We start from the raw sequence: 57671 nt of genomic DNA on the forward strand, positions 1-57671 counted from the left end.
AGGCACCGTTGAGCGCCTGGGACGACCTCGACCACCGCCTGCGCCCCGCAGTCGAAGCAAGCACCCGTGAATTCGAACGCATTCGGCCTGCCCTGGTGGAGGTGACCGAGGAAATGCGCAGGAGCATGCAGGGCATCTTCGATTCCTCGGAACTGCATCCGCTGTTCGTGACCGCGCGCACCAAGACGGTGGAGTCCTTCAGGGACAAGGCGTCGCGCACGCTCGCCTCTCCGGAGCCCGACGCCGCACCCACGCTCGTGTTCCCTGATCCGATGCGCAACCTGACGGATCTCGTGGGCGTCCGTGTGATCACGACGCTGCCCCACGAGGTGGACCTCGCCGCCAACCTCATCAAGCGCCAGCGGCAGGACTTCGATTGCCGGGGGGACCGCGAAAAGGACATCGGCTCCATCGAGTCCGGAACCTACGGCTACTCAAGCCGCCACCTGATCATGCGCACCATCCACAATGACGCGGTGCGCCGGTTCCAGCAAGCCCAGCACCCCGAGTCCAAGGCGGGCGGAAGCTACCTCTTCGAGGTGCAGATTCGCACGGTCCTCGCCCACGCCTGGTCGGAGATCGAGCACGACATCCGGTTCAAGGCGTCGAATCCCAAGGCGTGGAGTCCCTATTTCGATCGTCAGTTCACCGGTACCGCGGCAATGCTCGAAACAGTCGAGTCGGCCTTCGCCGAACTGCACGAGCGGTATGAGACGGTCACGGGTTTCTGGGATGAGGACGGGGAGGGCAGCGCGCCGCTGACCCCCAATCAGATCCGGCACGTCTGGCAGACCCTGCTTCCGCACGTCGACAGGAAGGCCGACGACAACTGGGGGTGGGCGGCCGAGCTGCTGGCCGCCCACGAACTCCGGACCACCATCGAGTTCGCGGCGTTGCTGCAGGCGGACACCATCACCGCGGTGCGGCGGGCGCTTGATCACCGCTATTCCCCCGGGCCCGACCGCCTGCTGGACGACATGCTGCTGTGGCACTACGGCGCGCGGCATATCGACCTGACGGCCGAGGATCCCGGCATCGAACCCAGTCCCCGCCGGGACAGCCTGCAGCGCAGGTTCCGCCAGATGGAGATCTTCCGGTCACGCGGGGCGGGCTCGGCCCGGTAACGCCACCTCAGTCGGTCAGGACCCGGTACTTCTCGATCCGCCGGCGCCTGCGGGTCTCCACCGGCACGGTCGTGACCGACCAGAGTTCGTATTCGATGGCAGCTCCCAGCCGGGTACAGAACGCGCGTGGCTCCTCGGCGGCGTCGGGCCGCTCATCCACCACGTGATCCACGATTCCTCGGGCATGCAGCGCGGCGACATTCACGCCCTGCGCATTGGACATACGGTCGGCGAAGTTCGTACTCCGGTGGACGATGACGCTTGCCCCCTCGGGAGGCAGGGGTGAGAGCCAGGCATGCTGGGCCGCAATAGTGCGGTCCGCAGGAAGGAGCGCCAGCGCGCCGCCGCCCGCCCCCTGGCCGAGGAGCACCGAGACCGACGGCGACGCAAGCCCGATGAGGTCGTGCAGGGAGCGGGCGATCTCGCCTGCGAGTCCACCCTCCTCCGCTTCCTGCGAGAGCGCCGCTCCGGCGGTGTCGATGACAGTCAGCAGGGGCAGCCCGAGTTCCTCGGCGAGCCTCATGCCGCGCCTCGCCTCGCGGAGGGACGCCGGACCCATGGCGGCGTCATCGTTCCGCCGGGGGCGCTGATGGCCCAGCACCACGCAGGGCCGGCTGCCGAAGCGTGCCAGCGCCAGGAACAACCCCGGATCCTTTTCGCCCTGGCCGGTGCCGTTGAGGGGAAGGACATCCGAGGCGCCGAAGGCAAGCAGACGCCGAAGATCAGGGCGCCGCCGGTTCCGTGAAATAAGGATGGACGACCACGCCGCATCCTCCGCGGGCCGGACGTCCAGCGTTTCCGGGGCGGCCGGGGGCTTCCCGGGCGCTGCGACGAGGACGTTGAGGGCCTGGTCCACGATTCCGGACAGCTGGGCGGGAGGGACGACGGCGTCGATCAGCCCCTTGTCGAAAAGGTTCTCGGCGGTCTGCACTCCCTCCGGGAAAGGCCGGCTGTACAGCGCCTCATAGACCCGCGGGCCGAGGAATCCGAGCAACGCGCCGGGTTCGGCTACCGTCACATGGCCGAGCGAGCCCCAGGACGCCATGACACCGCCGGTCGTGGGATGCCGCAGGTAGACCAGGTAGGGCAAACCGGCCTGCCGGTGCGCCCGGACCGCCCCGGTGATGTCCACCATGGCCAGGAACGCCGGAGTCCCCTCCTGCATTCGGGTGCCCCCCGACGCGGGGCCGGCGAGGAGCGGCAGCCCCTCCCTGGTGGCCCGCTCGATCGCCGAGACGATCCGGCGGGCCGCAGCGGAGCCGATCGACCCGGCGAGGAAACGGAATTCGGAGACGAGGACCGCCACGCGGCGGCCCCGGATCAGTCCCTCCCCGGTGAGGACCGATTCGTCGACGCCGCTCTTCTCCCTCGCCCGCCGCAACTCCTCGGCGTACCCTTCCCGGCCCTCGGTCGGCTCGGTCACCGGCGAATCCCAGGAGGAGAAGGAACCGGGATCAAGGACGACGCCGATCAGCTCACGTGCGGAGAGGTGTCCGGATGCGCCGGTTCCGGGTCCGGCGGTTGCGGGCCCATCACTCACCGGCGGGCGCCATCATTGGCGCTACGGCCGTCGTTGGTGCTGCCGCCACCATCGGCGGCCGCGAGCCACGCCCGGATGCGCTCACCATCGCCGTCGAGCAGGGGTGGCGCCGCATGCCCGGTGTTCGTGGTTTCACCGCCGGCACCGAAGAAGCGAAGCGGCGGACCGGGCAGGCTGATCCTGCCCAGCGCTTCGTGCTCCACGTCGACGAGCAGTCCCTGTGAGTGCACCTGCTCCCAGGCATACACCTCGTCGAGGCTGCGAACCTTGCCTGCCGGGATGCCCGCTGCGTTGAGCTTTTCCAGCAGCGGTTCGGCTTCGAAGGCCGAGAAGGCGTCCTCGATGTCGCGGATCAGGGCGTCGCGATTGGTGACCCGGTCCGAGTTCGTGGGGAATTTTGCGGGGTCGAGGCCGAACGTCCTCGCGAAGGTGGCCCACAATTTCTCGCTGCCCACGCTGATCTGCACCTTGCCGCCCCTGCAGCTGAAGAGGCCGTAGGGAGCGATGGAGGGATGGTGGTTGCCCTGGGCCTGGGGGACCTCGCCGGCAACGGTGGTACGGGTTCCCTGGAAGGCATGCACCCCGATGATCGCAGCGAGCAACGAGGTGCGCACCACCTGTCCCCTGCCCGTGCGGTCCCGCTCCAGCAGCGCGGCGAGCGCCCCGTAGGCGCCGTACATGCCGGACAGCAGGTCCGCGATGGGCACGCCGACCCGCTGTGGATCCTCCGGGCCGGGCCCGGTGAGGGACATGAGGCCGGCTTCGCCCTGCACGATCTGGTCGTACCCGCTCCGGGTGGCTTCGGGTCCGTCGTGGCCGAAGCCGGTGATCGACAGGATGACCAGGCGGGGGTTCAGTTCATGCATCGCATCGGTGGAGAAGCCGAGCCGGTCCAGCACACCGGGCCGGAAGTTCTCAACGAGGACGTCGGCCCGCCGGATCAGGTTACGGAGCACGTCCTGGCCGTCATCGCTCTTCAGGTCGAGGGCGATCGACTCCTTGTTGCGGTTGCAGGAGAGGAAGTACGTCGACTGGCGGTCATCCTCGGGGCCCACGAACGGCGGCCCCCAACCCCGGGTGTCATCCCCCGAGCCGGGGTTTTCCACTTTGATCACCCGGGCGCCGAGGTCCCCGAGCATCATTCCTGCATGGGGGCCCGCAAGCGCCCGGCTGAGATCCACCACGAGGTAGCCGCTGAGGGGTCCCGCACCTGTCGGCGTCGGATCCTGGTTGATTTCCGGAGTCATGTGCTGTTCCTTTCCTGGGGGTGATGTCGCGGGTGGTCTATAACCATCCCGGAACCACGAGGACGAGCCAGGCGATGACCGGACCGGCAAGCACCACGAGGCCGCCGTATCCGAGAATCTGCTTGTAGAAGCGGTCCTTGTCGGTCCCCTCGGGGGCGTTGGCGAGGACCAGCGCACCGTTGGTGGAAAACGGCGATACGTCGACGATGGTGGATGACACTGCAAGCGCCGCCACCACGCCCACGGCACCCACTTCACCGGATTCGAGGAACGGAATGGCCAGCGGGATGAGGGCCGCGAGGATGGCGGTCGAGGACGCGAATGCCGAGACGACGGCACCGATGTAGCAGATGAGGAGTGCGGCCAGCAGCGGCATGCCGAGGCTCGCAACGCCGTCGGAGACGTACTCGATGGTGCCGGCTGCCTGGAGGACTCCGACGAAGGTCAGCATGCCGCAGATGAGGAGCACTGTGGACCAGGCGATCTTGTTGACCGCACCGCTCTGAGCCTTGGGCGAGATGAGGGCGAGGATGACGGCCACCGTGATGGCGACGAATCCGACGTCCACGCTGAATCCGAGCGCAATGACCGCGAGGGCGATGAGGCCGATAATGGTGGCGATCTGCGAAACCCTGTCCTCGCGGGACTTCGTCGCAATAGCGCCGTCGCCGGCGGGGTCGCGGGGACCGTAGGTTCCGCTGCCGGAGCCCTTGAAGGTGACATCCGCGGCCCTCGCACCGGCACTCAGATTCATGCGTGCTTCAGCGGCTTCCTCCACGAAGTGCCCGACACGGCTCGACAACAGTTTGCGTCCGCCGAGCACGATGAACAGCGCGACGGCGATCAGCAGGTTGAAGATGAAGCTGGCGAGGAAGATGGCGAGGGGACTGGATTCGAAGCCGGTGTCGGCCACGATGCTGTTGACGATGACGCCGTAGACGGCGATCGGTGAGAATCCCCCGGCCTGTGCGCCGTGAACGACCATCATGCCCATGAGGAGCGGGCTGATCTTGTGGCGCGCTGCGAAGCCGAGTGCCACGGGTGCCATGATGGCGACTGCCGCCGGGCCGAGTGCGCCCACAGCAGTGATGGCGGCAGTGATGAAGAACATCACCCAGGGAATCAGCGCCACCCGGTTGCGGACCAGCTTGACGGCGCCCCGGACCAGCAGGTCGATGGTTCCGTTGTTCTGCGCGATGGCGAAGAGGTACGTGACGCCGACCAGTGTGAGGAAGAGGCCGCCGGGGAACTCGGCAATGATGTCGTCGGTCTCCATCCCCAGGACCACCGCGCCGAGAAGGAAAGCGCCGACAAAGGCGAGGGCACCCATATTGATGGGCAGCAGTGTGGCGATCAGGAACATCGCCGCAAGGATGATGATCGAGAGCAGTGGAGCGGACATCTTTATCCTCCAGCGGACGGTATCGATGTGAGGCGGGTTACAGGCTCACTGGCCTAGACTGTAGGAGAGTGCAGTAGCTTGTCAATTAGTTCGGCGTCCTGTTACCACCGACCTCGCCACCGATCTGCCTGGAGGCCTTCATGCCGGATTCGCCGGAACTGCCGGTCCCCGGAGCCCTCGGGCGCCTTGCACGTCCCCGCCTGTACGAACAGCTTGTCGAGCAGCTGCTCCGTCACATCGAATCCACAAAGCTCGGGCCGGGGGACCTGCTGCCCGCTGAACGTGAGCTGGCCGAGCGGCTCGGCGTTTCACGTGCCACGCTGGCGCAGGCCCTCGTCGCGCTGGAAGTGCTCGGCGTCATCGACGTCCAGCACGGCACCGGCGCAGTGCTGCGCCACCGGCCGAGCGTCGCCGCGGTGATCAAGGGCCTGCGCGAGCATCAAAGCCGGCTTCCGGACATCGTGGAGGCCCGGAGCACCCTCGAGGTTCGGCTCGCCGCCCTCGCCGCCGAAAGGCGTACCGAGCTGGACCTGTCGGCGATCGACGCTGCCCTCGCGACGATGCAGGCGGAGATCGACGACGGCGACCGCGGCGCCCATGGCGACGAGATATTCCACCAGTCGGTGACGAACGCGGCCCATTCACCCGTGATGGCGCAGCTCATGGCCTTCATCGGCGAAATGGTGCTGGAGACACGTCTTGAGTCTCTCGCGCAGCCCGGCAGGCCCGAACAGTCACTCGAATCACACCGTGCTATCGCCGCGGCGATCCGTCAGCAGGACGCGCCCGCGGCAGCCGAAGCCATGCAGAAGCATATCGAGCTCGTGTCCGACGTGGCACTCCTGAAGTAGCGCCCGGTGCGCTGCCTGCGTAGCGCCGCCGAAAACGACGGGCGCGCCGGATGGAACCAGCGCGCCCGTCGTTTTCCGCACCTTCGCCGTCGTTCAGTGCTACTTCTCGGAAACCGCTGACGCGAGGTTCCCCAGTGAGGCATCGAGGTCCTCGACGGATACCTCGGGGAAGGACAACTTCTTCAGGATCTCCTTGTCCGTGACATGGGTCCAGTCATACGTCACCGACACCTCGGTGGAGTCGGGGCCCGCGGGCTGGAGCTCCCAGACCCACTGCCAGCCCGGGGGAACTTCCCCGGCCGGAGCGGTTTTCCACGCGAGGAGCTTGTTCGGGTCGTAGCCCACCACGTGGTTGTCGGTCTGGTAGTCACCGCCCATCTTTTCCCAGTGCTGGTTCATGGTGAATTTCTGGCCGACGGCGGTGATGCGGTCCGACTTGTCGTCCGACTGCACCATCCCTGAACCGTCGAGGGCGGCGTGCTGGGCGGGATTGGAGAGGATGGTGAAAATCGCGTCCGCCGGGGCGTCGATCGTCCGGCTTGCCGTGATGCTTGTTTCAGTCATAGGGCGTTCTCCTTCTGGTTGGGCAGTTCCTACTTCGCGTCATCCGGCGAAGATTCATTCAGCGTCCAGCCGGTGATCGACTCAAGGTCCTTGCCGGCGTCGCGCGTGTACTGCCAGGCCCGCTGCCGCTGGTCCTGGAGGTCCTGCCGCAGCTGCGCCTGGGTCGAGCCGAGGGAAGGCACCCGGTCGATCACGTCCATGGCGAGCTGGAACCGGTCGATCTGGTTCAGCATCGCCATATCGAACGGCGTCGTCGTGGTGCCTTCCTCCTTATATCCCCGAACGTGCAGGTTCGCGTGGTTGTTCCTCCGGTAGGTCAGGCGATGGATCAGCCAGGGATATCCGTGGTAGGCGAAGACCACCGGTTTCGTGGTGGTGAAGAGCGTGTCGAAATTCCTGGCCGAGAGTCCGTGCGGGTGCTCCGACTCATCCTGCATACGCATCAGATCCACCACGTTCACCACCCGGATCTTCAGGCCGGGAATGCTCTGCTTCAGCAGGCCCGCGGCCGCCACCGCCTCGAGCGTCGGCACGTCACCGGCGCACCCGAGGACGACGTCGGGGTCCAGGCCCTGCTCCTCGCTCCCCGCGAAGTCGAGGATCCCGATCCCGCGCCGAACATGCAGCCGCGCTTCCTCCGGGCCGAGCCACGTCGGTGTGGGCTGCTTGCCGGTGACGATCACATTGATGGTGTCCCGGGTCTTCATGCAGTGCTCGGTGACGGCGAGCATGGTGTTGGCGTCCGGTGGCAGGTAGACGCGGATGACGTCGGCCTTCTTGTTCACCACGTGGTCGATGAAACCGGGATCCTGGTGGGAGAAGCCGTTGTGGTCCTGCTGCCACACATGGCTGGAAAGCAGATAGTTGAAGGACGCGATGGGTCGCCGCCAGGAAAGCTCCTGGTGCACTTTCAGCCATTTCGCGTACTGGTTGAACATCGAGTCGACGATGTGGACGAACGCCTCGTAGCAGTTGAAGACGCCGTGGCGCCCGGTCAGCAGGTAGCCCTCGAGCCAGCCCTGGCACAGATGTTCGCTGAGGACCTCCATCACGCGGCCGGACCGTGCCAGATGTTCGTCGACGTCCTCGATGCGCGGCTGCCACGCTTTGTCCGTTACCTCGTAGACGGCGGATAGCCGGTTCGACGCCGTCTCGTCCGGGCCGAACAGCCGGAAGTTCGTCGGGTTCGCCGCGATGATGTCCCGGAGATAACCTCCCACCGTCGTCATCGGGCTCACCCTTTCGGCGCCAGGGCTCGATACCCGTACGGCATGATCCTCGTAGGCGGGGAGCAGGAGGTCCCGCAGCAGCCAGCCGCCGTTGGCATGCGGTGTGGCGCTCATCCTCAGGTTGCCCTCCGGCGCCTGCCGTGCAATAGCGGGCCGTAGCTCGCCGTTCCCGGTGAACAGCTCGTCGGGACGGTAGGAGCGCATCCACTCCTCGAGCTGGTGCAGGTGCTCCTCATTGCTGTGGATCCCGGTCAACGGCACCTGGTGGGCACGCCAGGTGCCCTCGGCCTGCTTGCCGTCCACCGTCGTCGGGCCGGTCCAGCCCTTCGGCGAGCGGAGCACGATCATGGGCCAGCGCGCAGCAGCAGCGTCCGCTCCCGCCGGGGAGATACGCGCCTGCTCCTGAATGGCGTGGATACCGTCGATGCACGAGTCGAGTACTCCCGCGAAGTCCCGGTGGGCCGCGTCGGTGGCCGTCGGGTCCGTCACGGTGACGAAGTGCGGCTCATACCCGTACCCGTACATCAGCTGCCGCAGCTGCTCCTCCGGCATGCGCGCCAGCACCGTGGGATTGGCGATCTTGTAGCCGTTCAGATGCAGGATCGGGAGCACTGCGCCGTCGACCGCAGGATCCAGGAAGCTGTTCGAGTGCCAGCTGGCAGCCAGCGGTCCGGTTTCCGCCTCCCCGTCCCCCACCACTGCCGCCGCGATCAGGTTCGGATTGTCGAAGACCGCCCCGTACGCGTGCGCGAGCACATAGCCGAGTTCACCGCCCTCGTGGATGGAACCGGGCGTCTCGGGTGCCGCATGCGACGGGATTCCGCCGGGGTAGCTGAACTGCCGGAATAGTTCCTTCAGCCCTGGTTCATCCTTGCCGACGTGGCTGTAGACCTCCGAGTAGGTGCCCTCAAGCCAGGCATTGGCGACGTCCGCCGGCCCACCGTGGCCCGGTCCTGTCACGAAGAGCATTTCCTGGCGGCGCTCCGCGATCACGCGGTTGAGGTGTGTGTAGACGAAGTTGAGCCCGGGCGTAGTGCCCCAGTGACCCAGAAGGCGGGCCTTCACGTCGGCGTCCTCGAGCGGCCTCCGCAGCAGTGGATTGTCCCGCAGGTAGATCTGCCCTACGGAGACATAATTGGCCGCACGCCACCATGCGTCGAGCCCGGAAATGTCCAGATCGGTCATCGTGCTCCTTCTCGTAGTCGATGTCCCCCTACCCACCCCCGCTGATCAAGCACTTGTGGCTGCTTCAGGGCAGTAGGAGGCACCTTGTGTGCTTGATCAACGGGGGTGCTATCGCTCGACGACGACGTCGGACGGTTTCTTGTCCGGCCGCCACCCACGCCACACGGGATGGCGGAGCCGCCCGCCGCCGGTATGGCCGCTGTGCTGCACCTCCCCGACCAGTGCGGGCCGGACCCAGTGCGCATCGGCGGCATCGGCTCCGGGCACATCGCTCAGCGGCGGTGTCTTGCGGGCCATCTTCTTGAGCCTGGCACCGACATCGGCGAGCTCGCGGTCCGTGAGACCGGAGCCCACCCGTCCCAGGTATCTGAGGTCGACGCCGTCCGGCACCGCCACCAGGAGCGATCCGACCTTCGACGCCCGGTTTCCCTTGCCCGGCCGCCACCCCACCACCACTACCTCCTGGGTGTGGTGGTGCTTGATCTTCACCCAGCTCTGGGAGCGTGCGCCTGGTAGGTAATCGCTGGTGAGCCGCTTGGCCAGAATTCCCTCAAGACCCAGTTCCCTGCTGGCCTCGACGGCTTCCTCGAGGGTGGCATCAAGGGCGGGCGGCACCTGCACGTGGGAATCCGGGGCATCGTCCACTGCTTTTTCGAGGATTTCCCGGCGCTGGCAGTAGTCGAGCCCGGTAAGATCCCTACCGTCGAACGCCAGCAGGTCGAAAACCAGGAAGCGCACCGGCGTTTGCCTCGTGGCAGCCTCGATGTCGGCCGGGTCGGTCAGCTTCAGTCGTGTCTGGAGGAGGCCGAAATCGGGCCGGCCCGCCTTGTTGAGCGCCACGACCTCGCCGTCGAGCACCGCCGTTTCGGCGCTGACGAACTCGGCAAGGTCGCCGAGCTCCGGATAGAGCGGCGTCATGTCATTGCCGTTGCGGCTTGTCAGCTGAATGGCGCCTCCATTCACGGTTGCGATGGCACGAACCCCGTCCCATTTCATCTCATACGCCCAGTCCTCCGGGTCGGGGATTGCCTGCGCGGAACCGAGCGTTGCGAGCATCGGCTCGACGAAGGCGGCTCCGGCAGCAGCCCCGGCCGGTGCCGGGTCTGCGCGCGGGGGAAGATTCCGGTCCGGGGACCGATCCTTCCGCGCAACCGGGCTGCCCGACGCCGCCGGCTGCTCCTTCATCAGGTGGATCAGCCAGTTCTTGTCGCTCCCGGGCTTGCCCGAGGATCCGGTGTTGATGAGTGCGAAGCGGCGCGTTGCTGAACCGCTGCGCGCCAGCCCGCCGTCCGCGCGTCCGTGAACGGTGCAGATCACCTCCTTGCCGTCGCGCCATTTCTCGAACTCGTACGTGCCGGCATCCCAGATGCTCACCTCTCCCGCTCCGTATTCCCCCTTGGGAATACTTCCTTCGAAGGACCCGTAGTCGAGCGGGTGGTCCTCGGTCTGGACAGCGAGATGGTTTCGATCGGGCACTGTGGGCGGTCCTTTCGGCAGGGCCCACGACACCAGCACGCCGTCGTGTTCGAGGCGGAAGTCGTAGTGCAGCCGGCGCGCGTGGTGCTCCTGGATCACGAAGCTGTTGCCGCCCGGCGCGCCGACTGCCTCCGGTACAGGTTCAGGGGTTTTCGCCGGGTCCCGCATGGAGCGGTACTTCGAAAGACGGTCTTCCTTCGACGGCGCCGCCCGGATTTCCCCGGGCTGCCGGGGCGCCTCATCAGCCGTGAAAACATCCCCGAGCTCCTTCACCCGCAGCATCACGCTGCGGTAGTCGAGCTGCTGCAGGCCTGGATCGTCGAGTTCCTCCCAGGTCCGCGGCGCAGCCACCAGAGGCTGGAAGCGGCCGCGGAGGGAGTAGGGAGCCACGGTGGTCTTGTTGCTGTTGTTCTGGCTCCAGTCCACCAGCACGCGCCCTGTGCGGCGCGTCTTCTTCATGTCGCTCACCGCGAGATCAGGATGGTCCGTCTCCAGGGCACGAGCCAATTCGTGCGCTACGGCGGACACCCCCTCCGAGGACTGCCTGCCGTCGAGGGTGCAGTAGAGATGGATTCCCTTGGATCCGCTGGTGACGGGATGAGGATCCAGGCCCATGCCCTGCAGAATCCCTCGGGCGAGCCTTGCCACCTCGGCACACTCCGCCAGGCCGGCACCCTCACCGGGGTCGAGGTCGAGGACCAGCCGGTCCGGGTTGCACTGCTCACCCTGCGCTCCGAAGCGCCACTGGGGGACATGGATCTCAAGCGCAGCAATCTGCGCCAGCCAGGTCAGGGTGGCAGTGTCGTTCAGCATCGGGTACACATTGGTGTGGTCTTTGTGTTCGATCGCATGGCGCTGCACCCAGTCGGGAGTGCTGGCATCGATATTCTTCTGAAAGAAGACCTGGCCCGGCTTCTCGGGTGTGCCAACACCGGAGACCCACCGCTTCCGGGTGACGGGCCTGTCCCTCGCGGAGTGGATCAGCTGGTTCGAGACCGCGGCGTAGTAGGCCAGGACATCAGCCTTGGTGGTCCCGGTTTCCGGATAGAGCACCCTGTCGAGGCTGGTCAGTCTCAGCGTCCGGCCGTCCACGCGCACACTCTGCGCTGGGGAACCCGGAGTGGCCATGACCCAAGTCTTGCCCGGATGGGAGGGGAATTCCAGTCCTGCTAAGCAGGCTTCCTACTGAACGGAAGTTCAGTCGGCGAACTGCTTGCGGTAGCGGTCCACGTAAACCTGCCAGAGCGCTGGATCCTGCCCGAGGTCCCGCTCGTTGAGGAAATCATCCAGCCCCGAGAGCGTGAGGTGCCAACCTGCCGCCATGGTGCCGAGGTGGGCAGGATTGCCCGCGACGATGGACAGCACCAGTCGGCAGCCGTTGTTCTCGGCCCGGTTCAATTCCCAGCGAAGCGTCTCCTTCTCCCAGGTGAAGGCAAGCAGCGACGGCTTTTCGGCTTCGAGGACAATTCCGTGCAGCGGCCGCTGGTCGGCATAGGTGAAGCTCACCTCGGTGTCCCTGCGGGGCTGGATGTCCATCTCGCAGGGGAACCAGTACTTCAGCTTGTCCGGCTCGGTCAGGTGCTTCCACAGCTTCGCGGGCGGGTAGGCGAAGGGGTACTCGAGCGTGAGCACCGTGGCGCCGTCGTCGTTGATCGTCTTGCTGACTGTAGGTTCTGCGGGTTCTGGGGTCTCGGAGGTCACTTTGCAAGTCTAAGCGGCAGGGGTGCCGCAGGGGTGCGGCCGGGGTTGCCGGCCCGCTCTGGCGCAGGTTCACCGGCCTGGTGTTCACTTGGAGCATGGAAGCTGAGTCATGAGAGCCATCTGGAAGGGCGCCGTCGCCTTCGGCCTCGTCAACGTGCCGGTCAAGGTCTACAGCGCCACCGAGGACCACGATATTGCGCTGCACCAGGTCCATGACAAGGACGGCGGCCGCATCCGCTACCAGCGGCGCTGCGAGATCTGCGGCGAGATCGTCGACTTCAAGCACATCGACAAGGCGTACGACGACGGCGAGCGCACCGTGGTGCTCACTGACGACGACCTGGCCTCGCTACCCGTCGAAAAAAGCCGTGAGATCGAGGTGGTGGAGTTCGTGCCGAGCGCGCAGATCGATCCGATCATGTTCGACCGTTCCTATTTCCTTGAGCCGGATTCCACGTCCATCAAGGCCTATGTCCTGCTCCGCAAGACACTCGAGGAGACCGACCGCACCGCCGTGGTGCAGTTCTCGCTGCGTCAGAAGAGCCGGCTTGCGGCCCTCCGGGTCCGCGGTGATGTCCTGATGCTCCAGACCCTGCTCTGGAATGACGAGGTGCGTGATGCCGCTTTCCCCGCGCTCGAGGAGAAGGTGCGCATTTCCGCGAAGGAGAAGGAGATGTCCGCAGCCCTTGTCGAATCCTTCTCGACCGATTTCGATCCCGAGAATTTCAGTGACGACTACCAGGTCCAGCTGCGCACCCTCATCGATGCCAAGATCGAAAAGGGCGACACCCTCGACACCGAGGAGACGTTCGGCGGGGAATCGGGCGACGACGACGGCGACAACGTGCTCGACCTCATGGAAGCACTCCGCCGCAGCGTCGAGAAGAACCGCGAGAAGAAAGCGTCAGCATCGAAAGCCACCGGCGCCTCGAAGAAGAAGGGTGCGTAACGGCCCCTAATCGTTCCGTTCGAAGACGTCGGGAATGCCGTCGCTGTCGGCGTCGATCTTCTCGCGTTCCCCGATCCTGCGGTATTGCCTGTTCCGGCTCCGCAGCACCACTGCGGCGGCAAGTGCGGCCAGGAGCGACCCTGCGAGGATAGCCACCTTGGCGTGATCGTCTTCGACGGTGCCCTGACCAAAGCCGAGTTCGCTGATCAGCAGCGACACGGTGAAACCGACGCCGGCCAGCATGGCGACACCGAGGATGTCCACCCATCCGAGGTCCGGGTCGAGGTTGGCCTTGTTCGTCTTGGTGACAAGCCAGGTGGCCAGCAGGATCCCTACCGGCTTCCCGATGACGAGCGCCACCATGATGCCGATCGCGATGGGGTCGGTGACGGCACTGACGAAGCCCTCGGCCCCACCGATCGCGACGCCGGCGGAGAAGAAGGCAAAGATGGGCACCGCGATTCCCGCCGAGATCGGCCGGATGCGGTGTTCCATGGTGTCGGCCAGGCCTTCGCGATCGATATCGTGTGCCTGTGCAAGGTCATGCGACACCGATTTGTCGACCTCTTTCAGCGACTTCCTGGGCGGCAGCACCGGAATGGCGAATCCGAGCAGGACGCCGGCGACCGTTGCGTGGACGCCGGAGGCGTGGACCAGCGCCCACACGGCGAACCCGATCGGTAGCAGGATCACCCAGGGTGCCCACACCTGGCGCTGGAAGAATCCGGGAAACTTCTGGGCGAGGATCGCGTAGGCGGCGAGCGGCAGAACCGCCAGCAGCAATGGGGTGGGTGCGATGTCGCTCGAATAGAAGAAGGCGATGATGCTGATCGCCAGGAGGTCATCCACCACGGCGAGTGTCAGGAGGAAGATCCGCAGCGAGCTGGGTAGGTGTGATCCGACGACGGCGAGCACGGCGACGGCGAAGGCGATGTCCGTCGCCGTCGGAATGGCCCAGCCGCGCAGGGCTTCGGGGCCGGCCGTGAGGGTGATGGCCACGTAGACGAGGGCGGGAACGACGACGCCGCCGACTGCCGCGGCCACGGGAACCACCGCGCGGTCGAACTTCCGGAGGTCTCCGGCAACGAACTCGCGCTTGAGCTCCAGTCCTGCGAGGAAGAAGAAGATTGCCAGCAGCCCGTCAGCGGCCCATGCGCCGACACTGAGTTCGAGGTGCCACGGTTCATAGCCGAACCGGTAGTCCCGAACGGCGAAGTAGCCGTCGGCGGCCGGCGAGTTGGCGAGGATCAACGCTGCGACCGTGGCCATCAGCAACAGCGCGCCGCCCACGGTTTCCTTGCGGAGGATCGAGGTGATCCTCAGGTGCTCCGGATAGGTGCTCCTGGTGAAGATGCGTTTTCCGTGTGCATCGACGGGCTGATGCTGGGGTGGGTGTGCCATGGGGGTTCCTTCGGTCGGGGCTCGCTTCAACAGCGCCGACCAGTCTTCCCGGCTCACCATGAATCATTCTACGGGCCAGGTACGTATCCCTCGGCCCGCGTCACTTCCGAACTTCTTTCCGGTCCTCCTTGAGGGTTGGCTGAGGGGTTCCCACTAGGGGTTCAGATACGCGGCGATTTCCGTGCAGTGCTGCACTGTTTCGTCCGGTGCCGTCGAGTACGCCGGGAAGTCGGCGCCGTTCCGGTTGAGCCAGACGGTCCTCATTCCGGCACGCGCCGCACCGTCGATATCCCAGGGGTGAACCGCGACCAGGGCGATTTCAGCCAGGGGTGTCGAGCAGGTTTCCGCCGCGTACCCGTAGGCCGAGGCGGCCGGTTTCCACAGGGGCGCATCCTCCACCGAGAGGACTGCCTCGAAATGGCTGAGCAACCCGGCCCTCTCCAGCAGCGACGTCGCTGTGCCTGCCGCGCCGTTCGTCAGGGCCGCCACCCGTATCCCGCGCTCTGCCAGCGCGGTCAGACTGTCGGCCACATCGGGGTGCACGGGCAGTTCCTGGAAAGCGTCGAGAACATGGCCGACGGCGTCGTCGAGGTTTCGATTGAGCGGCTCGGAAGCGAGGACCCATCGAAGCGATCCCTCGGCGAGTTCGGCGAACCGCGGATTGACGCCCGCGGCGGTCAGGGCGAACCCGTCACGCAGGAGCGAGGCGAACCACAGCGCCGCGGTTCCCGGCGGAGCGCCCACCTCCTCGAAGTGCTGCGCCATGCCCTCCAGGTTGGAGAGCGTCTCATTGACATCGAAGAGGACGAGTGAGCACTTCATCTACTGGCGGTAGCTCTCGACCTGGCTGATCGGCCGCGCATCGGCGTCCGCCGGGTTCTCGCCGGCGTCGGCTTTGGCACGGCGCTGACGGAGCAGATCCCAGCACTGGTCGAGGTCTTCCTCGACACGCTTCAGCCTCGTGCCGGAATCCGGATCCGTCCCGCCGCCGTCTGCAGGGGAACCCCCACGGAGCTCATGCTCTTCCTTGACCAGCGCCTGGATGCGCTGGAGGATGTCCTGGTTGTCCACGTCGTTTCCTCCGGTTGTCCCTGGCTAGCGTTCCATTTCTCAGGCTACCCACGCTGGACCCCGGTGGCCAGCAGGTTTTCGTCCGTCGCGGCGGAACCGGGCCGCATCCGGAGGCGGGTCTTCCGAGCCAAATTGGGCAGGCGCCCCGAATGCCCTAAGCTATGGGAGAACCATTTGCCTGTGTAGCTCAGTCTGGTAGAGCATCCGCTTCACACGCGGAAGGCCCGGGGATCGAGGCCCCGCGCAGGCACCACTGCTGAAAGCCACACCTACTTTTTCTCCTTGCCACACCCTCCGGTGGCTGCCAAGGATGAAGGTATGGATTTTTCCCCGAACACTGCAATCGTCACAGGATCCGACTCCGGGATCGGCCGCGCTACAGCGCTTGCCCTCGCCGATGCCGGGTGCGACGTCGGTATCACCTGGCACTCGGATTCCGACGGCGCCGAGGAAACGGCGCGGCTGGTCCGCGAGCGCGGACGGAAGGCGGCCGTGGCGCGGCTCGACACCACCGACGCCCCCGGATGCGGAGATGTGGTGGACCAGCTCGCGAAGGAGCTGGGCGGTGTCGACATCTTCGTCAATAACGCGGGCGTCAATGGCGGCACTCTGTTCATGGACACGGACTGGGAGACGTGGCGCGGCACCATGGCGGCCAACCTCGACGGCGCCTTCGTCTGTATCCAGCGGGCCGCGCGGCATATGCTCGACGCCGGCAAGGGCGGCCGCATCATTGCGGTGACCAGCGTGCACCAGGAGCAACCGCGGGTCGGGTCCGCCGCCTATGACGCATCGAAGCACGGGCTCGGCGGCCTGATCCGGACCATCGCGCTCGAGCTCGCCGATAGGGGTATCACGGCCAACGCCGTCCTGCCGGGTGAGATCTCCACGCCCATGAACGACGCCGGCGACCAGGACCCCCGCGAAGTGGACCGTCCCGGCATTCCCGTGGGCAGGCCGGGTGACGCAAGGGAGGTAGCCGCAGTCATCGCCTTCCTCGCCTCTCCCGCATCGAGCTACGTCAACGGAGCATCCTTGGTGGTGGATGGCGGCATGCTGCAGATGGGTCCGCAGGCAGGGTCCCACCTGCAGAACGGGGACTGGCGCACCCTGTAAACCGCGCACCCTGTACCGTTGATCGAGTGAAATCAGCGAAAGCCCGGTCCATAGGTGCCGGCCTGGCAGTCCTGGCCCTCGGCCTTACCGGGTGCGGGTCGGACTACCCGTTGGGCCCCGCGCAGGAGGCGGCAGCCCGCAATGCGGACTCGAGCCTGCGTGGCGCCATCACCGGATCGGGTTCGTCCGCCCTGGGTTCTGCCATGGATGGGTGGCGTGCGGAGTTCGCCACGATGCACCCGCGCGCGCAGGTGCAGTACTCACCCGATGGCTCCGGTGCGGGCCGCGGCGCGCTGCTGGCCGGCGCGGTGGTTTTCGCCGGCTCGGATGCCTACCTCGATGACGAAGAACTGGCAGAGTCGACTGAAGTGTGCGGCCCGGGTGGTGCCTTCAACATCCCTGCCTACGTCTCCCCCATCAGCATCGCCTTCAACCTGCCGGGGATTACCGAACTCAACCTCGACGCTGCAACGATCGCCCGCATCTTCCGGGGTGAGATCACCACCTGGAACGACCCCGCCATCGCTGCCCAGAACGAGGGCGTGGACCTGCCCTCCACCAGGATCTCCCCGGTGAGCAGGTCCGACGATTCGGGGACCACAGAGAACTTCACTGACTACCTCTCCGCCGTGGTTCCGGAAATCTGGACCGACGAGGCCGACGGCACGTGGCCGGGCTCGCTCTCCAACGAGAATGCCAAGGGGAACGCGGGGGTGGTCAGCACCGTCTCCAGCACCGAGGGCGCAGTGACCTATGCCGACGATTCCGCCGTCGGGCCTCCCCTCGGGAAGGCAAGACTCCTGGTCGGCGATGAGTATGTGACAGTCAGCGGGAAGGCCGCGGCCGGCGCCGTCGACGTCGCCACTGGAGTGCCGGGGCGGGAAGAGTACGACATCGCACTCAACCTTGATCGGACCACCACGGCTGACGGCGTGTATCCGCTCGTCCTGGTGTCCTACCTTGTGTTCTGCTCGCGCTATGAGAACGAGCAGACCGCCGAGGTGGTGAAGGCTTTCGGTACGTACGCGGTGAGCAGTGAGGGCCAGGCGACGGCGGCGGAGGCTGCGAAAAGCGCGCCGATCTCGTCAGGCCTTTCGCAACGCGCCGCCGAGGCCATCGAAACCATCGAAGTCGGCGACCTGTAGCTCCCCGATCAGCTGCCCGGGGTGCCCATCCGCGGTCCGCCCGAGTCGGGATCATTGAGGGCACCGTCGGGCAAGGTGCCGTTGGCCGGTTCGGCTTCCCCGACGACCCCCGACGGCGGCGCGCTGACGTCCCCGCGCCACGCACCGCTTTCGCCACCGCTTTTCTCGATGAACTCCTTGAACCGCTTGAGGTCTCCCTTGACCTGCGCGGCGTCTGCGTTCACCACGGCGCCGATTTTTTCAGTAAAGGTTTCAGGGTGCCAGTCGATCTGCACCATAAGCCGTGTGGTGCTTTCGTCGAGCCGGTGGAAGGTCACCACTCCGGCATGCGATTCACCGTCGGTGCTCTTCCACGCCACGCGCTCGTCCGGGTGCTGCTCGGTGATTTCGGCATCGAACTCGCGCCGGACACCGCCGATGCTCGTGACCCAGTGTGTCCGGGTATCGGAGGTCTGGGTGATCGACTCCACCCCGCTCATGAATTTGGGGAAGGTTTCGAACTGGGTCCATTGGTTGTAGGCAGTGCTCACCGGCACGGCCACGTCGATCGATTCCTGAACTTTCGCCATGAAATTCACTCCTTCGTAGGGACTTCGGCTCCCCCATCCGTAGCCCAAAAATGGTTCCAGACCGGTAAAACCGTAAGTCTACTTAGATTATGCAGATCGGTTGGATTTGGCCAACACGCGGGTCTAGGGTGAAAGTAATCCGCGGCTTCCCCCATCGATGCTTCCGTCGATTCTTCATCGCCGCGGCGGACACTTTTCCTACTCCTGGAGGATCCATGCAGGCTTCACCCACACTCACCGACAATATGCAGGCAGTCCTGGTCGACCTCATCGAACTGCACCTCCAGGGCAAGCAGGCCCACTGGAACGTTGTGGGCAAGAACTTCCGTGACATGCACCTGCAGCTCGACGAGATCATCGACGACGCCCGGCTGTTCGCCGATCAGCTGGCTGAACGCATGCGCGCCCTCCACGCGGTCCCCGATGGGCGCAGCACAGCCGTCGCCAAGGGTGCTTCGCTCAATGAATTCCCCGCAGGGCTGGTTTCGACGCAGGACACCGTCACCCTGGTGGTGCGGATGCTGAATGCTGCTGTCAAGACCATGCGCGATGTCCACGACCAGATCGACGAGGAAGACCCGACCACCGCGGACATCCTTCACGGTTTCATCGAGAAGCTCGAGCAGTACGCATGGATGGTCGATGCCGAGAACATGACGCCCACCGCCAACGTCACGGAGCCCGCGGCCGTGTAACCCTGATCCAACAGAGAAGGGAAGCTCTCAGGAGCTTCCCTTCTCTGTTGGTACGGGGGGAATGTCAGAGCCGGCTGGCATCGTGGATTTCCTCGTCACCGATGACCGGGAGATTTCATGACAGACCTCATTTTCCGCCCGTTTCACAGGGGCATTCCGGACGCACCAGTCCTCCACCTCTCACAAACGCCGTGGGGCGTCCGCTGCTGTTACACCACCGGCCGCACCGAGCAGGGATTGCCGGAGTTGTACTTCTGCGGCCCCTCGGATGCAGTCCTCCGCTCGGCAGGAAGACACCTGGCCGAGCTGCCGGAGCACCCGATCCGCGGGACCTTCTCCCCCGGCAGTGCCTTCGAGTACCGGGCGGTGCGTATCCGGGAGAGTGACCTGCATCACCTACCGAACGCCGGAATACGCTATGGCTTCGCCGGCTTCGAGGCTGTCCAGCTTTACCTGGTTATGGCCCGGACACACACCACCCCTTCCGCACAGCAGTTGGGCTTCCTTGCGTCACAGCCCTACCTCGGAACAGGAACGCTGGGGCACCTCCTGGACTGAGTACAGCCGGATGGCGGCGGCCCCTACCTTCAGGGAATGGCCTGGCGGACTTCGGCCAGCAAGGAGGTCATGCTGAATTCAGCAGCCCGCACGTCTCCACTGCTGATGGCCGCCGCTACTTCCTCGTGACGTGCGAGCGCGTGTTCCCTGGGATTATGCGGCATGAGGCCATGCCTCGTGCGTCCGGAGAGCACCTCGGCCACCACCTCGGTAAGGGCTGAAAACATCTCGTTGCCGCTTGCCTTGAGGATGAGTGCATGGAATTCGATGTCCACTTCGAGGAACTCGTCCAGCTTCCCACTTTCACCCAGCGACCTGAGCTGTGCCGCGAGTTCGACCACCCGCGCACGCTCCTCCTGAGTGGCATTACCCGCAGCAGCCAGGGCAGCGGCCGGCTCCACAGCACACCGGAGCTGCGTCAGGCTGCGGAACTGGTCCGCCCGCCCCGGCCCGCCGAGACGCCACCGGATGACCCGCGCGTCGTAGACGTTCCAGCGCTCCCGGGCCTGCACCACGATGCCGATCCGGCGCTTGGAGAAAACGAGGTTCATCGATTCGAGGATCCTCATGCAGTCGCGCACCACCGTACGGGATACTCCGAACTGCTGCTGGAGGCCGTCGATGGTCAGGCGTGACCCCTGCGGCAGGGTGCCGTTGATGATGTCGCGGCCCACCGCGTCGAGAATTCGGCTGTAGAAGACCTCCGCCGGTTCGATAGGGCTGTGCGGTTTTGCCGACTGCGCCGTCATGCTGTTCCTCTCCATCACCACCGTTGCCGAACTAACAATAGGGCCGCCAGAGTAGTACGGAAAGGTAGTACCTTTATCGGTCAAAGGTGATACCTTTGCTGGTGTCCTCGCGTGGATCAGGACACGAACGAGCAATGACAAGGGAGTCAGCATGGCAACGCAACCGCAGCACCTGATCGTCATGGGCATCTCGGGGTCAGGCAAGACGACCATAGCCACCCTGCTTGCCGAGGAACTGGGCTGGACATTCGCCGAGGCGGATGAGTTCCACCCCGCAGCGAACATCACCAAGATGACCGCAGGAACGGCACTGACCGACGAGGATCGCTGGCCCTGGCTCGACGTCATGCGTAACTGGATGACAGCCAAGGCTTCGGACGGTGAAAGTACAGTCATCACCTGCTCCGCATTGAGGAGAAGCTACCGGGACGTACTGGCAGAAGCCTCCGGCAGCGTGCGTTTCGTCCACCTCGAAGGGGACGTTGACCTCATCCTTGAGCGCATGAAGACCCGCAGCGGACATTTCATGCCGCAATCCCTGCTTCCCTCGCAGCTCAGCACCCTCGAACCGCTTCAGGCGGACGAGGCCGGCATCAAGATCACCAACAGCGGGACACCCCACGAGGTTGTCCGTTCCATCCTCGAGCGGCTGGGAATCAGCGGGCCCTAGGGCTGCGTCGACCGATACATCCCTACAGACACTATCTATTTAATCGGAGAACATTCATGACCATTGAAGGATGGACCCAGAGCCTCAGCGCCGGGCCGCTCCTCCTCATTGCCGCAGCAGCCATCCTGGTGCTGCTCTTCCTGATCATCAAGCTGCGCGTCCATGCGTTCGTCTCACTGATCCTCATCAGCCTTGCCACTGCATTCGCCACAGGCATTCCCACCGACCAGATCGTGACAGTCCTCGTAGGGGGCTTCGGATCCACGCTGGGCGCCGTCGCACTTCTCGTGGGTCTCGGGGCAATGCTCGGCCGGCTCGTCGAAACCAGCGGCGGTGCCCGGGTGCTTGCCGACTACCTCATCCGCGTGTTCGGCGAGAAACGTGCACCTTTCGCGCTCGGAGTCGCGTCACTGATTTTCGGCTTCCCGATCTTCTTCGATGCGGGGCTCGTGGTCATGCTTCCCGTGGTCTTCTCCGTGGCCCGCCGGCTGGGAGGCGGAGTCCTCCTCTACGGGCTCCCCGCAGCCGGAGCGTTCTCCGTCATGCATATCTTCGTTCCACCCCATCCGGGCCCGGTCGCCGCTTCCGAGTTCTTCGGCGCGAATGTGGGCCTCGTCATCATGGTCGGCCTGGTGGCAGCCATTCCCACCTGGTACGTCACGGCGTACCTCTACGGGAAGTGGGCAGGTAAGAAGTTCGTGCTTCCCATTCCTGAACTGCTGGGAAAGGCCGATCCTCACAACGAGGCGAATCCTCCCAAATTCGGCACAGTCGTGGGCATCCTGCTCCTCCCGCTGGTGCTGATCTTCCTCAATACCGGCCTGAACACCGTTGCCCGGTCGGGAGCCGTCAGCGAAGACTTCGCCGAGCAGGGGTGGTTCCAGCTCCTGCGAACGTTGGGGGAGACACCGGTTGCCCTGCTGATCTCGCTCCTGGTCGCATCGTACGTTTTGGGCCGACGCCGCGGAGTGGATAAGACGGTCCTCGAGAACACCCTCGAATCAGCACTCGGACCGGTCTGTTCCGTCATCCTCATCACGGGGGCCGGCGGCATGTTCGGCGGGGTGCTGCGGACAAGTGGTATCGGCGATGCCCTTGAGGGAGTCCTTGGGGACCTCGGAATCCCCATCATTCTTGCCGGTTTCCTCATCGCCGCGATCCTGCGCATCGCCCAGGGCTCGGCCACTGTTGCGCTCACCACGGCCGCGGGTCTCATCTCACCGGCGATTGCAGCGGGAGACTACAACGGCCTGCAGCTTGCTGCCCTCGTTGTCGCAGTCGCCGGCGGTTCAGTGGTGGTCAGCCACGTCAACGATTCAGGCTTCTGGCTCGTGGGCCGATTCTTCGGCATGGACGTCAAAACCACACTGAAGACCTGGACTGTCATGGAAACGGCGATCGGCGTCATGGGCTTCGCTATCGCAGCTGCAGTCTTCGCGCTGGCCTCACTGGGTTAGCGGGGTTAGCTGAGGGCGGCCGCCTCAACTCCTCCTATCCTGGGGTCGAGGCGGTCTTCAGCTAACGACGACGGCCCCGCCTGGGCGGCGATGCCTTCTTCGATTTCCCCTGAACGGGTTTGGCCCCGGAGTGTTTTCCGCCGGCACCCTTTCCGCCGGCACCCTGGGAACCGGCCTTCTTGGCCGCCGCCTTCTGCGAGGCACTCCGCTTCGCCTCGGCCGGTTCCTGGGCCGACGGCTGGCGCGAACTCCGCTCGGTCCGGCCCCGCACAATACCGATGAACTCCTCGACGTCGGGCGACTCGTCGCCCTTCCGCCATGCGATGCCGATCACGGTGCCGGGCAACTCCGGTACGGGACGGTGGACAGCGTCCTTGCGCATGTGCAGCCGCGCGAGGGACATCGGCAGCACCACCACACCGGCCCCGGACGCAGCCACCTCCACCGCCGCTTTCGGCCCGCCGCATTCCTCGATGCCGAGCCGGTTTTCGGCATGGAGCTCGGTCAGGGCAACTTCCTCGTAAAGGGACAGCTCGTTCTCCCTGGACATCACCACCACGGCCTGTTCCTCATACAGGGGAATGACGTGCAGTCCTTGGCGCTCAATGGGGAGCCGTACGAAAAGGACGTCGATTCCGGCGTCTTTCAACGCCGGGAGGGCGGCGTCGTCGTCGTAGGGGTGAAGTTCAAGATCCACCCCGGGGTGCCGCTCCCGCCACCGGGCCACCCACTTGCCCGGCGTGACGCCTGCAACGAATCCCACGGACAGGGATCGGGGCTGAAGCACGGGCAACACGGGCACAGGTTCACACTAACGCACGGAACATCCGCCTGCGCCGGGCCGGTTAAGCTGGGGAGATGACCCCCGCAAAAACACCACAGACCCTGAAACCCGCCACGGCGGCGAAAAAACTGGGGATTTACCTTCCCGCGGCTCCCCAGGAATTCCAGGACCGTGAACTGACACGGGCCGAGTTCAACGAACTGCAGCAGACGCCGCCGGAGTGGCTTGCCGAACTGCGGCGGACAGGCCCCCACCCCCGGCCCGTCGTGGCCCAGAAACTCGGAATATCGATCGGCGGACTGGCCCGCGGAGGAATCACCGACCCCCTCACCACCGAGGACATCACCGCGCTCCTGCAGGCGCCCCCCGCCTGGCTCGTTGCCGAGCGGTCCACGCAGGCCGCGGTCCGCACCGAAGCAGAACGGGTCAAGGAGCGCGACATCCAGCGCCAGGAGCAGAGCGGGGACTGATGCTCCTGCCCGGTCCTCTGCACCGGATTTCGTGCCATCGCCGCTTCCGACCGCGTGTCGCACAGTGACATGCGGCAAATACGGGCAATGGCGGGCAATGGCAGTAAAACCGGTTCAGTCCGGTTTTCGCCGGACCGGCGCGGCAGGCAGTGGACGCAGAGCCGGTCACTCCGCAAGCCCAATGCGTCGATTGACTTAATAGAACACGTATTCGAATATTGACGAGTGACACCATCAGCTGCAGGGGCGCTCGGACGGAAGGAGCTTCCCAACCCTGGGCTTTCGGGCTCGAAATCGGCGGCTCTGCAGCCGGGGATGAATTCCCTCCCTGATCTCCAGTCGCGCATCAACCAGATGCAATCCAGCCGGCTGAATTCGCGGAGACTTCCCACCGTTCCCGCGCTGGCCAAAATCCTCCCCGGAGGAGGCCTGCAGTCCGGTGGGTCCTATGCAGTCCGGAACTCCACCACTCTGGCCATGGCACTCCTCGCCGGTCCGTCCGCAACCGGTGCCTGGTGCAGCGTTGTGGGCCTGCCCGAATTCAGCGTGGAGGCCGCCGAGGAGTTTGGGATCAACCTGGAGCGGCTCATCCTAATTCCTGATCCGGGATCCCAGTGGCTCACTGTGACGGCAGCACTGGTGGACGTAGTCTCCGTTGTGCTGACCCGCGCCCCCGCGCACCTTGCCCCCTCGGATACAGCGCGGCTCAAATCCCGGCTTCGGCAACGCGGAACCGCATTGATCACACTGGGCAACTGGCAGCAGTGCGATTCAACGCTGAGCATCGCCGAGAGCGCATGGGAGGGACTGGGGTCAGGAACCGGTCATCTCCAAGCTCGCAGGATGAAGATCACCGCCACCAATCCCGCCGGCCGGCTGCGTCATACGTATGTGGGCCTGACCGAACTGCAGCGCGGCCCCTGGCAAACTTCCGGCGACACTGCACTGGAACATCCCCCTACCTCCGACGACGGCACCACCCTTTTCCAGCCGACCCGAAAGTCCTCATGAGCACCGGAGCAGCCGCATCCGGGCCTCCAGCCGCCCTCACCGCTACCCGCACCCTGATGCTGTGGTGCCCGGATTGGCCCATTACGGCGGCCGTCCGCGAGCACTCGCTCGATGTTCATACCGCTCTTGCCCTGGTGGACAGGGGCGAGGTCTTCGCCTGTTCACCCACGGCCCGACAGGACGGTGTACGGCGGGGCCTACGCCTTCGGGAAGCGCAGGCGCGGTGTTCCGGCCTCACCGTACTGGCCTACGATCCGTCGCTGGATACCCGCAGTTTCGAGCCCGTCATCACGGCAGTGGAAACCCTTATGCCGGGGGTGCAGGTTCTTCGTCCGGGACTGTGTGCCATTCAGATCAAGGGTCCGTCCCGCTATTACGGCAGTGAGGAAAGTGCCGCCTCCATCGTGTTCCAGACTCTCGCTGCCATTGGGCTGACCGATGTACGGATCGGCATTGCCGACGGTCTCTTTGCCGCGGAACAGGCTGCAAAGGCAACGGAGGCACTGGAGGATCCGCAGGCCGAGCCGCTCTGCATCATCCCTCCCGGAGGATCCCCATGGTTCCTCAGCACCTTCCCCCTCGATGTTCTGGAGCAGCCACGGCTGGCGGTGCTGCTGAAGCGCCTGGGTATCAGGTCCCTCGGAAATTTCGCCGCCCTGAGCGCTGCTGATGTGCGTAACCGGTTCGGCGCCGAGGGTGCACTGGCGCACCGGCAGGCCTGCGGATTCGACTATTCCAGCGTGCTGGCCCGCACCCCTCCTCCCCAGCTGGATGCCACTGCCCACTTCGAGCCGCCGCTGGCGCGCATCGACCAGTTGGCCTTCGCCTTCCGGATAACTGCCGAACATTTCGTGGACGGGCTGAGGCAGGCCGGGCTGGTGTGCACAGCGCTGCAGGTGGCACTGCACACGGAGTCCGGCGAGGTCTCCGAGCGCTTGTGGCAGCACCCGCGCTGGTTCGACGCCGACGACGTCGTGGACCGCGTGCGCTGGCAGCTGCAGGGAAGCAACGCCGCTGACCACGGGCTGACATCCGGCATCACGCACGTGCAGATTGTCCCCGGCCTCGTCGAGGACCTCAGCGACCACGCCGACGGCCTGTGGGGAACCGGTCCTGATGAAAGCATCTACCACGGGTTGGCCCGCGTGCAGAGCATGCTGGGCCATGGGGCCGTGCTGACAGCGGTGATTGCCGGCGGGCGGCTCCTGGCGGACCGCAGGGTCTATATCCCCTGGGGGGATTCACCGGCAGCCCAGGACAAAACCCAGCCCTGGCCCGGAAGGCTTCCCGGCCCGGTTCCGGCCACGGTTTTCGCGGTGCCGGTTCCCGCCGTCGTCGTTGATGCGAGGGGAAACCCCGTCGACATTGATCCGAGGGGGCTGATGAGCGCGGACCCTGCTTTTTTTACGGTCGGCCGCAGTGACCAGCGGTGGCCGGTACATTCCTGGGCCGGCCCCTGGCCCATCAACGAGCGCTGGTGGGATCCCCGGGGACGGATGCTCAACCGTTTTCAGCTGGTGGATACATCGGGTTCCGCCTGGCTCCTGCTTTTCGAGAATCACGAGTGGTTTTCCGAGGCCAGTTACGACTAAGGAAAGGAAGATGCCCGTGGCCTGGAGCAATCCGCCCGTCCCCTGGTCCGACTTCGAGCGGAACCTGTCCGACAGAACGCGCCCTGGGGAGCCTCCCCTAGGGGCCGACGGCGGCGACAGCCCCGCCTGGTCAAGGAAACGCCAGCCCTATTCTGCCCCTCCTGCAGGCGCTAGGGCCCCGGAGGAGCAGGGAACGCCCTACGCGGAACTCCATGTCCACTCGAACTTCAGCTTCCTTGACGGCGCAGCCAGCCCGGAGCAACTGGTGGAGGAAGCGCACCGGTTAGGGCTCAGAGGCCTCGCGCTGACGGATCATGATGGCCTGTACGGCGCGGTGCATCTGGCTGAAGCCGCCGAAAAACACCCCGACCTTGCGACCATCTACGGCACGGAACTTTCCCTCGAACTGTCGAAACCCCAGAACGGCGAGCCGGACCCTGAGGGTCCCCATTTACTGGTGCTTGCGCGCGGATCGGCCGGCTACCATCGTCTTGCCGGTGCCATCACCGCAGCACAGCTGGCCGAAGGAGCGGAAAAGGGGAAACCCCGCTACTCCCTGGAGAATCTTGCCGAGCATGCTGCGGGCCAGTGGATGATCCTCACCGGCTGCCGGAAGGGAGCCGTTCGAAAAGCCCTGATCTCCGGGGGCGACCGGGCCGCAGAGCGGGAAATCGTCCGCCTCCTGGACCTTTTCGGCCGGGATTCCGTGGCCGTTGAGCTCTCCGATCAGGGCAACCCATTGGACACCGCGCACAATGATGCACTGGCCGCTCTGGGCGCACGGCTGAAACTACCCGTCATCGCGACAAACAATGTGCACTATGCCGTCCCCGGTCAGCACCGGCTCGCAACCGCCCTGGCTGCCGTCCGCGCGCGCCGGAGCCTCGACCAGATGAACGGCTGGCTCCCGGCAGCGGGCGCGGCTCACCTGCGCAGCGGTGCCGAGATGGCCGTTCGGTTCGAAGCCTATCCGGGAGCCGTGGAACGGACGGTCGACCTTGCGGATGACCTCGCTTTCCGCCTGCGCAGCGTCAAACCCGGCCTGCCGAATATCGAGTTGCCCGAAGGCCACACCCAGATGAGCTACCTCCGGCAGCTCGTCCGGGAAGGGGCGAACAAACTGTACGGCGGCCGGCTCGATGTCCGGACACGGATAGAACGCGAACTGGACGTCATCGAGAGCAAGAATTTTCCCGGATACTTCCTGATCGTCCATGACCTGGTGCACTACGCCCGCCGTAACGGCATCCTGTGTCAGGGTCGCGGCTCGGCGGCGAATTCCGCCGTCTGTTATCTCCTGGAAATCACTGCTGTCGATTCGATCAAGTACGAGCTCCCGTTCGAGCGGTTCCTGTCCAGCCTGCGCGACGAAGAGCCCGACATCGACGTGGACTTCGACTCCGACCGCCGCGAGGAAGTCATCCAGTATGTCTACCGGAAGTACGGGAGATTCAATGCGGCGCAGGTTGCCAACGTCATCACGTACCGCCCCAAGTTCGCTGTCCGTGACATGGCGAAGGCATTGGGCCACAGCCCCGGGCAGCAGGACGCCTGGTCCAAACAGGTGGAACGCTGGGGAGGACTGGTGTCGAGTACTGATCACGACATTCCGGATTCGGTGGTCGGACTTGCCCGGGAAGTTCTTAAATTTCCGCGGCACCTCGGCATCCATTCAGGAGGGATGGTGCTGACGGACCGCCCCGTCGGAGAAGTATGCCCCATTGAGCATGGGCGGATGGAGGGACGGACCGTCCTTCAATGGGACAAGGATGACTGCGCCTGGATGGGCCTGGTGAAGTTCGATCTCCTCGGCCTCGGCATCCTTGCCGCCATCCAGTACAACTTCGATCTTGTGGCAAAGCACTTCGGTGAGCAGTGGGCGCTGCACAGTATTCCCAAGGAGGAGCAGGGCGTCTACGACATGCTGTGCTTCGCCGATTCGGTGGGGGTGTTCCAGGTGGAAAGCCGTGCCCAGATGGGAATGCTTCCCCGTCTGCAGCCACGCCGGTTCTACGACCTCGTGATCGAAGTGGCCCTCGTACGTCCGGGCCCCATCCAAGGTGGTGCCGTCCACCCTTATATCAAGCGCAAAATGGGCGAGGAAGAGGTGCTCTATATCCACCCGGACCTCAAACCGGTGCTCGAACGCACGCTGGGTGTTCCCCTGTTCCAGGAACAATTGATGCAGATGGCCATGGTGGTGGGAGGCTGCACGGGAGCCGATGCCGACCTGCTGCGTCGGGCCATGGGATCGAAACGGGGGGAGGAACGGATCGATTCGCTACGGACCAAGCTCTATGAGGGCATGGAGTCGAACGGCATCACCGGAGACGTCGCAGACGCAATCTACAACAAGATCCATGCGTTCGCTAACTTCGGTTTCGCCGAGAGCCACTCCATCAGTTTCGCCCTGCTGGTCTATGTGAGTGCCTGGTTGAGGCTCCACTATCCTGGAGCCTTCCTCGCCTCGCTGTTACGGGCACAACCGATGGGATTCTATTCACCGCAGACACTCGTTGCTGATGCACGGCGGCATGGGGCACAGGTGCTGCGGCCCGACATCCTGCACTCCGGCGTCTCCGCTGACCTCGAACCTCTTGACGGCTTCGTCCCCGGTGAGGATCTCCGATCTCGGACCACAGGAACGGACTGCTGCGTGCAGGAGCATCAGCCGCCCGTCGGTCCGTTCGACCGAAGCGTTCCCTTCGATTCCACCGCCCACCGCCGGGACGGCAACTATGCGGTGCGGCTGGGGTTGGACAGCGTGCAGTCCCTTGGTACGAAGGTGGCGGAAAGGATTGTGGGTGAGCGAACCCGAAACGGCCCCTTCGAGGACATGAGGGACCTCGCACGGCGTACCGGGCTCACTTCCGCGCAGCTTGAAGCGCTCGCTGCCGCCGGAGCCTTCGATTCCATGGGCTTGTCGAGGCGTGCCGCACTGTGGGATGCGGGCCCTGCCTCCACCGAGCGGGAGGGCCAGATCAAGGGCACCGCCGTCTATATCCAGCCCCCGCTGATGCCCGAACTCTCGGACCTTGACAAGGTGGGTTCAGATTTATGGTCCCTGGGTATCACTCCTGATGATCACCCGGTACGCCATGCGCGGACCCGGCTGAAGCGCCGGGGTGCGCTCAGTGCGGCGGATCTGCAGGTGGCGGAATCCGGCCGACGCGTGGAAACCGGCGGGGTGGTGACACACCGCCAGCGCCCTGCCACTGCCAGCGGTATTACCTTCCTGAACCTGGAGGACGAAACCGGACTGGTGAATGTGATCTGCTCAGTAGGAGTATGGCAGCGGTACCGCCGCGTGGCACGGGAAGCCAGCAGCGTGATTGTTCGGGGCATCCTTGAACGGTCCCCCGAGGGAGTGGTGAACCTTGTAGCGGACCGGTTCGAGGTGCTGCAGCTCAAGGCAACGACGAAGTCACGGGACTTCCGATGAAGCGCCGTTTCCCGGACCAGGAAAGAGGCACGGGCCCTCCAACGACAAAAGGCCCCCGAAACTGGGAGCCTTTTGTCTCGAATTTCCGTGCGCGAGGGGGGATTTGAACCCCCACACCCTTTCGGATACTGGCACCTGAAGCCAGCGCGTCTGCCGTTCCGCCACTCGCGCAATTTCAAGATTCCAAACTTTTCGGATAGCTCCGATCGGCTTGTGAACAGCAGAAACAAGCATAACGGAGCCGGTGAGAAAACACCTAAACGGACTACTTCCGGCCTGGGCGCCGCATTCTTCGGGCACCCGGCGCCGGCGTCCAATCGTTAGCGCAAAGTAATGCCCGGGCAGCCACTGTTAATGTCATTCCCAGAGCACCCAAGTAGTATCGGGGTGAACGTGCCCGGCTGGACGCTGCCCCAGGCAGGACCACGGGGAAGCAATCAAGCCAGGTTCCGCAGCACCTACGAACATCCCGAGGAAGGTCAGGAGGCGAAAATGGGCATACTCGACAATGTAGAACGCGGTTTGGAGAAAATGGTCCGGGGCGTCTTCTCCACCGGTTCCCGGTCCGAGGTGCAACCGGTGGAAATTGCCAGTGCGCTCCGCAAGGAACTGGATGATCGGTCAATGGTTCTTGCCCAGGGCCGTACCCTCGCCCCGAATGTCTTCACCGCGCGCTTGTCCGATGCAGATTTCGCGAACGCTCAGCGATGGGGCTCAGCCCTCGCCGAGGAGTTGTGCGACGTCGTGATCCGCCATGCCACCAGCCAGCAGTATATTCTCCAGGGCCCGGTCCAAGTTTCCTTCGCACACGATCCCGACCTCAAGACAGGTGTGCTCGAACTCGACTCCAACATGGAAAAGGGTGGGCGCCGGCCGCCGGCCGCCAATGCACCCTCCGCGCCCAGACGGCAGCCCACCCGCTACCAGCCCGTGCTCGAACTGGACGGGCAGCGCTACTCGATCAATGCGGGGTCGATCATTCTAGGCCGATCCTCCGATGCGGATATCCTCGTGGACGATACCGGTGTTTCCCGACGCCATCTGGAAATCCGCACCTCGAACGGCGGGGTGTTCGCCGTCGACCTCGGTTCCACGAACGGCAGTTACGTCAATGGGCAGCGAGTCCAGGGCCAGGCGGAGCTGACGGACGGATCGGTCATCACCATGGGTCGCACACGTCTGACCTTCCGGCTCGTTCCCCTCCCGGCCGGTGATGCACAGGCATGAGTGAGGCAGGCGAACTGACCGTCACGCTGCTGCGCTACGGCTTCCTGGTGCTGTTATGGATCCTCGTCCTCAGTACGGTGAGCGCGCTCCGGCGCGACCTCGTCGTCGGACAGCGCAACAAGACCGGCACACCGACGGCCCGCGAGGCGCGCAAGAATCCGGAACTGGCCCAGGAATTGCCTCCCCCACGGATCCAGGCGCACCAGCTCGTGGTGACCGAGGGTCCACTCGCCGGCACCACCCTCGACCTGACGTCCAGCCCCATCCTCCTAGGGCGCGCCCAGGAAGCAACGCTTGTCCTCGAGGACGATTACGCATCAGGCAGGCACGCCCGGCTGTTCCCCCAGGGGAGCCGTTGGTTCGTCGAGGACCTGGGCTCGACCAACGGCACCTTCCTCGCAGGGTCCCAGCTCACCCGGGCCCTGCCCGTCGAGCCCGGCGTGCCCATCCGGATCGGTAAGACGGTCATTGAATTGAGGCCATAGCCATGGCTCTTGTTCTACGGTTTGCGGCGCGCTCGGATGTCGGCATGGTGCGCTCGAAAAATGATGACTCGGCCTACGCCGGACGCTATCTGGCGGTCGTGGCGGATGGAATGGGTGGCCATGCGGGCGGCAACGTCGCCTCGGCCTCCACCGTCCTCGACCTGGTGCACCTCGACCGGGGCGATCATGCCGGGGACGCCGGTACCCACCTTGCGGATGAGATCCAGACGGCCAACTCCCTGTTGTCGGAGCTCGTCAGCACCAATACCCAGCTCGCCGGCATGGGCACCACTGTCACCGCGCTGCTCCTCGACGGAAACCGGCTCGAACTCGCGCACATCGGTGATTCACGTGCCTACCGCCTCAAGGACGGCGTCTTTCAGCAGATCACCAAGGACCACACCTTCGTGCAGCGGCTCATTGACGAAGGCAGGCTCAGGCCCGAGGAGGCTGAGGTCCATCCGCACAAAAATGTCCTCATGCGTGTGCTCGGGGATGTCGATGCAAGTCCGGAGCTTGACCTCGAATCCTTCGATGTCGCCCCGGGCGAACGATGGCTGCTGTGTTCGGACGGGTTGAATGCAGTGCTCAGCGAACACGTCGTGGAGCAGGTCTTTCGGGAGACGGTGGACCTGCGGCAATGCGTCAACGCGCTTGTGGAGCTGACCCTCACGGGTGGCTCCCCCGACAACGTCACCGTGGCGATCGTGGAAGTGGCGGAGGCCGACGACGACGAGGTGTTGCCTCCCCCCATCATTCCTCCTGTCCGGGAAGCAGCGGGAGAGCGCGAGCAGGGTCCCGCCGCCGATTCCGAAGGCGGCGATGGCTCGCCGGCCATCGACGACGGTGAGCTCCCCGGTGCTGCCATACGCGCCGACATCATCCGTGAGGACCTGCTGACCCGTCCGCATGTCCTCGTCGGTTCGGCCGCCCTTGCGACTGAGACCGGGCAGATTCCGATCGTGACGCAGCGCTCCAGCGAACGCCGGGCCGCCATGATGCTGACTCACGGCGGCGAGACGTCAGCCGGAGGGGAGGCGACGGTTGACCCGGACCTCGCTCCGGCGAGACGCCGCTGGTTGATGCCGGCGTTCCTCGGCTTGATGGCATTGATCCTGATTGCCGTCGTCGGTTTCGGGTACACCTGGACGCAGACCCGCTACTACGTTGCCGCATCGCAGAACAAGGTCGCTATCTACAGTGGCGTCCCGCAGAGCGTGGGCCCTTTCCGCCTCAGTGAAGTCTACGAGGTGACGGATATTCCGGTTTCGAACCTGCCCGAGTACCAAAGGTCCCGCCTGATGAACACCTTGCCGACGAGTGACCTGCAGCAAGCCGAGCGGATTGTGAAGGACCTTCGCGGCGAGCTCAGGGCAGTTCCGTGCGACCCCGGTGAAGGTACCTCCACTTCGGCCCCGACTGCACCGGACAACGCGACCGGCACTCCGACGACGGCCCCGACTGCTACCGCTGAACCATCCACCAGCCCTGCGCCGAGCACCAGCAATCCGGCCGGGGACGGCCCATCCGGAGAGGCGCAGCCTCAGATGACGTGTGATGGAGGTTCACGATGAGCGATGTGATGACTGTTCCAAGATCCCGCAGGAATGTGGAAGCCCTCCTGTTGCTTGTCGCTTTGGCCGTTGCGATCGGAGCGAACTACATCGCCGGGCTGGACCGGGAGGAGCAGTTCAACTCCTACTTCTGGACCCAGGCCTTCACCTTCCTGGGCATGGGACTGCTGATCCACATCATCCTCAGGATCCGGGCCAAGTATGCTGACCCAGTAATACTTCCGATCGTTCTAGCCCTCAACGGCATCGGCCTGGCCATGATCCACCGGCTGGATCTCACCCGCATCAGTGAGGCGACCTTCAGCCCTGTCGCTCCCCAGCAACTGCTCTGGACGGGCGTGGCAATCAGTGCTGCCGCGGTGCTGCTGGTCTTCCTCAAGGACCATCGGATCCTCCGGCGCTTCACCTACATCTCCCTCATCGGAAGTGCCGTTCTACTCCTGCTGCCCCTCACCCCGCTTGGGCTCGAGATCAATGGTGCGAGGATCTGGATCTCAGTGGGCATCGGAACCTTCCAGCCGGGTGAAGTCGCCAAGATCACGCTGGCCGTCTTCTTCGCCGGATATCTTTCCACGAACCGGGACCTCATCCTCCTGGCGGGCAAGAAAATCGGCCCACTGCAACTGCCGCGGTTCCAGGACCTCGCGCCCATGGTCGCCGCGTGGTTCGTCAGTATCGGCGTACTGATCTTCCAGCGGGACCTCGGATCCTCCATTCTCTTCTTCGGCCTCTTCATGGCCATGATCTACGTGGCAACCAGCAGAGTGAGCTGGGTCCTGATCGGGCTGGCACTGATCGGTGTCGGCGGGTATGTCGCGCTGCAGTTGTTCAGCCATGTGGCTCTGCGCTTCGACAGCTGGATCAATGCCTTCGACCCCGAGGTCTACAACCGGAACCCCGGGGGCAGCGGCCAGGTGGTGCAGGGTCTGTTCGGGCTCGCCAGCGGCGGGCTCGTGGGAACCGGCTTCGGCCAGGGACGGCCGGATCTCGTCACCTATGCCAACAGCGACATGATCATCGCCGCCCTCGGTGAGGAACTGGGACTGATCGGCATCAGCGCCATCGTCATGCTTTACGTAGTACTCGTATCCCGGGGATTCCGCGCAGCCCTGGGTACGAAGGACGGCTTCGGGAAGCTACTCGCCTGCGGGCTCTCCTTCACCATCGCGCTGCAATGTTTCGTCGTCATCGGAGGCATCACCCGATTGATCCCCTTGACCGGCCTCACCACCCCTTTCATGTCCGCCGGTGGTTCTTCGCTGCTCGCCAACTGGCTGATCGTGGCTCTTCTCCTGATGATCTCCGAAACGGCACGCCGTCCGGCACCAAGTGGCCCTCTGACGAGTTCCTTTCCCGATGCCATCGGCATGAACGGTAAACCCACCCCCGGACACCCCACGGAGGCCGCCCGATGAACCAGGCAATCCGCCGATCCTGGATGGTAGCGATCGGGATGTTCACGCTGATCCTCGGATCCCTGACCTACGTGCAGTTCTTCCAGGCCGAAGCCTTGAGCACGAACGACTGGAACAACCGGCAGCTCTACCAGGAATTCGGGCAGCCGCGCGGCGCGATCCTCGTCGATGGCCGGGCCGTTGCGGAATCGGTGCCGTCCGACGACCAGTTCAACTACCAGCGGGTGTACAACCAGCCCAACCTCTACGCCCACCTCACTGGCTATTACTCGCTGGTCAACGGGTCCACCCAGTTGGAAAAGGCTGAATCGGAACTGCTTTCCGGTACGAGCAACGAACTCTTCTATGACCGCCTCGTACGTCTGTTTTCCGGCGACCAGGTTGCCGGCGCCTCCATCGAGCTGACGATCGATCCGCAGCTCCAGCAACTTGCCTTCGACCTGATTCCGGATGGCCAGAAGGGCACGATCGTTGTGACGGAGCCGAAGACCGGCAACATCCTTGCCATGGCGTCGAAGCCCTCCTACGACCCCAACCTCATTGCCAACCACGACACCAGCGTCGTCGTCCAGAATGTGGCTGAATTGTCGGAAGTGCCGGGTCTGTCGATCTATACGAATCCGGCCACGGAATCACTCATCGCCCCGGGCTCGGTCTTCAAACTGATCGTCGCCGCAGCAGCCCTCGAATCCGGTCTGTTCGACGAGGACTCCGAAATACCGAATCCCGCCTCCCTCGAGCTTCCTGGATCATCCGAGACGCTGCCGAACTACGTGAACGGCAACTGCGCTTCGAGAAATACAGCGGATCTCGAATTCGCCATCGAGCAGTCCTGTAACACACCGTTCGCGCAGATCGCGTGGGAACTCGGTCAGGAGCGCATTCAGGAGCAGGCCCAGGCTTTCGGTTTCGGTGAGGAGTTCTCCATTCCAACCCGGGTGGTTGCCAGTTCCTTCCCGGACGAACTGGACCAGGCGCTGCTCGCCTATTCAGCCATCGGGCAGTACGACGTCAAGGTGACGCCACTGCAGATGGCCATGGTCAGCGCAGCGATCGCCAACGACGGCGTGCTGATGAAGCCCAACCTCATCAAGGCGGTCCGCGCTCCGGATCTTGAACTGCTCGACTCTCCCCAGCCCGAGGTCCTCAACGAGCCCGTCAGCCGCGACACCGCCGACCAGCTGACAGAGTGGATGGTCAACGTGGTGGAGAATGGAACAGCCCGCGGCGCGCAGGTTTCCGGCGTTGAGGTTGCTGGTAAAACCGGCACGGCGGAGCTCACCGAAATCGGCGACAACGCATGGTTCACCGGGTTTGCTCCTGCCGACGACCCGCAGGTTGCGGTGTCCATCGTGATGGAAAACGTGGATATCGCCACCGGAAGCCAACTGACAAGTCCCAGTGCACAAAGAATCATAGAGGCGGTGCTCAACCAGTGAGGCCTACATCGGGAATCACCCTCGGCGGCAGGTTCCAGCTCACTGACCGCATCGCCATCGGCGGAATGGGTGAGGTCTGGAAAGCCCGTGACCAGGTGCTCGGCCGGGTGGTCGCCATCAAGATCCTCAAAGAGGAATATTCCGGCGACCCGGCCTTCCTCAACCGGTTTCGGGCCGAGGCGCGCCATACAGCCCTCCTGAGCCATGAAGGTATCGCCAATGTCTTCGACTACGGCGAAGAGGGCGGGTCGGCCTACCTGGTGATGGAGTTGGTTCCAGGACAGCCGCTGTCAGCGGTGATCGAGAAGGAGCAGGTACTCTCACCGGACCGCACCCTCTCGATCGTCGGGCAAACGGCCACCGCCCTGGCCGTCGCGCACCGTCAGGGACTCGTCCACCGGGATGTGAAACCGGGAAACATCCTCGTAATGCCGAACAATCGCGTGAAGATCACCGACTTCGGCATCGCTCGCCTCGCCGATCAGGTTCCGCTGACCGCAACGGGTCAGGTCATGGGTACGGCCCAGTACCTTGCACCCGAGCAGGCCACCGGGCAGCCCGCCACCGGGTCGAGCGATATCTACGCGCTCGGCGTGATCGGTTATGAGCTGCTTGCGGGCCGACGCCCGTTCTCCGGAGAATCCCAGATAGCGATCGCCCTGGCACAGGTGAACGACGCACCGCCGCCGCTACCGGAATCGATACCACGGCCGGTACGGGCCCTGATCGCCTCGATGCTGGCCAAGGATCCGGCAGACCGCCCAGCCAATGCCGAGGCACTGGCCCGCGCGGTGGATGCCATCCGCGCCGGCAACACGACGGCGGCCGAGGCTGCTGTGCCCGGCATGCTGCTCTTCGGCGGTCCCGCGGGCGCCGCCACCGCAGCTGTCCCTCGTCAGGACACTGCAGCGACCCGGGCAGTTCCGGCCCCGTCAACTTCCGCACTGCCGACCGTCGCAGCTCCCGCTGCAGCAGCCGGCGCCATCGCCGCGTCACGCAACTGGTCGGAGGAGGACATCGACCGCAGGGATCCTCCCGAGGAGGCTGAACGCCACCGGAGCCCCTGGTTGATTCCACTCATCGTGCTGCTTCTGCTGGCGCTGTTGGCCATCGCCGCCCTGGTCATCGGTCCACTGCTCGCAGGGGACGGCACCGACCCGGCCCCGGCTGCGACAACAAGTTCGAGTTCATCGCCGCGCTCCAGTACGCCGCCGTCGAGTTCCCCCCCGGCTTCTTCCTCGCCGCCCTCCGCGGAAGAGACCACTCCCGAAGTGGAGCAGATCATTATTTCCGCTGCGCAGTACCAGGGACGGCAGGTCGATGAGGTGGCCGCTGAACTGGGTGCCCTCGGCCTTGCAGTATCCCGTGTGCCAGTCAGCTCGAGCGAGGACGTGGGTGTCGTCCTGAACCTCGACCCCGTAGGAACACTCAGCCCGGGCGACACCATCACGGTGACCTATTCGGACGGTCCCGAACAAGTCAACGTCCCCGGCAACCTCATCAACCAGAACGAAGCGACAGTGCGGCAGCGCCTCACCGAAGCCGGGCTGGAGCCGGTGAACGGGGGAACGCAGGTCTCATCAGCTCCGGCAGGAACGGTGATCGGTCTGGATCCCCAGACGGGCGCCCTCGTTCCAGCAGGTTCACAGGTTGCGTACACGCTGTCTTCCGGCCCCCCGGCAACCACCGTTCCCGAACCCACCCAGGAGCCCGAGCCCACTTCGGAGCCGGAGCCCACCTCGGAGCCGGAGCCCACCTCGGCATCACCCACCGCCGGCTCCGCACCCGCGCCCGCGCTCGTACCCACCGCCACTCCAACGCCGTCCGCCTCATCCCAGGGATCATGACCGGTAGCGACGGTGATGCCGCATGAGCGCTGAACGGATTCTCAACGGACGTTACGAGGTCCGCGAGCTCATCGGCAGGGGTGGAATGGCTGATGTCCATCTCGGCCGTGACCTCCGGCTCGGACGTGCGGTGGCGATCAAGATCCTCCGGAAGGATCTTGCCCGTGATCCGCTCTTCCAATCACGCTTTCGGCGCGAAGCACAGGCCGTCGCGGGCCTCAACTGCCCCACCATCGTCGCCGTGTACGACACCGGCGAGGAGGAAGTGCCGGACCGGCCGGAACACGAGGTGAAGGTTCCGTTCATCGTGATGGAATTCGTCGCCGGGTGCACCCTTCGCGACATCGTTCGAGCCGGCAACCTTCCTCAGGAGGACGCGCTCGAACACCTGTCCGGTGTGTTGTCGGCACTTGAGTACAGCCACCGCGCGGGCATTGTCCACCGCGACATCAAGCCCGCCAATGTGATGATCACACCCGATGGGCACGTCAAGGTCATGGATTTCGGAATCGCGCGGGCAATGGCCGATTCAGCTGCCACCATGACCCAGACCCAGGCAGTGATCGGCACTGCACAATACCTGTCCCCTGAACAGGCACGCGGTGAGACGGTCGACGCCCGCAGCGACCTCTATTCCGCAGGATGCCTGCTGTATGAACTACTGACCGGCAGGCCCCCCTTCACAGGGGACAGTCCCGTCTCGGTCGCCTACCAGCACGTGCGAGAGAAACCCAGAGCTGCCAGCTCAGTGAACCCCGCAGTCAGTCCAGCGCTGGACTCGGTACTGACGAGGGCCCTTGCGAAGGATCGCCAGGAACGCTTCCAGGATGCGGCCTCCTTTCGTACTGCTCTCGAAGCGGCCGGCCGCGGCGTCCTACTGGCACCCGACGCCGGCGAGCGAACGCAGGCGATGACCATCCTCCAGCCGGCGGTGCGGGCCGCTCCGGCGGCCATTTCCCGGAACACCGATACTCATACCCGTTCCATGACCGCAGTTCCTAGGGCAGGAACCTCCTTCGGTGCTCACACCGCCGAACAGGAACAGCGAATCGCACCACGGGAGGACGACGGCGAACGCCGGCGGCGGAGATCCGCACGGGCGGCCTGGCTGACTGTTTTCATTGCTGCGGTAATCCTCGTCCTCGCGACCGGCTTTTTCTTCCTCAACAGCCTGAATCCTGCCCCCGAGGCCTCTCCGCTCGTCGAAGTTCCGGTGGTCGAACGCCTGACCGAAGCACAGGCGACCGACGAACTATCGAGGGCGGGTCTGGTTCCCATTTTCACCGAGCGGCACAACTCCGACGTCGAGCAGGGCCTTGTCGTCTCCTCCGATCCGGACGCCGGCCGACGCGTCGATCCCGACAGCCGGGTCACGATGGTCCTCTCATTAGGACCCGCCAACGTCGAGGTTCCTGCATCGATCCGGGGTCTGACCGAGTCCTCGGCCCGGACATCCCTAGAGGATGCCGGCCTGCGGGTGGGTCGGGTGACCGAGGCCACCAGCGCGACGGTCACAGCCGGCCGGGTGGTCTCATCTTCCCCGGAGGCAGGTCAGTCCGTGCCGGCCGGCGGCGCAGTGGATCTGGTCCTGTCCAATGGCCGGGTGACCGTCCCGTTGCTGGTCGACCTGCCACAGGCGGCTGCGACAGCACTCTTGAACGATCCGGACGTGATGCTGCCGTACCGTGTGGATATCGTCGAAAACAGTGTGGTCGAGCCGGGCATCGTGACGAACCAGAGCGCCGCCGCCCGAAGCGAGGTTCCTCAGGGAACCGAGATCGTCATCCAGGTAGCTGCCCCCGCTACGGAACCTGTACCCCCGCGGAGTCCCACTACGACTCCGACACCGACTCCTACACCGAGTCCTTCCGCGACTCCTTCTTCGGAATCGACGGCTGAGACGTCACCTCCAGCAACAACCACTTCACCGTCGCCGTCGTCCCTCCCGGAAGGTAACTGAACGCCCTAGCGCGCGATCAGGGGGCTGAGGGTCGATGCCTTCGCTGCCGCCCCCTCAAGACCGAGCGACTCCAGCCAGTTGCCGAGCATCTGGTAGCCTCCCTCGGTCAGGACTGATTCAGGATGGAACTGCACGCCGCACAGCGGGGCCGTCCGATGTTCCAGACCCATGATGATCCCGCTCGCCGTGCGCGCGGTGACATTGAGCTGCGCCGGGACGTCGTCGCTGACTGCGGCGAGCGAGTGGTACCGGGTGGCCGTGACCGGCGACGGCAGTCCGGCGAAGATGCCGGTGGCATCGTGCTCCACCAGCGAAGTCTTCCCGTGCATGAGCTCGGGCGCGTGCGTTACCGAGCCGCCATACGCTTCGGCCAGTGCCTGGTGTCCCAGGCAGACTCCGAGCATCGGCTTGTTGCTGGCGCCGCACCAGCGAATCAGGTCCACGCAGATTCCGGCGTCGGAAGGTGCCCCTGGCCCCGGTGAAATCAGGACGCCATCCCGGCTTTCGGCGAGCTCAGCAGCTTCAGCGAGCGTAACGTCGTCGTTCCGGACGACAGTGGTTTCCGCTCCGAGTTCCTGCAGGTAGCCCACGAGGGTGTAGACGAAGCTGTCGTAGTTATCGACAACGAGGATTCTGGTGGTATCAGTCATTGGAGAAGTGCCAATCGTGGAATCGGTGAGCGGATCCGGCCATGGCCCGAATACCGCACATGCAATGATACGCTTCCAGCCGCCGCTGCCTGATCCGCTCGGACCCGGCAGCGGTCCACCGTCCCGGGTTTGGGTGCATTGGCTAGAATCGACAAGAAACCATGCCGGTTCAAAGGCGCAGGATCCCTGCTGACCAGCGGGGCTTCAGCGTCGGGCGGCATTGCCGCATCAAACGTAGCCCGGTTGGTACCCAGCCGGCCCATCAAGGAGGACCTGTGCCAGAATCGAAACGCCGCAAGAAGCCGGCTTCCGCACGAGCAGCAGTTTCGGCCGAGCCCAAGCCCAATCCGGTCTGGTACAAACCCGTGATGTTCGGCCTCATGATTATCGGCTTGCTGTGGATCATCACCTATTACATCTCCGAAGGGACTCTTCCAGTGCAGCCATGGGGTTCCCTGAACATCATGGCCGGGTTCGGGATAGCAATTGTCGGGTTCTTGATGACCACGCGCTGGCGCTGAGGATCGGCCCGCACGAGTCCCTGCACCCTTGATGCCCGGCTCGCGGCCACGGTATCCCCTGCAGCACGATTCAAGGAACAGGCCCGGGGGTAGACTCCATTCCTCAGGATCGGGCGGGGAGGCTGATGGTGAAAATCGAGCCGTACCCTGGTTTGCTCGCGCAGGAAATGGTTCCCGAATGGCCCTCCACGATGGCTTTCGTGATTGCCAGACCAAGTCCTGTCCCCGGTATCGATGATGCCCGAGCTGATTTGGCCCGGAAGAATCTTTCGAACACGCGTGCTGCATCCGGTGGGGACAATCCAATGCCTGTGTCCTGAACATCCAGCGTGAGCAGTCCGTCGTCGGCCCGCGCCCGAATGGCAACCACTCCACCTTCCGGCGAATACTTGATGGCATTCGAGAGAAGGTTGTCGAGGACCTGCGCCATTCGCAGGGGATCGGTATGTGTCCACAGCGGCGCCGGGACATCGGTCCTGATGTCAATGCCTGCGGCTGCTGCCTGGGGAAGTACTGACCCGACCACGGAGTCGATCAACCCGGCGAAATCCGTTTCACGCGGATAGACCTTCATTCCGGCCGAACCTGATTGCAGCAGACTGGATACCAGCTCGCTGAGGCGTTCGGCATTCTTGTAGGCGATCTCGACATAACGGGAGGCGTCTTCAGGGCTATTCGCGTTGGCAGCGAATTCGAGGTTGCCGACTATCGAGGTTATCGGTGTCCGTAGCTCGTGGGACACCGTAGCTATCACCTCGTCCTTGGCTCTCAGCGCCTCGACCAGGCTGGTGACGTCGTTGTAGGCAAGAACGGCTCCCCGAAAGTTGCCCGATTCCGTCTCTATGGTCCGTGCGGCAGTGGAAAGCGCTCGAGCCGTGGAACCCTCGCCAACCCACACGAGATAGTCACCGAAGGTCTCTCCGGCAGCAGCCCGTGTAACCGGCCACCTGCTTTCCGGCAGCGGCGTTTTGCGGTCCTGTCCGAAGAGCGCAAGCGTGTGCCGTTCGGAATCAGCGTCACCCTGCGAGGCTGTGGAACGCTCGAAAAACTCGTGCTGGTGATTCGTCAGCATGGTTTTCCCGGTCTCATCGACGGTGATCAAGCCGATATCGATCGTATCGAGGATGGTCTGCAGGAGGCTTTCACGCTCACTGCTCACCTCTAGCAGTTGCCGGAGCTCCGCATCCTTCTTCTCCAGTCTGCGCTGCTGCAGTGCCATGTTCGCCGTAACGAAGCGGACCCCGAGCGAGACAGCAAGCAGCATGACCGGTATCAGCACCGCGCCGGTCGCTTCCGTCGCCGTAGGAGGCGTGGAACGGCCGAGGAGGGGAGGCGCGATGATCAGCAGGGGTCCCAGAAAACTGATCAATGCCGAGAACCCGGGGAAGCTGTTGGAAGCCGAGAGCCAGATCACCGGAAAAATCAGCAGGATCGGAAAGCTGGACAGGAATTCGGCCGCACCGAGGTGGGAAAGGGTAAGGGCCGCCATGTCACCCAATGGGATGAGAAGCGAAGCATGATGAGGCAGGCGTTCCCACGGAAAGGCCCAGCAGCAGATCAGCAGGAGCACGTGGACCAGGAGTGACGCCTGGAACAGCGGCTCATTCAACATCCCCGGCCAGGCGGCAGGGGCAGCGAGGACGATACACACGAGGATGGCAGTGAGCGGCAACTGACACAGTCCGATGCGGGTTCTGAGACCCACCCGGTCCAACAGGGACGCTTCTGCTGAGGCCGGATCAATCACGGGGATGCTGCTCACTGAGGGATACACCCGAATGGGCGCTGTTCGGGCGAGAGACCATTCATCCATTATCGCCGCAGCAGCACCGAAGCTGCGAAGGCTTACCAAAAGCGCGAGCGGTGATTTGTACACACGTTGTGCACTAAGTTATCCACAGCTGTGAACAACTTCACCGATACTGCGGATTGTATCGGGTAACTTCAGTCCCAGCTTATCCACAGATGTGGAATTACATGTGTGTAAGTTATACCCCGTGTGGATAATCGCTGTGGATAACAACAGCTATGGCCCGCATCCAAAGGAATACGGGCCATAGGGATAGTGCGGTGCCCCACCTAGATCGGCAGGAGGAACACTCCCAGGAAGGTCAGGAGAACAAGCACGGCGGCGACCGCGGCCAGCCCCGCCCACTGGAGCGCTGCACGCCGAGGTCCCTTCGGAGCGTAGGCCAACACGGCTGCGCCTACCGCGCCGGTAAGCAATCCCCCGAGGTGGGCCTGCCAGGAGATGCCCTGCACCACGAACCCGAGAACACCATTGATGGCGATCAGGACAACGATCTGACGGACATCCCCGCCGGTTTTGCGCTGGATGATGAACAGTGCTCCGAAGAGGCCGAAAACTGCTCCTGATGCCCCGACAACCCCCTGGTTGAAGCCCGCAAGAAGCAGGACCCCCACGGAGCCACCCACAGCAGCCAGCAGATACAGCGCCAGGAATCTTGTCCTGCCCAGCATCGGCTCGAGGGCCTGACCGAGTATCCAGAGCGCGTACATGTTGAACGCGATGTGGAGAAGGAAACTGGGTGAGTGAAGGAAAGCCGCCGTCAGCATGCGCCACGGTTCAGGCTCCACCACTCCCGGAACACCGGCCGTGTAATAGGGCGCATACAGCAACGTGCCGGTCACCAGCGGAGACACGAGCTGCAGCAGGAACAAGGCGACGCATATACCGATGATGGAGAAGGTGATCACCGGCCGGCCCGCCCGTGCTACACCACCGAAAGCGGTCCGTGTGGCCGCGATGTTCCGCGCCTGTTCCCGCACACAGTCCATACACTGGAATCCCACGGCTGCCGGTCGCTGGCATTCTGCACAGGCCGGGCGCCCGCAGCGTTGACACCGGACATAGCTGATGCGATCCGGGTGCCGCGCACATACCGGGGCTTCCTGGCGTGGGTCCGGTGCGGGAACTCCGTAGGTCACAGGTTTTTCTATTGCTGTTCTACGGTGATGCTGCTGATGACGACGTCCTCGAGGGGCTTGTCGCGCATGTCAGTAGCGATGGCGTTGAGCTTGTCCACCACTTTCCGGGATTCCTCATCGGTGACATCTCCGAAGATGGTGTGCTTGCCCTGCAGCCAGGTGGTGGGCACCGACGTGATGAAGAACTGTGATCCGTTCGTGCCGCGTCCACCCTGGGTACCGGCATTGGCCATAGCGAGCTTGTAGGGCTCGTTGAAGTTGAGGTCCGGGTTGATCTCGTCGTCGAACTTGTAGCCCGGTCCGCCGATTCCCTGGCCGAGCGGATCCCCGCCCTGGATCATGAAGTCCTTGATGATCCGGTGGAAAATGGTTCCGTTGTACAGCGGCGAGTTCGTCTCTTCGCCGGTTTCCGGATGGGTCCAGGTGATCTCGCCGGTCGCGAGACCGACGAAGTTCTTGACGGTCTTCGGAGCATGGTTGCCGAAAAGGTTGACCAGAATGGTGCCCTGGTTGGTCTGGATGGTGGCCTGTGCGGTTGGAATAGCAGTCATTGTGCCATTCTTCCACGGGCGGGCGACCGAACCGCCGGTGTCACCGCTTTCCGCGCACAGTGAAAAAATCCGTGAATAGGCAGCACTGATAGCACGCCCTGCCCATTGGCCGTAGGCTGGCAGGAACGAGCCATACATCCTTGGAGGTACTTGTGAAGAACAAAACAACAGGCAAAACGACCAGCCGGGAGTTCGACGAGGGAGTCCTCGCGGGTATCCTCGCTGCCCGCACCTGGGCAACCCCCCACGTTGTAGCCGCACGTGGCTGGGCCACCCCGCACGTCGACGCCGCTTACGGCTGGGCCAAACCCCACTGGGACAAAGGCGTCGGTACGGCGAGCCCGGTCATCCAGGACAGCGTGCGGAAGGCCGCTTCGGGGATTTCCGGAAGCATCGCGACCGTCACCCCCATCATCCAGGACCGCATCGATGCTGTAGGGCCGCGGATCACCCAGGTCATCGACACCACCACCCCGCGGATCCAGGGAACGCTGGACAAGGCCGGCCCGGCCCTGGTTTCTGCGAAGGGCAAGGTAGTCGACGGGTACATTCCCGCCCTGTCCTACAAGCTCGGCGAAGCCGCCGATACGGCGTCGCGTGCCCTTGCCGACGCGACCGTTCCGCCGCGGGTCGCCGACGCTGTCATCCGCGTCACGGGTGACAAGAAAGCCGTGAAGAACATCCAGAAGAAGTGGGCAGCAGCCACGCTTCAGGCCTCGAAAGACCTCAAGAAGCGCCAGGAGGACCAGCAGAAGCGCGGGTCCTCCAAGGTCTGGCTGATTCTCGGCATTGTTGCGGCTGCAATCACGGCCGGTGCCGCTGCCTGGCGCGCTTCGAAGCCGGTCGAGGATCCCTGGAAGACTCCGGCGCCGGTGAAGGCGACCCCCGCACCCGTCTCGGTCGAGAAATCTGACGAGGCGAAGGAGGTGGTCGCTGACATCAAGGATGCAGCGAACCGTGCCGCAGCCAGCAACACGACCACCCCCGCGGCCGGCACCAAGGCCAACAAGGCGGCGGAAGCCGTTGCGGAAAAGGCGAAGGATTCCACCGAGGCTGCCAGGAACACTGCGAAGCCGTCCAACAACGAGGGCTGAGTTCAATACCGCCGAGGCGGGAAGATCGTCCCTCTCCCGGGACGTCTTCCCGCCTTTTCCTTTTAACCAGGACGGGTCAGTTTCCTCCCAGTACCGGAGGTGGTCCTCCCGCGGCGTCCAGGGTCGCCTTCCGGGAACGGCGACGCCCCTGCCCCCGCACGACGACGGCGAGTCCGACGAGGATCAGTCCGAGGCCGACATAGGTGCCCGCCGGTAGTTGCTCGTCCAGAAAGACTGCGGCCAGCACGGCGGCTCCCGGAATCTCGAGGAGGATCACCATCGACACGACCAGCGGACTCATCACTGCGAGCAGGTGGTTGAACACCGAGTGCCCCATGATCTGTGCCACGAGCGTCACCGCGAGGATTCCGGCCCAGGCGGCCGGTGGGAACCCGCTGAGGGGCTGTTCGAACATCAGGCACATTCCGAGCAGGATCGCGGCGCACCCTCCGTAGCACAGAGTGGTGTAGGTTCCCGTGGACAGGGTGCGGCGGGCGGCCGCACCGGCCATCTGGTAGATCCCTGCCAGCGCTCCGCCTGCCAGCGCAAGGACGTCCCCCAACAGTGCCTGGGGGGACAGTGAAAGATCGAAGCCGGTGATGATGACCACCCCCAGGAAAGCGATTCCCAGACCCAGGACGACGGCGGCGGACGGCCTGCTTCCCCTCAGGGCATCGAACAGCGCTATCCAGGCGACCTGCAGGCAGACCAGGGCTGTGGCGGCTGCCACTGAGGTGAGCTTGAGCGCAGTGACGAAACAGGCGAAATGGAGGGCGAGTGCCACGGCGGCTACTGTCAGCCGGTAGAAATCCCGGCGCCCGAGACCGGCGAACTCAGCCCGCTTGGACACCACGGCGGGACCGCCCATGATGAGTGCACCCAGCGCGTTGCGCCAGAAAGCGATCGCCAGGGCTGGAGCTGCAGTTGCCGCCATGATGGGGCCGGAAGCCGACACCCCGAGCACGCCGAGCATCAACAGGAAGACGACCACTAGGTAACCCTAACTCTGGCGCTTAAGGCCGAATGTCCCCGGCCTGTGGCCGGGGACATCCATTCGGTGGAGGCACGGGGACTCGAACCCCGAACCCCCTGCTTGCAAAGCAGGTGCGCTACCAATTGCGCCATGCCCCCGAATTGGACCTCAGCCAGTCTACCTCAACCAGCCGGGCTCCGATGCTACTCAACCGTGTCGGTTGCGTCACTCCAGACCGCTTTTTCATTCTCCGAATCCTGCCACCGCTTGTAGAGAAGCACTCCTGCAGCGGTGATCGCCGCGAACATCAGCTTCTTCACAGCAATCTCCTCGCAGTACCTACCAGTGGTGGATCCGTGGGCGTACCAGGACTTGAACCTGGGACCTCTTCGTTATCAGCGAAGCGCTCTAACCGCCTGAGCTATACGCCCCGATACCTCATCGGGCCGAGATACGACTTTACAGTAGCAGCTCGGGATTCATCAAATCGCCGCAGCGGCCCGATGAGGTTGCTGTATCAGTCGTCGGTGAGTGTCACGCCGATGCCGCCCACGAGGGTGGAGGAGATGTTGTAGAGCACCGCCACGAGCATGGCCAGAGCGGTCAGGAGCACCACATTCACCACAGCGATGATGGTGGCGAACGAGACCACCTGGCCCAGCGAGGCGAACTGTCGCAGGTCGAAGCCTCCGCTCTCCGAGCCGGCGATCTCGCGCAGCAACTCGTTGACGCCGTCGAAGATGCCGGTGAGGTCGAGCACGGTCCAGATCACGATGGCAGCCACCACCGTGACGATTCCGAGTGCGACCGACAGGAGGAACGACATCTTCAGCACGGACCAGGGGTCCACTTTGCTGACCAGGAGGCGTGCCTTGCGGGCCTTGGCCTTCGGGGCCGGTTTGACCAGGTTCGGCCGGGACGCCGGCTTCGGGCTTCCCGAAGCCGACGGCTTCTGGGAGGGGCGGGCGGGCGCGCTGACCCTTGGCCCGTTACTGGACTGCTTCACTTGGCCACTGGGTGACCGTGGGTTGGTGTTGGCCGAGCTCACTCGCTACCTCCGTGTTCCGGCGACTCAGCGTCAGGCTCAGCCGTTTCTTCTGTCGACAACGGTACTTCATCGATACTGCCTTGCGACGAATCCGTATCTTCCGCTGGCACGGTATCGAGCACTTCGACGTCGGCATCTATTTCTGAGGGGTCATCGATGAGCCCCTCCTCGACCGCGACGCTCCGCTCGCTATTGCGCGCCACCGCGATGATGCGGTCGGTCTTGTCCGGCTTGGCGAAGATCACACCCATGGTGTCCCGGCCCTTGGCCGGCACACCCGTCACGGCGGATCTCACCACTTTTCCTCCGCCCATGACGACGAGGACCTCGTCCTCTTCCTGGACGATCAACGCCCCGACCAGGTCACCGCGTTCCTCGGCGAGTTTTGCCACCTTGATGCCGAGGCCACCCCTACCCTGCACCCGGTACTCATCCACCTTCGTCCGTTTGGCGAACCCCCCCTCGGTGACGATGAACACGAACGAGTCATCGCTGACGACGTTCGCAGCGAGGAGTTCGTCGTCCTCGCGGAACTTCATCCCGGTCACACCGGACGTGGCACGTCCCATGGGCCGCAGGGCGTCGTCGTTCGCCGTGAAGCGCAGCGACTGCCCCTTGCGGGAGACGAGCATGATGTCGTCGGTGTCGGAGACCAGCTGGGCCGAAACGAGCTCATCGTTGTCACGCAGGTTGATGGCGATGACTCCGGCGGATCGATTGGTGTCGTAGTCCTCGAGCCGCGTCTTCTTGGCCAGCCCGCGCTTCGTCGCAAGGACGAGGTACGGGGATTGCTGGTAATCCCGAAGGTCGAGCACCTGCGCAATCTTCTCGTCCGGCTGGAACGCCAGGAGGTTCGCGACATGCTGCCCTTTCGCATCACGTGCGGCCTCGACCAGTTCATACGCCTTCGCGCGGTAAACCCGCCCCAGGTTGGTGAAGAACAGCAGCCAGTGGTGCGTAGTGGTGACGAAGAAGTGTTCGACGACGTCGTCACCGCGCAGCTGGGCCCCCCGGATCCCCTTGCCCCCGCGGGCCTGCTGCCGGTAGTTGTCGCTGCGGGTCCGTTTCACATAACCGCCGCGGGTGATGGTGACCACCATCTCCTCTTCGGGAATGAGGTCCTCCATGCTCATGTCGGAGTCATAGCCCATGAGGATCTCGGTCCGGCGATCGTCGCCGTGGCGGTCCACGATCTCCTGGAGTTCCGTCGACACGATCTGGCGCTGCACTTCGCTTGAGTTGAGGATGCGCTGGTACTCGGTGATCTCACGCTCGAGCTTGTCGTGCTCGTCCTGGATCTTCTGCCGCTCGAGTGCGGCGAGCCGCCTCAGCTGCATGTTGAGGATCGCCGCGGCCTGCAGTTCGTCGATGTCGAGCAGCGTCATCAGCCCACTTCGGGCGTCGTCGACCGTCTGGGATGCGCGGATCAGCGCGATCACCTCGTCGAGGGCATCGAGGGCCTTGAGGTAACCGCGCAGGATGTGCGCTGCTTCCTCCGCCTTGCGCAGCCGATACCGGGTACGCCGCACAATGACCTCGAGCTGGTGGGTTACCCAGTGCCGGATGAAGGCATCGAGGCTCAAGGTGCGCGGAACGTCATCGACGATGGCCAGCATGTTGGCGCTGAAATTGTCCTGGAGCTGCGTGTGCTTGTAGAGGTTGTTCAGCACCACCTTCGCCACCGCGTCGCGCTTGAGGACGACGACGAGCCGCTGGCCGGTGCGGCCGGAGGTCTCGTCACGGAGATCGGCGATGCCGCTGATCTTGCCGTCCTTCACCAGGTCGGCGATCTTGATCGCGAGGTTGTCCGGGTTCGCCTGGTACGGCAGTTCGGTGACCACCAGGCAGGTGCGGTTCTGGATCTCCTCGACATTCACCACGGCACGCATGGTGATCGAACCGCGGCCGGTGCGGTAGGCGTCCTCGATTCCCTTGTGGCCGAGGATCGTGGCCCCCGTAGGGAAATCCGGGCCCTTGATGCGCTCGATGAGCGCCTCGAGGAGTTCCTCCTTCGAGGCACCGGGATTCTGCAGGTACCACTGCACGCCGTCGGCTACTTCACGGAGGTTGTGCGGCGGAATATTGGTGGCCATGCCGACGGCGATGCCGGAGGACCCGTTCACCAGCAGGTTCGGGAACCTCGACGGCAGGATGGTTGGTTCCTGGTTCTTGCCGTCGTAGTTGTCCTGGAAGTCGACGGTTTCCTCGTCGATATCGCGGACCATTTCCATGGCCAGCGGCGCCATCTTGGTTTCGGTGTACCGCGGGGCGGCAGCGCCGTCGTTGCCGGGGGACCCGAAGTTGCCCTGACCGAGCGCAAGCGGGTAGCGCATGGTCCAGTCCTGGATGAGGCGGACCAGGGCGTCGTAGATGGCCGAATCACCGTGCGGGTGGTACTGGCCCATGACTTCGCCGACCACGCGGGCACACTTGTTGAAGGAGCGGTCCGGGCGGTAGCCGCCGTCGAACATCGCGTACAGCACGCGGCGGTGGACCGGCTTCAGCCCGTCACGGACGTCGGGAAGTGCACGCCCGACGATGACGGCCATGGCGTAGTCGAGGTAGGACCGCTGCATCTCGGTCTGCAGGTCAACCTGCTCGATGCGGTCCGTCAGAACCTCACCCTCAAGGGGGAAGTCGGGACCGGGAATGTCATCACTCATAAGTCAGTTCCGTTCGTAATGTCTTGTGCCCTGCAGGAGACGTGGCCGAACCTATGGATGGTTCCGGTGTTCTGTGTAGGCGCCTGATTGGACTTCTCCCTTTCCCTCGCAAGCTCGGGCAGGGACCCTAAGTCCGCACTTATTTCGTAGCGCCGGCAGAATGCCGGAACCAACCACCTAGATATCGAGAAAACGTACGTCTTTTGCGTTCTGCTGAATGAAGTTCCGGCGGGACTCGACGTCCTCGCCCATGAGTACCGAGAACACCTGGTCGGCCGCCGCGGCGTCATCCATCGTGACCTGGAGAAGTGTCCGGTGGTCCGGGTCCATGGTGGTTTCCCAAAGCTCGGTGTAGTCCATCTCGCCGAGGCCCTTGTAGCGCTGGATGCCGTTGTCCTTCGGCAGGCGCTGGTTGTTGGCCAGCCCCATCTTGATCGTCTCGTCGCGCTCCCGATCACTGAATACGTAGTCGTGAGGCGCGTTCGACCATTTGATGCGGTACAACGGTGGCTGCGCGAGGTAAACGAATCCACTCTCGATCAGCGGGCGCATGTACCGGAAGAGGAGGGTCAGCAGCAGCGTCGTGATGTGCTGGCCATCGACGTCGGCATCGGCCATGAGCACAATCTTGTGGTATCGGGCCTTGTCCACATCGAAGTCCTCGCCGATCCCCGCGCCGAACGCGGTGATCATGGCCTGCACCTCGCTGTTCCCGAGGGCGCGATCGAGCCGTGCCCGTTCCACGTTGAGGATCTTTCCCCTCAGCGGCAGGATGGCCTGTGTCTCCGGATTGCGCCCCCTAACGGCCGAACCGCCCGCAGAGTCGCCCTCCACGATGTAGATTTCGGACTTCGACGGATCCTTGGACTGGCAGTCCTTGAGCTTTCCGGGCATGCCCCCCGATTCAAGGAGTCCCTTTCGGCGCGTTGATTCGCGGGCCTTCCGTGCTGCAAGCCGGGCCTGGGAAGCCTGGATCGATTTACGGATGACGTCACGCGCGGGACCGGGATTGCGTTCCAGCCAATCTCCCAGCTGGTTGGTGACGACGCGCTGCACAAATCCCTTGGCTTCGGAGTTTCCCAGCTTGGTCTTCGTCTGGCCCTCGAACTGGGGTTCGGAGAGCTTCATCGAGATGACGGCGGTGAGCCCTTCACGGATGTCGTCTCCGGTGAGGTTGTCGTCCTTTTCCTTGATGATGTTCTTATCGCGCGCATATTTGTTGATGAGCGTGGTCATCGCGGCCCGGAAGCCCTCTTCGTGGGTTCCACCCTCATGCGTGTTGATCGTGTTGGCGTAGGTATGGACGCTCTCCGAATACGCGGTGGTCCACTGGAGGGCTATTTCGACAGCGATCTTGCGGTCGGTGTCCTCGGTCTCGAACGCGATGACGTCGTCGTGGATCACCTCCACGCGCTTCGACGAGTTCAGGTGGCGCACATAGTCGAGCAGCCCGTTCTCGTACTTGTATTCAACCTGGCGATGCTTCGGAGCGTCTTCTGCCCCGTCTGCAGCCGAGCCGCTCGAATCGGTGACTTCGTCCTCGATGGAGTCGACGCGCTCATCGACAAGCGTGATCTTCAACCCCTTGTTGAGGAAAGCCATCTGCTGGAAGCGTGCCCGGAGCGTTTCGAAATCGAACTCGACACTCTCGAAAATCGAGTCGTCCGCGTAGAACGTCTGGGTGGTCCCTGTCTCGGACGTTTCCTCGCCCTGCCGGAGTTCCCCGACAGGCTTCCCGCCGTCGGCGAAGGACTGGTGCCAGACGAAACCCTGCCGCTTGACTTCGGTTTCAACCTGCTTCGAGAGGGCATTGACCACGGAGATACCCACTCCGTGAAGGCCTCCCGAAACCGCGTAACCACCTCCACCGAACTTTCCGCCGGCATGCAGGATGGTCATGACCACCTCGACGGTGGGCCTTCCCTCGGTAGGGTGCATGTCGACCGGAATTCCGCGCCCGTTGTCGATGACACGGACCCCGCCGTCGGCGAGCAACGCGATCTGGATGTGATCGCAATAGCCGGCCAACGCCTCATCCACCGAGTTGTCCACCACTTCGTAGACCAGATGGTGCAGACCCCGCGGACCGGTCGATCCGATGTACATTCCCGGGCGTTTACGGACCGCTTCAAGTCCTTCGAGCACGGTGATATCGCTCGCCCCGTACTCCCGGGGAGGAATAGCTTCGAGGGCTGGGGATTCGTTGACTCCTACCTGGACATCATCAGCGTTCAACTCGTTGTCTTGTGCCACAGGCGCGGTCGACTCCTCACAGGGGTTGTACGGGAAATAGCTGCTCCTATTCTACCCCGTGAGGCGCTACAATCGCGCATGGACTGCCTCCTATCGGCCAAGAAAGCCCCTTTCAAGGCAGCGTGAGGTACCGCATGAGGCGCTATACCTCGGGGAAGCTTCGGAGAGCCCTGCACGGCTCGTAGCGAAGTAACAGGAACGACCCACCGATGCCGCCGGACACCTCACCCGTAGGTGTCCCGGGGACCGCGACCCTTGACCGAACGGCCGCCCTTGCGCCAATTCGGAGCTGCCGGTCCGATCACGGAAATCCGTGTCACCACTCCCTGTCCCAGTTCTCCTTCGAACCTTCGAAGAACGTCGGGGCTGATCAGCCGCAGCTGCGTGGCCCACGCCGTTGAATCGCACCGGACGAGGACTGTACTGCCGTCGAAACTCTCGGGGCGGCAGTGTGCGCTGATTTCGGATCCCACCAGTTCGTCCCACCGTGCCAGAACCGATCCGACCGCCACGGGCGAATTCCAGCCGCGTTCTGCCAGCATGCGGTTGAAGACCTTACCCAACCCTTCCGGATCCCTCCCGCCGAAAACCGGTTCCACGGCATATCGGCGGCGCTGGCTTCCCGCGCTCTTGCGCGGCGCGGGATCACGCGGGGTTCCACGTGCCTGGGACGCGCTGCGGAGCCGATTCAACAACGCCTGGGGTGCATCCTGTTCGAAGGGCTCGCTCACCGGCTCGGGGGTTTGAGGTCCACCGGAGCCATCCTTCCCAGGCACTCCCTGTTCCTGCGGAACATCGTCAGGCCGTGTCATCGAGTCCTCCGGGTACCACCCGCAGCTGCCGTCCCCCCAGCCCCGGAGGAATGTCCGCACCCACGGCTGCAGTCACCAGCACCTGCTCGGCATCCGACACGATGGCTGCCAGTTTGTCCCTTCGCTGACTGTCGAGTTCAGCGAAGACGTCGTCGAGGATGAGGACGGGGCTCGCTCCGGGGGTATCGTCGTCCTGCTTCAGCAGGTAGTAGGTGGCGAGCCGAAGGGCCAGCGCCAGGGACCAGGTTTCCCCGTGCGACGCATATCCCTTTGCAGGAATACTTCCCAGCACCAGGTCGAGCTCATCGCGGTGTGGGCCCACGAGCGAGATACCGCGGTCCAGCTCCCTCTTCCGGTGGACGAGGAGCGCCTCGACGAAACGCCTGGTGAGGTCCGCTTCGCTCTCTCCGGAAAGCGAATGCCCGCCGTTGGTGCCGGCGGGCTCCGGCAGTCCGTCGTCGTCGCCCAGGCTGACCACGCTGGACCTGTAGACAGCGTCAGCCTCCTTCGACCCATCGGTGAGGTCCCCATAGGCGCGCTGCAAGTGCGGGTGCAGACGTCCAAGAAGAGCCAGCCGTGCGTGCAGCAGCTTCGCTCCTGACTCCGCAAGGTGCTGGTCCCACACATCGAGGGTTGATTCATGAGCAGTAGAGAACCGGCCCGCCGCACGCGCGGACTTCAGGAGGGCGTTACGTTGCCTGAGGACCCGGTCGTAGTCGGACCGCAGGGCGGCCTGATGGGGAAGGAGTATGACCAGGGCATCGTCGAGGTAACGCCGCCGTCCGGCTGGATCACCCTTGACCAGGGCAAGGTCTTCCGGCGCAAACAGCACCGTCTTCAGGATTCCCGCAGCATCCCGCGCCCTCACCGGGTTGGACCGGTTGATCCTCGCCCGGTTTGCGGCTTCCGGGTTGATCTCCACCTCGACGCTGGTCCGTTGCTCGCCGCGGACCAGCTTGCCGCGAATCAGGGCGCGGTCCGCGCCGAAGGCGACCAGGGGTTTATCCGACGCGACCCGGTGGGACGACATGGATGCCAGGTATCCGATCGCCTCCACGATGTTCGTCTTCCCGACGCCGTTGGGCCCAACAAAGACCGTGGTACCCGGATGGATCTCGGTATCGAGCTGCTGATAGCTCCGATAACCCGTCAGGGAAAGGTGTTCTACGTACACCGTCCGCCACTCACGCGGAACCCCGGCTGGCAGGACGAACCGTGTGGCCTCCGAACTGGTTCCGCAACGCTGCCACCATTCTCATGGAGGGGGCGTCCTCCTGTCGTGAGGCGAAACGTGCAAAAACGGCCGCCGTGATCGCCGGAGCCGGAACAGCATTGGCGATCGCTTCGTCTACGGTCCACCGTCCCTCCCCTGAATCCTCGACATACCCCGCGACCTTCGAGAGCCCGGGATCCTCGTTCAGCGCCTTCACCATGAGGTCCAGGAGCCAGGACCTGACTACTGTTCCCTTCTGCCACGCAGCGAAGGTTCCCGGAACATCTTTGACGATGTCCTTGGCCTCGAGAAGTTCGTAACCCTCGGCGTAGGCCTGCATCAGGCCGTACTCGATCCCATTATGGATCATCTTCGCGTAATGGCCTGCGCCGGTATCACCGACATGGACGAAGCTCTCTTCCCTCGCACCCTCGGGACGGAGGACATCGAAAATGGGCATGGCTCGTGCCACCTGCTCATCGCTTCCACCCGCCATCAGACCGTAGCCGTTCTGCAAGCCCCACACCCCGCCGGACACCCCACAATCAAGGAAGGCGATGCCCTTCTCCGCGAGCTGCGCCGCATGAACCTGATCATCGGTGAACTTCGAGTTTCCGCCGTCGATCACGAGGTCGCCGTCCTCCAGCACGTTCGCGAGGTCCTGGACCACCTGGTCGGTAACGGCACCGGCCGGAACCATGATCCATACGATTCTCGGAACAGGAAGCGCTGCCACGAGCTCGGGCAGCGACGCCACATCGGTCCGGTCGGGGTTGCGGTCGAAGCCGGTGACCGTGATACCGCCTTGTCGAAGCCTCTCCCTCATGTTGAAACCCATTTTCCCGAGTCCGATGAGGCCTATGTGCATGGGGATCACTCTTTCCGTGGTTACTGGTTGGGCAGCCTGACGGGCATCAGCAGATACCGGTAATCCTCACGGTCCTCACCCGTCGCATCGTCCTGGGCGGACAGAACAGCCGGCTTGGGAGGGGTCGTGAAGGAAAAGCGGACGAATTTGCTGCTGAACGCACCAAGTCCCTCACTCAGGTAGTGCGGGTTGAAGGCTACGGTGATGTCATCGCCGTCGAGGTTCGCTTCGATGACCTCTGATGCCTGGGCATCCTCGCCGGTGCCCGCGTCAAGTGCCAGCTGGCCCTGCGTGAAGGAGAGCCTTACAGGAGTATTCCGTTCAGCGACCAGCGAGACGCGGCGCACAGCCTCGACGAGCATGCTCGTTTCGACCATCGCGTGGATTGGAGTGTTGTCGGGGAAAAGGGAACGGATCTTTGGATATTCACCGTCGACCAGCAGCGATGTGGTCCGGCGCCCACCGCTTTCGAAGCCGATCAGCTCTGAATCAGCAGACAGGGCGATGTTGAGATCCCCTGCCCCGCCCAGGGTCTTCGCCACCTCGTTGAGTGTCTTCGCCTTGACCAGGGCACTGGTGGAGATGCCCGCTGATGACGGTTTCCAAGTGACCTCGCGGAGAGCCAGCCGGTAGCGGTCGGTGGCCAGTAGGGTAATGAGATCGTCCTCGATCTCCATGCGTACGCCGGTGAGGATGGGAAGTGTGTCATCCCGGCTTGCCGCGATGATGACTTGGGAAACGGCCTGGGAAAAGGCTTCACCGTCCACCACGCCGCTGATATCAGGCAGTTTTGGGAGTTCCGGATATTCACCTTCGGGCATGGTGGCGAGATTGAACCGGCTGTTTCGGCACGTGAGCGTCACTTTCGAACCATCGGTTGCTACTTCGACAGGGGCCGAAGGCAGACTCCGGCAGATATCGGCGAGCAGACGGCCGGAAACGAGGATGGTTCCTTCCTCGGTGATGTCCGCCGGAATTTGCAGGCGTGCCGAGATCTCATAGTCGAAGCTGGCAAGACTGAGCGTTCCTGATTCGGCGCGGATGAGCAGGCCGGCCAATACCGGAACGGGGGGACGTGGGGAGAGAGAACGCGCTGTCCAGGAGACAGCCTCCGCGAGAACATCTCGCTCAACTCTGAATTTCACGAAGAGACGCCGCCTTTCAAAATGTACCGATCAAGTACAACTACCAACATGGATGCCCGGATTCCTACCGGGTCACAGCTTAGCCTGACGAATCGCTGCAGGGTGGCCCACCAGTGGGCAGTGCGGGGGTCAGGGCTCAGGAACACGTCCAGGGGTGAAGTGTTATCTGAAAAACTTTGTGGTTTAAGGATTCGTAGTGTTAATAACTCCTGTGGATTCTGTGGATAAGTGTCTGTGGCGTCTGCGTTGGGCGGTTTTCCCCTGTTGAAAAGCTGTGTGGTGGGATGTCGTGTTGGCAGGGTTGGTTGTGGGCGAAATTCCTGTCATTCCGGCGATCCACAGGCAGGGGGTAGTTGTCCTCAGCGAAACTCCCGTTGTTCCAGCGGTTATCCACAGGAGTTTCCACAGCTGTTAATTTCGTTGTCGATTTCAGGGAGCGGCAGAAGGGGCTGGAACGAACCTAGGCGTCCCGCTGTTTGTGCTTGATCCGGTTGGTGAGTTCGGTGACCTGGTTGAAGATGGCGCGCCGTTCGGCCATCAGCTCGCGGATCTTCCGGTCGGCGTGGATGACTGTTGTATGGTCCCGACCTCCGAGCTCCTGCCCGATCTTGGGAAGCGACATGTCCGTCAGCTCCCGGCAGAGGTACATGGCGATTTGCCGCGCGGTGACCAGCGTCCGGGTGCGTGACTTGCTGGACAGCTCTTCAAGGCTGATCTGGAAATAGTCGGCGGTCTGGGCGATGATCACCGTCGACGTGATTTCCTGTGCGCCGTCGTCGGAGATCAGGTCCTTCAGCACGATCTCGGCAAGGGTCACGTCGACCGGTTGCCGGTTGAGGCTCGCGAACGCTGTGACGCGGATGAGGGCGCCCTCCAGCTCCCGGATGTTGGTCGCAATCTTGGAGGCGATGTATTCGAGGACGTCGTCCGGTGCGCTGAGGCTGTCGCTGATGGCCTTCTTACGAAGAATGGCAATGCGTGTTTCG

Annotated in this window: 48 protein-coding genes, 4 tRNA genes and 1 pseudogene (1 of these 53 running past the window's edge); 23 read left to right on the plus strand and 30 right to left on the minus strand. The window is 64.0% G+C overall.

The features are described from left to right. The first annotated feature begins 8 nt into the window (after positions 1-8). A complete protein-coding gene (locus IWX65_RS07585) occupies positions 9-1124 on the plus strand; it encodes a GTP pyrophosphokinase (protein WP_196881821.1) in 1116 nt (371 codons plus the stop codon). A 7-nt stretch (positions 1125-1131) separates the two neighbouring features. Here the strand turns inward: IWX65_RS07585 and IWX65_RS07590 are convergent, their stop codons facing one another. The 3 genes from IWX65_RS07590 to IWX65_RS07600 are packed head-to-tail and all read right to left on the minus strand — an operon-like array spanning position 1132 to position 5313. Further along, entirely contained in the window at positions 1132-2664 is a 1533-nt protein-coding gene (locus IWX65_RS07590; protein WP_196881822.1) for a carboxyl transferase domain-containing protein, read from the minus strand. Next, entirely contained in the window at positions 2661-3911 is a 1251-nt protein-coding gene (locus tag IWX65_RS07595; RefSeq protein ID WP_196881823.1) for a CaiB/BaiF CoA transferase family protein, read from the minus strand. The genes IWX65_RS07590 and IWX65_RS07595 overlap by 4 nt, the downstream gene beginning before the upstream one ends. Before the next feature lie 37 nt (positions 3912-3948). Next, a complete protein-coding gene (locus tag IWX65_RS07600; RefSeq protein ID WP_196881824.1) occupies positions 3949-5313 on the minus strand; it encodes an SLC13 family permease in 1365 nt (454 codons plus the stop codon). A gap of 140 nt (positions 5314-5453) precedes the next feature. On the opposite strand from IWX65_RS07600, the gene IWX65_RS07605 reads away from it, so the two are divergent. Continuing rightward, positions 5454-6164 (plus strand): FadR/GntR family transcriptional regulator, encoded by a 711-nt coding sequence (locus IWX65_RS07605; RefSeq protein ID WP_196881825.1) that lies wholly within the window; start codon positions 5454-5456, stop codon positions 6162-6164. A gap of 99 nt (positions 6165-6263) precedes the next feature. On the opposite strand, the gene IWX65_RS07610 is transcribed toward IWX65_RS07605, so the two are convergent. From IWX65_RS07610 to IWX65_RS07625, 4 genes are all read right to left on the minus strand, one after another. Then, the gene (locus IWX65_RS07610) at positions 6264-6728 is read right to left on the minus strand and encodes an SRPBCC family protein (protein WP_196820331.1); all 465 of its coding nucleotides are present in this window, start codon (positions 6726-6728) and stop codon (positions 6264-6266) included. 29 nt (positions 6729-6757) lie between these two features. Next, positions 6758-9178 carry a phosphoketolase family protein gene (locus tag IWX65_RS07615; RefSeq protein ID WP_334683725.1) on the minus strand — a complete coding sequence of 807 codons (2421 nt, stop codon included), beginning with the start codon at positions 9176-9178 and terminating at the stop codon, positions 6758-6760. 72 nt (positions 9179-9250) lie between these two features. Further along, on the minus strand, positions 9251-11746 hold the full coding sequence (locus IWX65_RS07620; RefSeq protein ID WP_196881827.1) for an ATP-dependent DNA ligase: 2496 nt from the start codon (positions 11744-11746) through the stop codon (positions 9251-9253). Positions 11747-11815: 69 nt separating this feature from the next. Then, complete coding sequence (locus tag IWX65_RS07625) at positions 11816-12319, minus strand: SRPBCC domain-containing protein (RefSeq protein WP_196881828.1); 504 nt, start codon at positions 12317-12319, stop codon at positions 11816-11818. Between the two features lie 109 nt (positions 12320-12428). On the opposite strand from IWX65_RS07625, the gene ku reads away from it, so the two are divergent. Further along, positions 12429-13268 carry a non-homologous end joining protein Ku gene (ku, locus tag IWX65_RS07630; RefSeq protein ID WP_196881829.1) on the plus strand — a complete coding sequence of 280 codons (840 nt, stop codon included), beginning with the start codon at positions 12429-12431 and terminating at the stop codon, positions 13266-13268. A 6-nt stretch (positions 13269-13274) separates the two neighbouring features. Here ku and nhaA read toward each other — a convergent pair whose 3' ends face one another. From nhaA to IWX65_RS07645, 3 genes are all read right to left on the minus strand, one after another. Then, the gene (gene nhaA, locus IWX65_RS07635) at positions 13275-14669 is read right to left on the minus strand and encodes a Na+/H+ antiporter NhaA (RefSeq protein WP_196881830.1); all 1395 of its coding nucleotides are present in this window, start codon (positions 14667-14669) and stop codon (positions 13275-13277) included. Positions 14670-14822: 153 nt separating this feature from the next. Next, positions 14823-15491, minus strand: a complete 669-nt coding sequence (locus IWX65_RS07640; RefSeq protein WP_196881831.1) for a haloacid dehalogenase type II — start codon at positions 15489-15491, stop codon at positions 14823-14825. Beyond that, entirely contained in the window at positions 15492-15740 is a 249-nt protein-coding gene (locus IWX65_RS07645) for a DUF2630 family protein (RefSeq protein WP_196881832.1), read from the minus strand. It abuts the gene before it with no gap. Between the two features lie 176 nt (positions 15741-15916). Here IWX65_RS07645 and IWX65_RS07650 point away from each other — a divergent pair. From IWX65_RS07650 to pstS, 3 genes are all read left to right on the plus strand, one after another. After that, positions 15917-15993, plus strand: a tRNA-Val gene (locus IWX65_RS07650). Between the two features lie 65 nt (positions 15994-16058). Beyond that, entirely contained in the window at positions 16059-16856 is a 798-nt protein-coding gene (locus IWX65_RS07655) for an SDR family oxidoreductase (protein ID WP_196881833.1), read from the plus strand. Positions 16857-16882: 26 nt separating this feature from the next. After that, positions 16883-18001 (plus strand): phosphate ABC transporter substrate-binding protein PstS, encoded by a 1119-nt coding sequence (pstS, locus tag IWX65_RS07660; RefSeq protein WP_196881834.1) that lies wholly within the window; start codon positions 16883-16885, stop codon positions 17999-18001. A gap of 122 nt (positions 18002-18123) precedes the next feature. Here the strand turns inward: pstS and IWX65_RS07665 are convergent. After that, a pseudogene (locus tag IWX65_RS07665) lies at positions 18124-18570 on the minus strand (SRPBCC family protein); the annotation flags it as partial. A gap of 215 nt (positions 18571-18785) precedes the next feature. Here IWX65_RS07665 and IWX65_RS07670 point away from each other — a divergent pair. Together IWX65_RS07670 and IWX65_RS07675 are read left to right on the plus strand one after the other, a co-directional pair. Next, positions 18786-19265: a Dps family protein gene (locus IWX65_RS07670; protein ID WP_196820341.1), complete on the plus strand. Its 480-nt coding sequence runs from the start codon at positions 18786-18788 to the stop codon at positions 19263-19265. 117 nt (positions 19266-19382) lie between these two features. Further along, on the plus strand, positions 19383-19823 hold the full coding sequence (locus tag IWX65_RS07675) for a hypothetical protein (protein WP_196881836.1): 441 nt from the start codon (positions 19383-19385) through the stop codon (positions 19821-19823). Between the two features lie 29 nt (positions 19824-19852). On the opposite strand, the gene IWX65_RS07680 is transcribed toward IWX65_RS07675, so the two are convergent. Beyond that, positions 19853-20572 (minus strand): FadR/GntR family transcriptional regulator, encoded by a 720-nt coding sequence (locus IWX65_RS07680; protein ID WP_196881837.1) that lies wholly within the window; start codon positions 20570-20572, stop codon positions 19853-19855. Between the two features lie 151 nt (positions 20573-20723). Here IWX65_RS07680 and IWX65_RS07685 point away from each other — a divergent pair, with 151 nt between their 5' ends. Then, positions 20724-21242: a gluconokinase gene (locus tag IWX65_RS07685; RefSeq protein ID WP_196881838.1), complete on the plus strand. Its 519-nt coding sequence runs from the start codon at positions 20724-20726 to the stop codon at positions 21240-21242. A 56-nt stretch (positions 21243-21298) separates the two neighbouring features. Next, positions 21299-22699, plus strand: coding sequence for a GntP family permease (locus IWX65_RS07690; RefSeq protein ID WP_196881839.1), 1401 nt, complete (start codon positions 21299-21301; stop codon positions 22697-22699). A 61-nt stretch (positions 22700-22760) separates the two neighbouring features. Here the strand turns inward: IWX65_RS07690 and IWX65_RS07695 are convergent, their stop codons facing one another. Further along, positions 22761-23501 (minus strand): LysR family transcriptional regulator substrate-binding protein, encoded by a 741-nt coding sequence (locus IWX65_RS07695; protein ID WP_196881840.1) that lies wholly within the window; start codon positions 23499-23501, stop codon positions 22761-22763. 56 nt (positions 23502-23557) lie between these two features. Between IWX65_RS07695 and IWX65_RS07700 the strand changes: the two genes are divergently transcribed. From IWX65_RS07700 to IWX65_RS07715, 4 genes are all read left to right on the plus strand, one after another. Further along, positions 23558-23953: a DUF5997 family protein gene (locus IWX65_RS07700; RefSeq protein WP_196881841.1), complete on the plus strand. Its 396-nt coding sequence runs from the start codon at positions 23558-23560 to the stop codon at positions 23951-23953. A gap of 315 nt (positions 23954-24268) precedes the next feature. Continuing rightward, on the plus strand, positions 24269-24964 hold the full coding sequence (locus IWX65_RS07705; RefSeq protein ID WP_196881842.1) for a hypothetical protein: 696 nt from the start codon (positions 24269-24271) through the stop codon (positions 24962-24964). Further along, entirely contained in the window at positions 24961-26556 is a 1596-nt protein-coding gene (locus IWX65_RS07710; RefSeq protein ID WP_196881843.1) for a DNA polymerase Y family protein, read from the plus strand. The genes IWX65_RS07705 and IWX65_RS07710 overlap by 4 nt, the downstream gene beginning before the upstream one ends. Positions 26557-26572: 16 nt before the next feature. Continuing rightward, a complete protein-coding gene (locus IWX65_RS07715) occupies positions 26573-29998 on the plus strand; it encodes an error-prone DNA polymerase (RefSeq protein ID WP_196881913.1) in 3426 nt (1141 codons plus the stop codon). Positions 29999-30086: 88 nt separating this feature from the next. On the opposite strand, the gene IWX65_RS07720 is transcribed toward IWX65_RS07715, so the two are convergent. After that, a tRNA-Leu gene (locus IWX65_RS07720) sits at positions 30087-30169 on the minus strand. Between the two features lie 321 nt (positions 30170-30490). On the opposite strand from IWX65_RS07720, the gene IWX65_RS07725 reads away from it, so the two are divergent. Genes IWX65_RS07725 through pknB form a run of 7 tightly spaced genes read left to right on the plus strand, consistent with a single transcriptional unit; the run spans position 30491 to position 39945 of the window. Next, on the plus strand, positions 30491-31225 hold the full coding sequence (locus IWX65_RS07725) for an FhaA domain-containing protein (protein ID WP_196881844.1): 735 nt from the start codon (positions 30491-30493) through the stop codon (positions 31223-31225). Further along, the gene (locus IWX65_RS07730) at positions 31222-31710 is read left to right on the plus strand and encodes an FHA domain-containing protein FhaB/FipA (RefSeq protein WP_196881845.1); all 489 of its coding nucleotides are present in this window, start codon (positions 31222-31224) and stop codon (positions 31708-31710) included. The genes IWX65_RS07725 and IWX65_RS07730 overlap by 4 nt, the downstream gene beginning before the upstream one ends. A 2-nt stretch (positions 31711-31712) precedes the next feature. Then, a complete protein-coding gene (locus IWX65_RS07735) occupies positions 31713-33284 on the plus strand; it encodes a PP2C family protein-serine/threonine phosphatase (protein WP_334683726.1) in 1572 nt (523 codons plus the stop codon). Further along, on the plus strand, positions 33281-34699 hold the full coding sequence (locus IWX65_RS07740) for an FtsW/RodA/SpoVE family cell cycle protein (RefSeq protein WP_196881846.1): 1419 nt from the start codon (positions 33281-33283) through the stop codon (positions 34697-34699). Before IWX65_RS07735 ends, IWX65_RS07740 begins: the two co-directional genes overlap by 4 nt. Then, positions 34696-36138 carry a peptidoglycan D,D-transpeptidase FtsI family protein gene (locus tag IWX65_RS07745; protein WP_196881847.1) on the plus strand — a complete coding sequence of 481 codons (1443 nt, stop codon included), beginning with the start codon at positions 34696-34698 and terminating at the stop codon, positions 36136-36138. Before IWX65_RS07740 ends, IWX65_RS07745 begins: the two co-directional genes overlap by 4 nt. Next, positions 36135-37985, plus strand: coding sequence for a protein kinase domain-containing protein (locus tag IWX65_RS07750; protein ID WP_196881848.1), 1851 nt, complete (start codon positions 36135-36137; stop codon positions 37983-37985). The genes IWX65_RS07745 and IWX65_RS07750 overlap by 4 nt, the downstream gene beginning before the upstream one ends. Before the next feature lie 22 nt (positions 37986-38007). Then, on the plus strand, positions 38008-39945 hold the full coding sequence (gene pknB / locus IWX65_RS07755) for a Stk1 family PASTA domain-containing Ser/Thr kinase (RefSeq protein ID WP_196881849.1): 1938 nt from the start codon (positions 38008-38010) through the stop codon (positions 39943-39945). A gap of 5 nt (positions 39946-39950) precedes the next feature. Here the strand turns inward: pknB and IWX65_RS07760 are convergent, their stop codons facing one another. Continuing rightward, complete coding sequence (locus IWX65_RS07760) at positions 39951-40595, minus strand: aminodeoxychorismate/anthranilate synthase component II (protein WP_196881850.1); 645 nt, start codon at positions 40593-40595, stop codon at positions 39951-39953. A 275-nt stretch (positions 40596-40870) separates the two neighbouring features. On the opposite strand from IWX65_RS07760, the gene IWX65_RS07765 reads away from it, so the two are divergent. Further along, positions 40871-41116 carry a cell division protein CrgA gene (locus IWX65_RS07765; RefSeq protein WP_196820357.1) on the plus strand — a complete coding sequence of 82 codons (246 nt, stop codon included), beginning with the start codon at positions 40871-40873 and terminating at the stop codon, positions 41114-41116. Positions 41117-41219: 103 nt separating this feature from the next. Here IWX65_RS07765 and IWX65_RS07770 read toward each other — a convergent pair whose 3' ends face one another. The 3 genes from IWX65_RS07770 to IWX65_RS07780 form a co-directional block, all read right to left on the minus strand. Then, the gene (locus IWX65_RS07770) at positions 41220-42878 is read right to left on the minus strand and encodes a sensor histidine kinase (RefSeq protein WP_334683727.1); all 1659 of its coding nucleotides are present in this window, start codon (positions 42876-42878) and stop codon (positions 41220-41222) included. A gap of 317 nt (positions 42879-43195) precedes the next feature. Further along, positions 43196-44065: a rhomboid family intramembrane serine protease gene (locus tag IWX65_RS07775; RefSeq protein WP_196881852.1), complete on the minus strand. Its 870-nt coding sequence runs from the start codon at positions 44063-44065 to the stop codon at positions 43196-43198. Positions 44066-44073: 8 nt separating this feature from the next. Then, positions 44074-44616: a peptidylprolyl isomerase gene (locus tag IWX65_RS07780; RefSeq protein ID WP_026532681.1), complete on the minus strand. Its 543-nt coding sequence runs from the start codon at positions 44614-44616 to the stop codon at positions 44074-44076. 152 nt (positions 44617-44768) lie between these two features. On the opposite strand from IWX65_RS07780, the gene IWX65_RS07785 reads away from it, so the two are divergent. After that, entirely contained in the window at positions 44769-45710 is a 942-nt protein-coding gene (locus IWX65_RS07785) for a hypothetical protein (protein ID WP_196881853.1), read from the plus strand. 76 nt (positions 45711-45786) lie between these two features. Here the strand turns inward: IWX65_RS07785 and IWX65_RS07790 are convergent, their stop codons facing one another. The 12 genes from IWX65_RS07790 to dnaA form a co-directional block, all read right to left on the minus strand. Then, the gene (locus tag IWX65_RS07790; RefSeq protein ID WP_334683728.1) at positions 45787-46701 is read right to left on the minus strand and encodes a DMT family transporter; all 915 of its coding nucleotides are present in this window, start codon (positions 46699-46701) and stop codon (positions 45787-45789) included. Between the two features lie 67 nt (positions 46702-46768). Next, positions 46769-46841, minus strand: a tRNA-Ala gene (locus tag IWX65_RS07795). A 45-nt stretch (positions 46842-46886) separates the two neighbouring features. Further along, the gene (locus IWX65_RS17745; RefSeq protein WP_334683729.1) at positions 46887-47003 is read right to left on the minus strand and encodes a DLW-39 family protein; all 117 of its coding nucleotides are present in this window, start codon (positions 47001-47003) and stop codon (positions 46887-46889) included. A 37-nt stretch (positions 47004-47040) separates the two neighbouring features. Beyond that, a tRNA-Ile gene (locus tag IWX65_RS07800) sits at positions 47041-47114 on the minus strand. Between the two features lie 86 nt (positions 47115-47200). Beyond that, positions 47201-47689, minus strand: a complete 489-nt coding sequence (locus IWX65_RS07805; RefSeq protein WP_442859174.1) for a DUF3566 domain-containing protein — start codon at positions 47687-47689, stop codon at positions 47201-47203. Positions 47690-47727: 38 nt separating this feature from the next. Continuing rightward, positions 47728-50394: a DNA gyrase subunit A gene (gyrA, locus tag IWX65_RS07810; RefSeq protein ID WP_196881855.1), complete on the minus strand. Its 2667-nt coding sequence runs from the start codon at positions 50392-50394 to the stop codon at positions 47728-47730. A 177-nt stretch (positions 50395-50571) separates the two neighbouring features. Beyond that, positions 50572-52647, minus strand: coding sequence for a DNA topoisomerase (ATP-hydrolyzing) subunit B (gene gyrB, locus IWX65_RS07815; RefSeq protein ID WP_442859175.1), 2076 nt, complete (start codon positions 52645-52647; stop codon positions 50572-50574). A 224-nt stretch (positions 52648-52871) separates the two neighbouring features. Further along, on the minus strand, positions 52872-53459 hold the full coding sequence (locus tag IWX65_RS07820) for a DciA family protein (RefSeq protein WP_196881856.1): 588 nt from the start codon (positions 53457-53459) through the stop codon (positions 52872-52874). Next, a complete protein-coding gene (recF, locus tag IWX65_RS07825) occupies positions 53446-54633 on the minus strand; it encodes a DNA replication/repair protein RecF (RefSeq protein WP_196881857.1) in 1188 nt (395 codons plus the stop codon). The genes IWX65_RS07820 and recF overlap by 14 nt, the downstream gene beginning before the upstream one ends. A 10-nt stretch (positions 54634-54643) precedes the next feature. Then, positions 54644-55540, minus strand: coding sequence for a phosphogluconate dehydrogenase (NAD(+)-dependent, decarboxylating) (gnd, locus tag IWX65_RS07830; RefSeq protein ID WP_196881858.1), 897 nt, complete (start codon positions 55538-55540; stop codon positions 54644-54646). A gap of 20 nt (positions 55541-55560) precedes the next feature. Beyond that, positions 55561-56685 (minus strand): DNA polymerase III subunit beta, encoded by a 1125-nt coding sequence (gene dnaN / locus IWX65_RS07835; protein WP_196881859.1) that lies wholly within the window; start codon positions 56683-56685, stop codon positions 55561-55563. A 460-nt stretch (positions 56686-57145) separates the two neighbouring features. Then, positions 57146-57671, minus strand: the 3' portion of a protein-coding gene (dnaA, locus tag IWX65_RS07840; RefSeq protein WP_196881860.1) for a chromosomal replication initiator protein DnaA. 884 nt of this gene lie beyond the right edge of the window; the window shows 526 of its 1410 coding nt (coding positions 885-1410); its start codon lies beyond the right edge, outside the window; it ends in the stop codon at positions 57146-57148.

Origin of the sequence: Arthrobacter sp. CAN_A214 (assembly GCF_015751955.1) — a bacterium.
Classification (GTDB): Bacteria; Actinomycetota; Actinomycetes; order Actinomycetales; family Micrococcaceae; genus Arthrobacter_D.

Excerpts from the sequence above, each read along its gene's own strand:
- IWX65_RS07595 (WP_196881823.1), bottom strand. The coding sequence starts at position 3,911 with ATGACTCCGGAAATCAACCAGGATCCGACGCCGACAGGTGCGGGACCC.
- IWX65_RS07600 (WP_196881824.1), bottom strand. The coding sequence starts at position 5,313 with ATGTCCGCTCCACTGCTCTCGATCATCATCCTTGCGGCGATGTTCCTG.
- IWX65_RS07605 (WP_196881825.1), top strand. The coding sequence starts at position 5,454 with ATGCCGGATTCGCCGGAACTGCCGGTCCCCGGAGCCCTCGGGCGCCTT.
- IWX65_RS07610 (WP_196820331.1), bottom strand. The coding sequence starts at position 6,728 with ATGACTGAAACAAGCATCACGGCAAGCCGGACGATCGACGCCCCGGCG.
- IWX65_RS07620 (WP_196881827.1), bottom strand. The coding sequence starts at position 11,746 with ATGGCCACTCCGGGTTCCCCAGCGCAGAGTGTGCGCGTGGACGGCCGG.
- ku (WP_196881829.1), top strand. The coding sequence starts at position 12,429 with ATGAGAGCCATCTGGAAGGGCGCCGTCGCCTTCGGCCTCGTCAACGTG.
- nhaA (WP_196881830.1), bottom strand. The coding sequence starts at position 14,669 with ATGGCACACCCACCCCAGCATCAGCCCGTCGATGCACACGGAAAACGC.
- IWX65_RS07640 (WP_196881831.1), bottom strand. The coding sequence starts at position 15,491 with ATGAAGTGCTCACTCGTCCTCTTCGATGTCAATGAGACGCTCTCCAAC.
- IWX65_RS07655 (WP_196881833.1), top strand. The coding sequence starts at position 16,059 with ATGGATTTTTCCCCGAACACTGCAATCGTCACAGGATCCGACTCCGGG.
- IWX65_RS07670 (WP_196820341.1), top strand. The coding sequence starts at position 18,786 with ATGCAGGCTTCACCCACACTCACCGACAATATGCAGGCAGTCCTGGTC.
- IWX65_RS07675 (WP_196881836.1), top strand. The coding sequence starts at position 19,383 with ATGACAGACCTCATTTTCCGCCCGTTTCACAGGGGCATTCCGGACGCA.
- IWX65_RS07680 (WP_196881837.1), bottom strand. The coding sequence starts at position 20,572 with ATGACGGCGCAGTCGGCAAAACCGCACAGCCCTATCGAACCGGCGGAG.
- IWX65_RS07685 (WP_196881838.1), top strand. The coding sequence starts at position 20,724 with ATGGCAACGCAACCGCAGCACCTGATCGTCATGGGCATCTCGGGGTCA.
- IWX65_RS07690 (WP_196881839.1), top strand. The coding sequence starts at position 21,299 with ATGACCATTGAAGGATGGACCCAGAGCCTCAGCGCCGGGCCGCTCCTC.
- IWX65_RS07700 (WP_196881841.1), top strand. The coding sequence starts at position 23,558 with ATGACCCCCGCAAAAACACCACAGACCCTGAAACCCGCCACGGCGGCG.
- IWX65_RS07705 (WP_196881842.1), top strand. The coding sequence starts at position 24,269 with ATGAATTCCCTCCCTGATCTCCAGTCGCGCATCAACCAGATGCAATCC.
- IWX65_RS07710 (WP_196881843.1), top strand. The coding sequence starts at position 24,961 with ATGAGCACCGGAGCAGCCGCATCCGGGCCTCCAGCCGCCCTCACCGCT.
- IWX65_RS07725 (WP_196881844.1), top strand. The coding sequence starts at position 30,491 with ATGGGCATACTCGACAATGTAGAACGCGGTTTGGAGAAAATGGTCCGG.
- IWX65_RS07730 (WP_196881845.1), top strand. The coding sequence starts at position 31,222 with ATGAGTGAGGCAGGCGAACTGACCGTCACGCTGCTGCGCTACGGCTTC.
- IWX65_RS07735 (WP_334683726.1), top strand. The coding sequence starts at position 31,713 with ATGGCTCTTGTTCTACGGTTTGCGGCGCGCTCGGATGTCGGCATGGTG.
- IWX65_RS07740 (WP_196881846.1), top strand. The coding sequence starts at position 33,281 with ATGAGCGATGTGATGACTGTTCCAAGATCCCGCAGGAATGTGGAAGCC.
- IWX65_RS07745 (WP_196881847.1), top strand. The coding sequence starts at position 34,696 with ATGAACCAGGCAATCCGCCGATCCTGGATGGTAGCGATCGGGATGTTC.
- pknB (WP_196881849.1), top strand. The coding sequence starts at position 38,008 with ATGAGCGCTGAACGGATTCTCAACGGACGTTACGAGGTCCGCGAGCTC.
- IWX65_RS07760 (WP_196881850.1), bottom strand. The coding sequence starts at position 40,595 with ATGACTGATACCACCAGAATCCTCGTTGTCGATAACTACGACAGCTTC.
- IWX65_RS07780 (WP_026532681.1), bottom strand. The coding sequence starts at position 44,616 with ATGACTGCTATTCCAACCGCACAGGCCACCATCCAGACCAACCAGGGC.
- gyrA (WP_196881855.1), bottom strand. The coding sequence starts at position 50,394 with ATGAGTGATGACATTCCCGGTCCCGACTTCCCCCTTGAGGGTGAGGTT.
- IWX65_RS07820 (WP_196881856.1), bottom strand. The coding sequence starts at position 53,459 with ATGACACGGCCTGACGATGTTCCGCAGGAACAGGGAGTGCCTGGGAAG.
- gnd (WP_196881858.1), bottom strand. The coding sequence starts at position 55,540 with ATGCACATAGGCCTCATCGGACTCGGGAAAATGGGTTTCAACATGAGG.